The 55,995-nt window shown below is 74.5% G+C and carries 52 protein-coding genes, 1 pseudogene and 2 riboswitches (2 of these 55 cut by a window edge); of the genes and pseudogenes, 29 read left to right on the forward strand and 24 right to left on the reverse strand.

Annotated elements, in window-relative coordinates:
• From BS72_RS29715 to BS72_RS29750, 8 genes are all read left to right on the forward strand, one after another.
• Positions 1–727 carry the 3' portion of a DUF881 domain-containing protein gene (locus BS72_RS29715; RefSeq protein ID WP_078901736.1) on the forward strand. 185 nt of this gene lie to the left of the window's left edge, so only the last 727 of its 912 coding nucleotides appear in the window; the start codon falls outside the window, past its left edge; the stop codon is at positions 725–727.
• The gene (locus BS72_RS29720) at positions 724–1,056 is read left to right on the forward strand and encodes a small basic family protein (RefSeq protein ID WP_037914947.1); all 333 of its coding nucleotides are present in this window, start codon (positions 724–726) and stop codon (positions 1,054–1,056) included. The genes BS72_RS29715 and BS72_RS29720 overlap by 4 nt, the downstream gene beginning before the upstream one ends.
• Positions 1,057–1,063: 7 nt before the next feature.
• Positions 1,064–1,924, forward strand: coding sequence for a DUF881 domain-containing protein (locus BS72_RS29725; protein WP_078901737.1), 861 nt, complete (start codon positions 1,064–1,066; stop codon positions 1,922–1,924).
• 193 nt (positions 1,925–2,117) lie between these two features.
• Positions 2,118–2,819 carry an FHA domain-containing protein gene (locus BS72_RS39670; protein WP_198545981.1) on the forward strand — a complete coding sequence of 234 codons (702 nt, stop codon included), beginning with the start codon at positions 2,118–2,120 and terminating at the stop codon, positions 2,817–2,819.
• Between the two features lie 77 nt (positions 2,820–2,896).
• On the forward strand, positions 2,897–3,640 hold the full coding sequence (gene ftsR, locus BS72_RS29735) for a transcriptional regulator FtsR (RefSeq protein ID WP_037914952.1): 744 nt from the start codon (positions 2,897–2,899) through the stop codon (positions 3,638–3,640).
• 175 nt (positions 3,641–3,815) lie between these two features.
• Positions 3,816–4,289 carry a bifunctional nuclease family protein gene (locus tag BS72_RS29740; protein ID WP_037914953.1) on the forward strand — a complete coding sequence of 158 codons (474 nt, stop codon included), beginning with the start codon at positions 3,816–3,818 and terminating at the stop codon, positions 4,287–4,289.
• A gap of 338 nt (positions 4,290–4,627) precedes the next feature.
• A complete protein-coding gene (locus BS72_RS29745; protein WP_037914954.1) occupies positions 4,628–5,230 on the forward strand; it encodes a MerR family transcriptional regulator in 603 nt (200 codons plus the stop codon).
• A 135-nt stretch (positions 5,231–5,365) separates the two neighbouring features.
• Complete coding sequence (locus BS72_RS29750) at positions 5,366–6,784, forward strand: DNA polymerase IV (RefSeq protein WP_037914955.1); 1,419 nt, start codon at positions 5,366–5,368, stop codon at positions 6,782–6,784.
• A gap of 106 nt (positions 6,785–6,890) precedes the next feature.
• Here the strand turns inward: BS72_RS29750 and BS72_RS29755 are convergent, their stop codons facing one another.
• On the reverse strand, positions 6,891–7,259 hold the full coding sequence (locus tag BS72_RS29755; RefSeq protein WP_037914956.1) for a PRC-barrel domain-containing protein: 369 nt from the start codon (positions 7,257–7,259) through the stop codon (positions 6,891–6,893).
• 238 nt (positions 7,260–7,497) lie between these two features.
• A riboswitch (glycine riboswitch) is annotated at positions 7,498–7,606 on the forward strand.
• A gap of 1 nt (position 7,607) precedes the next feature.
• Positions 7,608–7,724: riboswitch (glycine riboswitch) on the forward strand.
• A gap of 64 nt (positions 7,725–7,788) precedes the next feature.
• On the opposite strand from BS72_RS29755, the gene gcvP reads away from it, so the two are divergent.
• Positions 7,789–10,677, forward strand: a complete 2,889-nt coding sequence (gcvP, locus tag BS72_RS29760) for an aminomethyl-transferring glycine dehydrogenase (protein WP_037914957.1) — start codon at positions 7,789–7,791, stop codon at positions 10,675–10,677.
• Between the two features lie 229 nt (positions 10,678–10,906).
• On the opposite strand, the gene BS72_RS29765 is transcribed toward gcvP, so the two are convergent.
• Positions 10,907–11,113 carry a DUF5999 family protein gene (locus tag BS72_RS29765; protein WP_037918267.1) on the reverse strand — a complete coding sequence of 69 codons (207 nt, stop codon included), beginning with the start codon at positions 11,111–11,113 and terminating at the stop codon, positions 10,907–10,909.
• 328 nt (positions 11,114–11,441) lie between these two features.
• Positions 11,442–12,029: a hypothetical protein gene (locus BS72_RS29770; RefSeq protein ID WP_037914958.1), complete on the reverse strand. Its 588-nt coding sequence runs from the start codon at positions 12,027–12,029 to the stop codon at positions 11,442–11,444.
• 778 nt (positions 12,030–12,807) lie between these two features.
• Here BS72_RS29770 and BS72_RS29775 point away from each other — a divergent pair.
• Together BS72_RS29775 and BS72_RS29780 are read left to right on the forward strand one after the other, a co-directional pair.
• The gene (locus BS72_RS29775; RefSeq protein WP_037914959.1) at positions 12,808–14,298 is read left to right on the forward strand and encodes a glutamate-cysteine ligase family protein; all 1,491 of its coding nucleotides are present in this window, start codon (positions 12,808–12,810) and stop codon (positions 14,296–14,298) included.
• A gap of 399 nt (positions 14,299–14,697) precedes the next feature.
• Positions 14,698–15,438 carry a CPBP family intramembrane glutamic endopeptidase gene (locus tag BS72_RS29780; protein WP_037918269.1) on the forward strand — a complete coding sequence of 247 codons (741 nt, stop codon included), beginning with the start codon at positions 14,698–14,700 and terminating at the stop codon, positions 15,436–15,438.
• A gap of 153 nt (positions 15,439–15,591) precedes the next feature.
• On the opposite strand, the gene BS72_RS29785 is transcribed toward BS72_RS29780, so the two are convergent.
• Both BS72_RS29785 and BS72_RS29790 read right to left on the reverse strand, forming a co-directional pair.
• Positions 15,592–16,422 carry a PhzF family phenazine biosynthesis protein gene (locus BS72_RS29785; RefSeq protein WP_037914960.1) on the reverse strand — a complete coding sequence of 277 codons (831 nt, stop codon included), beginning with the start codon at positions 16,420–16,422 and terminating at the stop codon, positions 15,592–15,594.
• 192 nt (positions 16,423–16,614) lie between these two features.
• Positions 16,615–16,806 carry a DUF1059 domain-containing protein gene (locus BS72_RS29790; RefSeq protein WP_037914961.1) on the reverse strand — a complete coding sequence of 64 codons (192 nt, stop codon included), beginning with the start codon at positions 16,804–16,806 and terminating at the stop codon, positions 16,615–16,617.
• 173 nt (positions 16,807–16,979) lie between these two features.
• Here BS72_RS29790 and BS72_RS29795 point away from each other — a divergent pair, with 173 nt between their 5' ends.
• Complete coding sequence (locus BS72_RS29795; protein ID WP_037914962.1) at positions 16,980–17,891, forward strand: bifunctional helix-turn-helix transcriptional regulator/GNAT family N-acetyltransferase; 912 nt, start codon at positions 16,980–16,982, stop codon at positions 17,889–17,891.
• A gap of 133 nt (positions 17,892–18,024) precedes the next feature.
• Here the strand turns inward: BS72_RS29795 and BS72_RS29800 are convergent, their stop codons facing one another.
• Complete coding sequence (locus BS72_RS29800; protein WP_232792570.1) at positions 18,025–19,272, reverse strand: MFS transporter; 1,248 nt, start codon at positions 19,270–19,272, stop codon at positions 18,025–18,027.
• A gap of 629 nt (positions 19,273–19,901) precedes the next feature.
• Between BS72_RS29800 and BS72_RS29805 the strand changes: the two genes are divergently transcribed.
• The 3 genes from BS72_RS29805 (at position 19,902) to BS72_RS29810 (ending at position 21,371) form a co-directional block, all read left to right on the forward strand.
• Positions 19,902–20,489: an Imm21 family immunity protein gene (locus BS72_RS29805; RefSeq protein WP_232792571.1), complete on the forward strand. Its 588-nt coding sequence runs from the start codon at positions 19,902–19,904 to the stop codon at positions 20,487–20,489.
• Between the two features lie 115 nt (positions 20,490–20,604).
• The gene (locus BS72_RS34895) at positions 20,605–21,012 is read left to right on the forward strand and encodes a nucleotidyltransferase domain-containing protein (protein WP_198545982.1); all 408 of its coding nucleotides are present in this window, start codon (positions 20,605–20,607) and stop codon (positions 21,010–21,012) included.
• Positions 21,013–21,014: 2 nt separating this feature from the next.
• On the forward strand, positions 21,015–21,371 hold the full coding sequence (locus tag BS72_RS29810; protein ID WP_037914963.1) for a hypothetical protein: 357 nt from the start codon (positions 21,015–21,017) through the stop codon (positions 21,369–21,371).
• A 71-nt stretch (positions 21,372–21,442) separates the two neighbouring features.
• Here the strand turns inward: BS72_RS29810 and tnpC are convergent, their stop codons facing one another.
• From tnpC to BS72_RS38965, 4 genes are all read right to left on the reverse strand, one after another.
• Positions 21,443–22,861 carry an IS66 family transposase gene (gene tnpC / locus BS72_RS29815; protein ID WP_078901742.1) on the reverse strand — a complete coding sequence of 473 codons (1,419 nt, stop codon included), beginning with the start codon at positions 22,859–22,861 and terminating at the stop codon, positions 21,443–21,445.
• An 846-nt stretch (positions 22,862–23,707) separates the two neighbouring features.
• Entirely contained in the window at positions 23,708–24,166 is a 459-nt protein-coding gene (locus BS72_RS29820) for a hypothetical protein (RefSeq protein WP_198545983.1), read from the reverse strand.
• A 187-nt stretch (positions 24,167–24,353) separates the two neighbouring features.
• Entirely contained in the window at positions 24,354–25,685 is a 1,332-nt protein-coding gene (locus tag BS72_RS29825) for a GNAT family N-acetyltransferase (protein ID WP_232792572.1), read from the reverse strand.
• Entirely contained in the window at positions 25,651–26,808 is a 1,158-nt protein-coding gene (locus BS72_RS38965; protein WP_232792573.1) for a TnsA-like heteromeric transposase endonuclease subunit, read from the reverse strand. The genes BS72_RS29825 and BS72_RS38965 overlap by 35 nt, the downstream gene beginning before the upstream one ends.
• Positions 26,809–27,089: 281 nt before the next feature.
• Here BS72_RS38965 and BS72_RS29835 point away from each other — a divergent pair, with 281 nt between their 5' ends.
• Positions 27,090–27,737: a PadR family transcriptional regulator gene (locus tag BS72_RS29835; protein ID WP_037914967.1), complete on the forward strand. Its 648-nt coding sequence runs from the start codon at positions 27,090–27,092 to the stop codon at positions 27,735–27,737.
• A gap of 162 nt (positions 27,738–27,899) precedes the next feature.
• On the opposite strand, the gene BS72_RS29840 is transcribed toward BS72_RS29835, so the two are convergent.
• Entirely contained in the window at positions 27,900–28,943 is a 1,044-nt protein-coding gene (locus tag BS72_RS29840) for a LacI family DNA-binding transcriptional regulator (RefSeq protein ID WP_051951824.1), read from the reverse strand.
• 607 nt (positions 28,944–29,550) lie between these two features.
• Here BS72_RS29840 and BS72_RS29845 point away from each other — a divergent pair.
• Together BS72_RS29845 and BS72_RS29850 are read left to right on the forward strand one after the other, a co-directional pair.
• Positions 29,551–30,354, forward strand: a complete 804-nt coding sequence (locus tag BS72_RS29845; protein WP_232792574.1) for a pyridoxine/pyridoxamine 5'-phosphate oxidase — start codon at positions 29,551–29,553, stop codon at positions 30,352–30,354.
• 481 nt (positions 30,355–30,835) lie between these two features.
• Entirely contained in the window at positions 30,836–31,825 is a 990-nt protein-coding gene (locus tag BS72_RS29850; protein ID WP_051952068.1) for a DMT family transporter, read from the forward strand.
• On the opposite strand, the gene BS72_RS29855 is transcribed toward BS72_RS29850, so the two are convergent.
• Both BS72_RS29855 and BS72_RS29860 read right to left on the reverse strand, forming a co-directional pair.
• Positions 31,814–32,458 (reverse strand): FMN-binding negative transcriptional regulator, encoded by a 645-nt coding sequence (locus BS72_RS29855; RefSeq protein ID WP_037914968.1) that lies wholly within the window; start codon positions 32,456–32,458, stop codon positions 31,814–31,816. The two genes, BS72_RS29850 and BS72_RS29855, sit on opposite strands and share 12 nt — an antisense overlap.
• A complete protein-coding gene (locus tag BS72_RS29860) occupies positions 32,452–33,207 on the reverse strand; it encodes a pyridoxamine 5'-phosphate oxidase family protein (protein WP_051951825.1) in 756 nt (251 codons plus the stop codon). The genes BS72_RS29855 and BS72_RS29860 overlap by 7 nt, the downstream gene beginning before the upstream one ends.
• A gap of 35 nt (positions 33,208–33,242) precedes the next feature.
• On the opposite strand from BS72_RS29860, the gene BS72_RS29865 reads away from it, so the two are divergent.
• Positions 33,243–34,574, forward strand: a complete 1,332-nt coding sequence (locus BS72_RS29865) for an aminotransferase class I/II-fold pyridoxal phosphate-dependent enzyme (protein ID WP_078901945.1) — start codon at positions 33,243–33,245, stop codon at positions 34,572–34,574.
• Positions 34,575–34,652: 78 nt separating this feature from the next.
• On the opposite strand, the gene BS72_RS32900 is transcribed toward BS72_RS29865, so the two are convergent.
• Both BS72_RS32900 and BS72_RS29875 read right to left on the reverse strand, forming a co-directional pair.
• On the reverse strand, positions 34,653–35,675 hold the full coding sequence (locus BS72_RS32900; RefSeq protein WP_051951826.1) for a hypothetical protein: 1,023 nt from the start codon (positions 35,673–35,675) through the stop codon (positions 34,653–34,655).
• A 99-nt stretch (positions 35,676–35,774) separates the two neighbouring features.
• Positions 35,775–36,818: a DMT family transporter gene (locus tag BS72_RS29875; protein ID WP_037918293.1), complete on the reverse strand. Its 1,044-nt coding sequence runs from the start codon at positions 36,816–36,818 to the stop codon at positions 35,775–35,777.
• 73 nt (positions 36,819–36,891) lie between these two features.
• On the opposite strand from BS72_RS29875, the gene BS72_RS29880 reads away from it, so the two are divergent.
• Positions 36,892–37,836: a LysR family transcriptional regulator gene (locus BS72_RS29880; RefSeq protein WP_051951828.1), complete on the forward strand. Its 945-nt coding sequence runs from the start codon at positions 36,892–36,894 to the stop codon at positions 37,834–37,836.
• 61 nt (positions 37,837–37,897) lie between these two features.
• Here the strand turns inward: BS72_RS29880 and BS72_RS29885 are convergent, their stop codons facing one another.
• Together BS72_RS29885 and BS72_RS29890 are read right to left on the reverse strand one after the other, a co-directional pair.
• Positions 37,898–38,389 (reverse strand): Rieske (2Fe-2S) protein, encoded by a 492-nt coding sequence (locus tag BS72_RS29885; RefSeq protein WP_037914969.1) that lies wholly within the window; start codon positions 38,387–38,389, stop codon positions 37,898–37,900.
• 71 nt (positions 38,390–38,460) lie between these two features.
• Complete coding sequence (locus BS72_RS29890; protein WP_037914970.1) at positions 38,461–40,617, reverse strand: S9 family peptidase; 2,157 nt, start codon at positions 40,615–40,617, stop codon at positions 38,461–38,463.
• A gap of 53 nt (positions 40,618–40,670) precedes the next feature.
• Between BS72_RS29890 and BS72_RS29895 the strand changes: the two genes are divergently transcribed.
• From BS72_RS29895 to BS72_RS29915, 5 genes are all read left to right on the forward strand, one after another.
• Positions 40,671–41,489: a HipA family kinase gene (locus tag BS72_RS29895; RefSeq protein ID WP_037914971.1), complete on the forward strand. Its 819-nt coding sequence runs from the start codon at positions 40,671–40,673 to the stop codon at positions 41,487–41,489.
• A complete protein-coding gene (locus tag BS72_RS29900; protein WP_037914972.1) occupies positions 41,486–41,890 on the forward strand; it encodes a DUF3037 domain-containing protein in 405 nt (134 codons plus the stop codon). Before BS72_RS29895 ends, BS72_RS29900 begins: the two co-directional genes overlap by 4 nt.
• A 172-nt stretch (positions 41,891–42,062) precedes the next feature.
• Positions 42,063–42,824, forward strand: a complete 762-nt coding sequence (gene fabG / locus BS72_RS29905) for a 3-oxoacyl-ACP reductase FabG (protein ID WP_037914973.1) — start codon at positions 42,063–42,065, stop codon at positions 42,822–42,824.
• Positions 42,825–43,012: 188 nt separating this feature from the next.
• On the forward strand, positions 43,013–43,828 hold the full coding sequence (locus tag BS72_RS29910; protein ID WP_078901745.1) for an SDR family oxidoreductase: 816 nt from the start codon (positions 43,013–43,015) through the stop codon (positions 43,826–43,828).
• A 113-nt stretch (positions 43,829–43,941) separates the two neighbouring features.
• Positions 43,942–44,622 carry a uracil-DNA glycosylase gene (locus tag BS72_RS29915; protein ID WP_107498914.1) on the forward strand — a complete coding sequence of 227 codons (681 nt, stop codon included), beginning with the start codon at positions 43,942–43,944 and terminating at the stop codon, positions 44,620–44,622.
• Positions 44,623–44,665: 43 nt separating this feature from the next.
• Here the strand turns inward: BS72_RS29915 and BS72_RS29920 are convergent, their stop codons facing one another.
• Positions 44,666–45,034 carry a hypothetical protein gene (locus BS72_RS29920; protein ID WP_051951829.1) on the reverse strand — a complete coding sequence of 123 codons (369 nt, stop codon included), beginning with the start codon at positions 45,032–45,034 and terminating at the stop codon, positions 44,666–44,668.
• A gap of 509 nt (positions 45,035–45,543) precedes the next feature.
• Between BS72_RS29920 and BS72_RS29925 the strand changes: the two genes are divergently transcribed.
• On the forward strand, positions 45,544–46,452 hold the full coding sequence (locus BS72_RS29925; RefSeq protein ID WP_198546036.1) for a Gfo/Idh/MocA family protein: 909 nt from the start codon (positions 45,544–45,546) through the stop codon (positions 46,450–46,452).
• 791 nt (positions 46,453–47,243) lie between these two features.
• On the opposite strand, the pseudogene BS72_RS29930 reads toward BS72_RS29925, so the two are convergent.
• A pseudogene (locus BS72_RS29930) lies at positions 47,244–47,803 on the reverse strand (DoxX family membrane protein).
• Between the two features lie 221 nt (positions 47,804–48,024).
• On the reverse strand, positions 48,025–48,621 hold the full coding sequence (locus BS72_RS29935) for a histidine phosphatase family protein (protein WP_037914976.1): 597 nt from the start codon (positions 48,619–48,621) through the stop codon (positions 48,025–48,027).
• Positions 48,622–48,860: 239 nt separating this feature from the next.
• On the opposite strand from BS72_RS29935, the gene BS72_RS29940 reads away from it, so the two are divergent.
• Positions 48,861–50,291 carry a dihydrolipoyl dehydrogenase family protein gene (locus BS72_RS29940; RefSeq protein ID WP_037914977.1) on the forward strand — a complete coding sequence of 477 codons (1,431 nt, stop codon included), beginning with the start codon at positions 48,861–48,863 and terminating at the stop codon, positions 50,289–50,291.
• A gap of 81 nt (positions 50,292–50,372) precedes the next feature.
• Here BS72_RS29940 and BS72_RS29945 read toward each other — a convergent pair whose 3' ends face one another.
• Both BS72_RS29945 and ku read right to left on the reverse strand, forming a co-directional pair.
• Complete coding sequence (locus BS72_RS29945) at positions 50,373–51,086, reverse strand: GNAT family N-acetyltransferase (protein ID WP_037918307.1); 714 nt, start codon at positions 51,084–51,086, stop codon at positions 50,373–50,375.
• A gap of 250 nt (positions 51,087–51,336) precedes the next feature.
• On the reverse strand, positions 51,337–52,281 hold the full coding sequence (gene ku, locus BS72_RS29950; RefSeq protein ID WP_037914980.1) for a non-homologous end joining protein Ku: 945 nt from the start codon (positions 52,279–52,281) through the stop codon (positions 51,337–51,339).
• A gap of 39 nt (positions 52,282–52,320) precedes the next feature.
• Here ku and ligD point away from each other — a divergent pair, with 39 nt between their 5' ends.
• A complete protein-coding gene (ligD, locus tag BS72_RS29955) occupies positions 52,321–53,220 on the forward strand; it encodes a non-homologous end-joining DNA ligase (RefSeq protein ID WP_037914981.1) in 900 nt (299 codons plus the stop codon).
• 284 nt (positions 53,221–53,504) lie between these two features.
• Here ligD and BS72_RS29960 read toward each other — a convergent pair whose 3' ends face one another.
• Together BS72_RS29960 and BS72_RS29965 are read right to left on the reverse strand one after the other, a co-directional pair.
• Positions 53,505–53,999 (reverse strand): DUF1269 domain-containing protein, encoded by a 495-nt coding sequence (locus tag BS72_RS29960; RefSeq protein WP_037914983.1) that lies wholly within the window; start codon positions 53,997–53,999, stop codon positions 53,505–53,507.
• Positions 54,000–54,174: 175 nt separating this feature from the next.
• On the reverse strand, positions 54,175–55,329 hold the full coding sequence (locus BS72_RS29965) for an ROK family transcriptional regulator (RefSeq protein WP_037914985.1): 1,155 nt from the start codon (positions 55,327–55,329) through the stop codon (positions 54,175–54,177).
• Positions 55,330–55,676: 347 nt separating this feature from the next.
• Between BS72_RS29965 and BS72_RS29970 the strand changes: the two genes are divergently transcribed.
• Positions 55,677–55,995 carry the 5' end (the start) of a CBM35 domain-containing protein gene (locus BS72_RS29970; RefSeq protein WP_037914987.1) on the forward strand. 1,820 nt of this gene lie beyond the right edge of the window, so only the first 319 of its 2,139 coding nucleotides appear in the window; its start codon is at positions 55,677–55,679; the stop codon falls past the right edge of the window.

A 55,995-nucleotide genomic window follows, 5' to 3' on the forward strand; every position in this document is an offset into this window, starting at 1 on the left:
CGGGCGGCTGGGGCCGGCCCTGGGGCTGGCCGCTCTCGTCGTCACGCTGGGAGCCGCGCAGGCGCACGTCTCCGCGCCGGCCGTCGCCGAGCAGCGGCAGCGGCTGGTCGACCGCGTCCGGTCCGAGACGGCCTCCGACGACACGCTGCGGAAGCAGGTCGACTCCCTGCGGGCCGCTGTCTCGGCCGAGCAGGCCGCCGCGCTCGAACGGCACGGCGACGACGACCTGCCCGTGGAGCTCGCGGCGGCCGCGGTCCCCGTGCACGGCCCCGGGGTGCGGCTCGTCCTCGACGACGCGGCGGACGCGTCCCAGGGCGGCGCCGGCGGCCCGCGGCAGAGCGACGGGTTCTCCGACACCGGACGGGTCCGGGACCGCGACATGCAGCAGGTGGTCAACGCGCTGTGGGCGTCCGGGGCAGAGGCCGTCGCCCTCAACGGGCAGCGGCTGACGGCCCTTTCGGCGATCAGGGACGCCGGACAGGCCATACTGGTCGACAACAGGCCCCTGGTGCCGCCGTACACCGTGCTGGCGATCGGGGACGGGAAGCGGCTGAGCGCGGCGTTCCAGCGCAGTGCGGGCGGCGCGTACCTGCGCGCCCTGCGGCGCGACTACGGGATCCGCGCGGGCACCGGCGTGCGGCCGGACCTGCGCCTGCCGGCCGCGCCGAGCCTGGTGCTGCGGTACGCGCGGCCGGAGGCCGCCGAGAACGGGAAGGTTGCGCAGTGATCGCCGTACTGGGCCTCTTCGCCGGGGTCGCCGTCGGCCTCGTCGTACGCCCCGTGGTGCCCCCGGGGTTCGAGCCGTACCTGCCGATCGCCGTGGTCGCCGCGCTCGACGCCGTGTTCGGCGGTGTGCGGGCCATGCTGGACGGCATCTTCGACGACAGGGTCTTCGTCGTCTCCTTCCTGTCCAACGTGGTGGTGGCGGCGCTGATCGTGTTCCTCGGCGACAAGCTCGGGGTGGGCTCCCAACTGTCCACCGGTGTGGTCGTCGTGCTGGGTATCCGCATCTTCTCCAACGCCGCGGCCATCCGCCGGCACGTCTTCCGGGCGTGATCCGCCGATGAGCCACCCGTACGAGGAACCCCCGGAGGTGCGGCCCGGGCAGCGGACCGAGGGCCCGCCGCGGGAGCCCTCCGCGACCGCCGGGGAGGGCTCCCGCACCGGCCCGGCGGCGCCGCCCGCGGGAGACGGCGCGGCCCAGCTGACCGGTGGTCAGCGACTGGTGGCCGGGTTGTGGCCGCCGCGCCTGAGCCGGGCCCAAGTGACCGCTGCGGGCCTGCTGTTCGTCCTCGGGCTGGGGCTCGCCGTCCAGGTGCGGACCACCAGTGAGAGCGGCGACGCCCTGCGCGGCGCCCGTCAGGACGACTTGGTGCGCATCCTGACCGAACTGGACAACAGGGACCAGCGGTTGCAGGACGAGAAGCACGGCCTGGAGAGCCAGCGCGCCGATCTGGAGAGCAGTTCCGACCGCGCGGCCGAAGCCCTGAGGCAGACACGGCAGAAGGCGCGGGAACTGGGCGTGCTGGCTGGTACGGTCGCGGCTCAGGGACCCGGGATCACCGTGACGATCACCGATCCGCACGGCGGCGTCGAGGCCGACTCGCTGCTCGACACCGTGCAGGAGCTGCGGGCGGCCGGCGCCGAGGCGATCCAGATCGACGGCGTCCGCGTCGTCGCCGGCACCTGCTTCACCGACGGCTCCGGCGGGGTCCTCGTCGACGGCCGCGAGGCCGTCCGGCCCTACGTGCTGAAGGTGATCGGCAACCCGCCGGACCTGGAGCCGGCTTTGAACATCCCCGGAGGGGTCGTGCAGTCACTGGAGAAGGAGCAGGTCGGCGTGGACGTGGTCCGGTCGCAGAAGATCGTCGTGGACGCCTTGCGGTCGGAGAAGCAGCCTGACTACGCTCGGTCATCGCGGTGAGCCGAGGGGTCGGTTCACCGGTGTGGTGCCAAGTGGTGGAAACTGTGAGTAGCGAGAGTTCGTCCTGCCCCACGGGCGGGTCTGCTTCTTTCAAGGGGAATCGCCCGTGAAGTTGTTTGGGAAGTTGTTCGGCAAGTCTGCGCGCCAGTCGGGTGACCCGGCCACGGCCCGCCACCGTGCGCCGCGAGGCGTGATGGAGGAGCAGGGAGGACAGGCCGCGTCCGGCGAGGGCCGGCCGCTGTTCCGGAACGATCCGCCGGCCGGCGGACACTCCGGCGCGCCCGGCGTGGCGCCTGTTGACCCCGCTTCGGCCCCGCGCATAGGTTTCGGGGAGCCATCGGCCTCTAAGGGTGGAGGGTACGGGGTGCTGGTCTGCGGAAGGTGCGGTCACAGCAACGTGGAAGCGAGCCGCTTCTGCAACAACTGCGGCGCGCCGCTGCGCGGCGGTGTGCCCGAGCGGTCCTCGGAGACCACGTCCACGATCTCCATCTCCGGCATCGAGGCGTACGAGGCGGAGGCCACCGGCCAGACGCCGATCCCGTCGCTCTCCCCGGAGGCCCAGGCCGCGGTGGAGGCGCTGCCGACGGGTTCGGCCCTGCTGGTGGTGCGGCGCGGCCCCAACTCCGGCAGCCGCTTCCTGCTCGACGACGAGGTGACCACGGCGGGCCGGCACCCGCAGAGCGACATCTTCCTCGACGACGTGACGGTCTCCCGGCGGCACGTGGAGTTCCGCCGCGGTGTCGACGGGCGCTTCGAGGTCTCCGACGTCGGCAGCCTCAACGGCACCTACGTCAACCGGGAGCGGATCGACTCGGTGCAGCTGGCCAACGGCGACGAGGTGCAGATCGGCAAGTACCGGCTGGTCTTCTACGCGAGCCAGCAGCAGCTGTTCTGAGCCGCTGTCCGCTCGCGGCCTCCAGCCGCTTCTGATCCCCCGGACGGTGGTCCGGGGGATCTCCAGGGAAGGTGGGTATGCCCAGGACGCGGAGCGGCGGGGGAGCCGGCGCCGGCGTCTCGTCGCGGGCCGGCGGCGAGCTGATGAGCATCGGCGCGGTGCTGGCCCGGTTGCGGGAGGAGTTCCCGGAGGTCAGCGTCTCCAAGATCCGCTTCCTGGAGACCGAGGGCCTGGTCGAGCCGCAGCGCACCCCCTCGGGGTACCGGAAGTTCTCCGCCTCCGACGTGGAGCGGCTGGCGTACGTGCTGCGGGTGCAGCGCGACCACTACCTGCCGCTGCGGGTCATCAGGGAGCAGCTCGACGCTCTCGACCGGGGCGACCCGGTGCCGCTGCCCGCCCAGGCGGAGCCCAGGGACCCCCTGGAGGGCGTTCTGGAGCCCGCGGCGCCCTCGCCGGTACGGGTGGGCCGGGAGGAGCTGCTGGCGGCCACAGGGGCGGACGGGGGCGCTCTGGCGGAGTGGGAGTCCTACGGGCTGGTCGAGGCCGGCCCTGACGGCGGGTACGCGGCGGAGGCGGTCGCCATCGCCCGGCTGATCGTCGACCTGGGCCGGTTCGGCCTGGAGCCGCGCCACCTGCGGGCGGTCAAGGCGGCGGCCGACCGGGAGGCCGGGCTGGTCGAGCAGGTCGTGGCGCCGCTGCGCCTGCACCGCAACCCGCAGACCCGTACCCGGGCCGAGGCCACCGCGCGCGAGCTGGCGGTGCTGTCGGTGCGGCTGCACGCGGCGATGGTGCAGTCGGCGCTCCGGGTTCGGCTGGGCTAGCGGCCGCAGGAGCAGTCCGGCCGGCGGGGTCGCAGGTCAGGGCCGGGTCCCGGCGGGCAGGCCGCTGCCGCGGCCCGGCGCGCGGCGGCGGGACACGGTCCGGGTGGCACCGGGTGGCGGCACCCGTACCGTGCCCGACTACCCAAACCCGGCGGGCACGGCCTAGGGTTGCTGTGTGAACGAGCTCGACGTTGTGGGTGTCCGGGTCGAAATGCCCTCCAACCAGCCGATCGTGCTCCTGCGGGAAGTAGGAGGCGACCGGTACCTGCCCATCTGGATCGGGCCGGGCGAGGCGACGGCCATCGCATTCGCGCAGCAGGGCATGACGCCTGCGCGACCGCTGACTCATGACCTCTTCAAGGACGTGCTCGAAGCGGTGGGACAGACGCTGACGGAGGTGCGTATCACGGACCTGAGGGAAGGCGTGTTCTACGCGGAGCTGGTGTTCGCCAGCGGGGTCGAGGTCAGTGCCCGGCCCTCCGACGCGATAGCCCTCGCCCTGCGGACCGGGACGCCGATCTACGGCAGCGACGGCGTGCTCGACGGCGCGGGCATCGCGATCCCGGACGAGCAGGAGGACGAGGTCGAGAAGTTCCGCGAGTTCCTCGACCAGATCTCGCCCGAGGACTTCGGCACCAGCAACCAGTAGACGGTGCGGACCGCCACCGGGTCCCGGCCCGTGCCGATCGGGTGGCCGGTGCGCCCTGCGCGGGCGCGCTCCGGTGCGCGGCCCGCGACGGGCCCCGGGCTGGGCGCGGCGGACGCCCGGGGGCCGGAGAAACCCGAATGGGGCAAAGTTGCAGGCCGAAAGCCATTCGGGGTGCACTTCCCGTTTCCGGGTTACTCGAAACCACCCCTGGGGTGTATTTCACTCGGCGTGCCGAGCGTGGCGATCGTTGACGCACGTGTGACGACTCCCTACCGTCGGAGGGGAAAGTCCGCTGGCACGTGCACGCGGCCGGCGGATGGGAAGGGACGGAGGGCGGCGTGAGAAGCACTGGCGACGGTCTGACGACCGGAGGCCCGTATTCCGCCCGGGGGGCACTGGCCCGAGCCGCGGTCGAGGGGAGCGGCGGTGCCGTTCCCGAGCAGCCGCCGGAGCGGGTCGGCTACCGGGGGCCGGCGGCCTGCGCCGCCACCGGCATCACCTACCGGCAACTGGACTACTGGGCGCGGACCGGACTGGTCGAACCGAGCGTCCGGCCCGCCTACGGCTCGGGGACGCAGCGGCTGTACAGCTTCGCCGACGTGGTGGTGCTCAAGATCGTCAAGCGGCTGCTCGACACCGGGGTGTCGCTGCAGAACATCCGCACCGCCGTCCAGCACCTGCGCTCGGTCGGGCCGGCCGAGCTGCCGCGGATGACGCTGATGAGCGACGGCGCCACCGTCTACGAGTGCACCTCGCCCGACGAGGTCGTGGAACTCCTCCAGGGCGGCCAGGGCATCTTCGGGATCGCCGTCGGCGTGGTGTGGCGGGACGTGCAGAGCGCCCTGTCCCAGATGCACGGCGAGCGGGTCGACACCGGAGAGACGCTGATCGGCCACAACCCCGCCGACGAGCTCGCCCGGCGGCGCAACCGGGCCGTGTGAGCCCCGTTCCAGGACGCTGATCCGCCCCGGTGGACCGCTCCGGCGGACCTCTCCGGGGCGGTCCGCGGCGCCGCACGACCCGCCGCACCGTACAGGTGTACGGCCGATGTCGGTGGGGTGCGGGACGATCGGGGTGTGAGAAGTGCGCCGACGATCCTGCATCTGGACATGGACGCGTTCTTCGCCTCGGTGGAGCAGGCGTCCAAGCCCAGCCTGCGCGGCAAGCCGGTCGTCGTCGGCGGCCTCGGCCCCCGGGGCGTGGTGTCGACCGCGTCCTACGAGGCACGCGTGCACGGCGTCCATTCCGCCATGGCCACCGCCCACGCCCGTCGGCTGGCGCCGAACGCCGCCTACCTCTACCCGCGCTTCGGCATCTACCGGCGCGTCAGCGGCATCGTCATGGCCCTGCTCGGCGCGGCGTCGCCGCTGGTGGAGCCGCTGAGCGTCGACGAGGCGTTCGTCGACCTGGAGGCGGCGCCAGGAGCCGCGGAGGACCCCAGGAGCGTCGCCCGGCGGCTGCGGGCCGAGATCCGGGCCGCCACCGGCCTGACCGCCTCCGTGGGGCTGGCCGGCTCCAAGCTGCTGGCCAAGATCGCCTCGGAGAAGGCCAAGCCGGACGGCCTGGTCGTCGTGGAGCCCGGCAGCGAGCAGGCGCTGCTCGACCCGATGCCGGTGCGCACCCTGCCCGGGGTCGGCCCGGCCACCGCCGAGCACCTGCGCCGGGCGGGCATCCTCACCGTCGGCGAGATCACCCAGGCGGGGGAGCCCGAGCTGGTGCGGCTGCTGGGCAAGGCGCACGGCGGCGGGCTGTTCGCGATGGCGGCCGGGGTGGACAACCGGCCGGTGGTCGCCGAGCGCGACGCGAAGTCCGTCTCCGTCGAGGACACCTACGACAGCGACCTCACCGACCGCGCCCACGTCCGCTACGAGATCGACCGGCTCGCCGAGCGCTGCGTCCAGCGGCTGCGCGGCGCCGGCCGGTCCGGCCGCACGGTGGTGGTGAAGGTGCGCCGGTACGACTTCTCCACCCTCACCCGCTCCGAGACGCTGCGCGCCCCCACGGACGACGCGTCGGTGGTGCGGGAGACCGCGCGGCGGCTGGCGGAGTCGGTGGACACCACCGGCGGGGTGCGGCTGCTGGGTGTCGGTGTGGCAGGGCTGGCCGACTTCACCCAGGAGGACCTCTTCGCGCAGAGCGACGCCCGGGCGGCGGGCGGCGCCGGCGCGGGTGGGTCCGTCGTCGACCTGCCCGCGAGCCCCCCGCCGCAGCCCGAGCGGTCGGCCCGCTGGCTCCCCGGCCAGGACGTCACCCACACGGAGTACGGGCCGGGGTGGGTGCAGGGCAGCGGTGTCGGACGGGTCACCGTCCGCTTCGAGGTACCGAGCGACACCCGGCCCGGACGGGTCCGCACCTTCCCCGCCGACGATCCCGGGCTGGAGCACAGCGAGCCGCTGCCCCTGGCCGCCGAGCCGGCGGCGACCGCGGACCCGGCCGCGGCGGCGGGGCCGGCGGCGGAGCCGGGTCCGGGCACGGGTCCGGGTCCGGCGCGGTAGCGCCCGTCCGGGCGGGTCCGCGCGGTGTCCCGGTCGCTGCGGGGCGGCCGGCGGATTCGGGTGGGGAGACGGGGTGGGGAGACAGGGGCCAGGGGGAGAGGGCGGGTCAGTCGCCGCCCGCCAGCTCGCCGAAGTCCCTGGCCGCCGGATCGGGGCCCGAGCGCGGCACGTCCATCCCGTAGTGGTGGTAGAGCTGGAGCTCCTGCTCCGGCGAGAGGTGGCGGCCGACACCGAAGTCGGGCGCGTCCTTGATGAGTGCCTTGCGGAACGGCACCCGCAGCTGCCCGTCGACCAGCTCGCTGGGCCCCAGCGGCACGAAGGCGTCGCGGGTGAACAGGCCGGTGCGCACCGCAGCCCACTCCGGCGAGCCGGTGGCGTCGTCGAGGTACACCTCGTCCACCGTGCCGATCCTCGCCCCGTCGCTGTCGAGGGCCCGGCGTCCTATCAGGCTGCGCGGATCGATGTCGGTCTGCACGACTCCTCCAACCCACGGGTGACAGCTGCTGACTCCACCCAAAGCCACATCCCGGGCCCTGTCGAGTCGGGGCCGAGCCGGCACCGATCAGGGACCGCCCCGCCGTCCCGCCGCCCGTTCGCCGCGCGGGCGTCCCCGGCCGGCGTCCGACCAGCGCCTCCACCAGGCCTGACGTCGTCCGCGGCGCCCGGCCGCCACAGCCTCGCCGGCCGGGCGCTGATAGGCTGGACGCGGCCGCATAGCCCGTGCGGGAGAGTCCTCACCAGCCCCGACGGTCGGGCGGGGTGGGGCGCCGAAGGAGCAACTCCTCCCCGGAATCTCTCAGGCATCCGTACCGCGCGGGTGAGGTCACTCTGGAAAGCAGGACAGCCCGGAAGCGAAGCGGCCGCCGGGTGTGTCCTCACCGACGGGGAAAGCCGCCCGGCAGCGGGGGGTGAAGCTCTCAGGTTCTCTGACAGAGGGGGAGGCCGCACGGGTGCCGGCCGGCACGGCACCCCCGATGGCCGTCGCAGACCAGGAGGCCCCCGCAATGAGCGAACGCCCCATCCCCCTCGCCGAGCTGGAAGCAGGCGTGCCCTTCGCTTCCCGGCACATCGGCCCCGACACCGGGGCGCTGGACAAGATGCTCGCCCAGGTCGGCTACGGCTCGCTGGACGAGCTGACCGCCGCCGCCGTCCCGGACACCATCAAGAGCGCCGAGGCGCTCGCCCTGCCGCCGGCCGTCACCGAGGCCGAGGTGCTGGCCGAACTGCGCGCCCTGGCCGGCCGCAACCAGGTCCTGGCGCCCATGATCGGCCTCGGCTACTACGGCACCTTCACCCCGCCGGTGATCCTGCGCAACGTCATGGAGAACCCGTCCTGGTACACGGCGTACACGCCGTACCAGCCGGAGATCTCCCAGGGCCGGCTGGAGGCGCTGCTGAACTTCCAGACCGTCGTCGCCGACCTCACCGGCCTGCCCACCTCCGGCGCCTCGCTGCTGGACGAGGGCACCGCCGCGGCCGAGGCGATGGCGCTGTCCCGCCGGGTCGGCAAGGTCAAGAACGGCGTCTTCCTGGTCGACGCCGACACCTTCCCGCAGACCCTGGCCGTGGTGCGCACCCGCGCGGAACCGACGGGCGTCGAGGTCGTCACCGCCGACCTCTCACAGGGCATCCCGGCCGAGGTCGCCGAGCGCGGCGTCTTCGGCGTGCTGCTGCAGTACCCGGGCGCCGGGGGCGCCGTACGGGACCTGCGGCCGGTCGTCGAGCAGGCCCACGAGCTGGGCGCCGTCGTCACCGTGGCCGCCGACCTGCTGGCGCTGACCCTCCTGACCTCGCCCGGCGCCCTGGGCGCGGACATCGCGGTGGGCACCACGCAGCGCTTCGGCGTCCCCATGGGCTTCGGCGGCCCGCACGCCGGCTACATGGCCGTCCGCGAGGCGTACGCGCGCAACCTGCCCGGCCGGCTGGTCGGCGTCTCCGTGGACGCCGACGGCAACCCCGCCTACCGGCTGGCGCTCCAGACCCGCGAGCAGCACATCCGCCGGGAGAAGGCCACCAGCAACATCTGCACCGCGCAGGTGCTGCTGGCCGTCATGGCCGGCATGTACGCCGTCTACCACGGCCCGGACGGGCTGGCCGCCATCGCCCGCCGTACCCACCGGTACGCGGCCGTGCTCGCCGCGGGGCTGCGCGCCGCCGGGGTGGAGCTGGCCGAGGAGGCGTTCTTCGACACCCTCACCGCCACCGTGCCCGGCCGGGCCGCGGACATCGTGGCCGCCGCCCGCGAGCGGGGCGTCAACCTGCGGCCCATCGACGCCGACCACGTCGGCCTCTCCTGCGACGAGACCACCACCCGCGCCCAGCTCACCGCCGTGCTGGCCGCCTTCGGCGCGCCCGAGGCCGACCTCGACGCGCTGGACGCGGCCACCCCGGACGCGCTGCCGTCCGCGCTGGAGCGCACCGAGCCGTACCTCACCCACCCGGTCTTCCACGAGCACCGCAGCGAGACCGCGATGCTGCGCTACCTGCGCCGCCTCGCCGACCGCGACTACGCCCTGGACCGGGGAATGATCCCGCTCGGGTCGTGCACGATGAAGCTCAACGCGACCACCGAGATGGAGCCGGTCACCTGGCCGGAGTTCGGTGCCCTGCACCCCTTCGCGCCCGCCGAGCAGGCGGCCGGGTACCTGGAGCTCATCCACGGCCTGGAGGACCAGCTCGCCGCCGTCACCGGCTACGACAAGGTCAGCCTGCAGCCCAACGCGGGCTCCCAGGGCGAACTGGCCGGGCTGCTGGCGGTGCGCGCCTACCACCGTGCCAACGGCGACACCCAGCGCACGGTCTGCCTCATCCCGTCCTCCGCGCACGGCACCAACGCGGCCAGCGCCGTGATGGCCGGCATGCGCGTGGTGGTCGTCAAGACCAGCGAGGACGGCGACGTCGACGTCGCGGACCTGCGCGCGAAGATCGAGCAGCACCGCGACGAACTCGCCGTGCTGATGGTGACCTACCCCTCCACGCACGGCGTGTTCGAGGAGCACATCACCGAGGTGTGCGCCGCCGTCCACGACGCGGGCGGCCAGGTGTACGTCGACGGCGCCAACCTCAACGCGCTGGTCGGCCTGGCCCAGCCGGGCCGGTTCGGGGCCGACGTGTCCCACCTGAACCTGCACAAGACGTTCTGCATCCCGCACGGCGGCGGCGGCCCCGGCGTCGGCCCGGTGGCCGTGCGCGCCCACCTGGCACCGCACCTGCCCAACCACCCGCTCCAGCCCGAGGCCGGCCCGGCCACCGGTGTCGGCCCGATCGCGGCGGCGCCCTGGGGCTCGGCCGGCATCCTGCCGATCTCCTGGACCTACGTCCGGCTGATGGGCGCCGAGGGGCTCAAGAAGGCCACGCAGGTCGCCGTCCTCAGCGCCAACTACGTCGCCAAGCGGCTGGAGCCGCACTACCCGGTGCTCTACACCGGCCCCGGCGGGCTGGTCGCCCACGAGTGCATCATCGACCTGCGGCAGCTCACCAAGGAGACCGGGGTGACCGTCGACGACGTCGCCAAGCGGCTCATCGACTACGGCTTCCACGCCCCGACGATGTCCTTCCCGGTGGCCGGCACGCTGATGATCGAGCCCACCGAGAGCGAGGACCTGGCCGAACTCGACCGGTTCTGCGACGCGATGGCCGCCATCCGGCGCGAGATCGACAAGGTCGCCGAGGGCCGGTGGCCGGCCGAGGACAACCCGCTGCGCGGCGCCCCGCACACCTCCGCCGTCCTGGCGGGGAAGTGGGAGCACGCCTACACCCGGCAGGAGGCGGCCTTCCCGGAGGGTGTGAAGGCCGCGGACAAGTACTGGCCGCCGGTGCGCCGCATCGACGGCGCCTTCGGCGACCGCAACCTGGTCTGCTCCTGCCCGCCGCCGGAGGCGTTCGAGGGCTGACAGGGCAGGCGCCTTCCCGGCGCCGCCGTCCGGGCCCGGGTCCGCGCCGCCCTCCGGGGCGTCCGGGGCCGGGCCCGCAGCGTGTCCGCCATGCCCGGCCCCGGGCAGGGCTCCAGCCGGTCCCCCCACGAGCGGGGGACCGGCTGGAGTCCCGCGACCCGGGTGGACGTCCCGGCCCGCGGCCGGGTGCCCAACGGAACGCCCGGCGCGCACCGGCGGGGGTCGGGCCTCAGGCCGCCGTGGTGACGCGCCCGGCGGAGACCGGGCGGTGCGGCGCGATGATCTTGCCGTCCGGCAGCAGCTCGCCGGTGTCCTCGAAGACCAGCACGCCGTTGCACAGCAGGCTCCAGCCCTGCTCCGGGTGGTGGGCGACGATCGCGGCCGCCTCCCGGTCGGAGCACTCGGCTGTGGGGCACTGCGGCTGGTGGTTGCACATGGTGTGTGTGGTCTTTCGCTGCGAGAGGCCGACGGCGCTTGCGCCCGCCTCGCCTGAGTGGTTCATCTGCTCCCCCGTCTCGTGGTGCGGCGCTCCCAGTGTTGCCCCGCGGCGCTCGCTCCGCAGGTATTTCACCGATGCGATCCCCTTTAGGGCACGACGCGTCACCCGCGCGGGCGGTTGCGTACACTCAGCGGCTCCCTCCCCTCCGAACGGGAGGGGAGGGAGCCGCTGTGCGCGCGGTCCGGCGCCTTCGCACCAAGCCCTCGGCCGACGCCGCTCGCGACCGATCTCGACCGCTCGCGGCCGTTCGTGACCGCCCGCGTGCTCAGGCGGGCGAGCCGGCCAGCGGAGGCGGCGCCAGCCACACGCTGAGCACCGGGGCGAGCTCCACCATCCGGTAGACGCGGTGCGCGGCGATCCCCGGCGGGGCCGGGGCGAGCGGCACCAGAAGGTCGGCGGGGTCCGGCTGGGCCGTCGCCGCGTCGGTGCGCGGCACCGTGTGCAGCCACAGCGCCATCATGTACATCGACGGCACCGACAGCAGATGCGGCTGGTAGGTGTCCGGCAGCGCGTCCGCCTGCCCCAACGCCCGTTCCGTGGACGCCAGGTAGGGGCCCTCGGCGAACCGCGAGAACACCCAGCCGTCCGCCGTCAGGACGGTCTCGCCCGCCGCCACCACGACCGCGCCCGACCGGATATGGAAACGCCAGCCGGCCAACCGCGCCTGGGGCAGCCCGCCGGGGACCGACGCCGGCTCGAACACGTGCACCGGCAGCGGATGGTCGGCGTCGAGCGGACCCTCCGCGGTACGCAGTGCGGGCGTCCTCGCCTCCCGGACGGCGGAGGGGGAACTGAGCGCGGCCAGGACGCTCAGCAGTGCGGGTGCGGGTGCTGGGGGCACAATCAGCGGCATGATGTCGCCTCTCACTGGAGACACGTGGTGCGGGGCGCAGGCGGGGCGGGTGGCGCGGTGATGCGGAGGGGTGCCGCAGAAAAGCGGCGTCGCGCGGCGTCGCGCGCAGAGGTGCGGCGTGGTGCGGCGTCGCGCGGGGTGGTGCGGCGTGGTGCGCGGTTCTGGCCAGGGTGAGCCGGGGTGAGCGGGTCGAGCCGGGGCTGGGTCCGGTTCGCCCTGGGGCGACCGGGGGGATGGTGGCGGCGCTTGCGGACGGCTTGCGGACGGTTGCGGTCAGTACCGTGCGAGGGTTACTGCTCAATCCCGTTCCGCGGCGGCGGACTTCATCCGCCTGGTGTGCGAAGTTTATACGAACTTTGTTCGGTCCGTGTTTCGCCTAGCAGTCGCCGGCATTACCGGCAAGACGATGACGCGCCGTTCTCACCGGACTTCCGGACGGTATTCCAGCAGCGTGCGGAGTGCGTGCTGCGAATGTGCACGGGCTGTGGACGGCCGAAAATGATCGGTGGTCGCGGCGGTGAATTGCCACCGGCCAGTCAGGTGGAATGTGCTACTGGAACATGCCCGTCGCGTTCCGCCGCCCCCAGCGTATCGGGTACGGCCCCCGGCCGATGCGTTATGGATCAGCCGGGCGGGGCATCCTCCGGTGAGGACGGCTCGCCGAGGCCGTTCGCACCAGCCCTTCCAGCGGTTCGCGGGCACGGTCCGCCGGACCGGTTCCACCGCGCGGGCGGTGTCCGCGGCGCTGGTGCACGCCGTTTCAGGGAAGGATGCCTCGATGGGGCAGATGGTCACGGCCGGGGCATTCGACCTGGCTGACCGCAGGATGTACCGGCACAAGCTCCGGCAGTGTCTGGAGGGACTGGAGCGACTGCTGGACGAGAAGCGGTTCGATCGCGCCCGCAATCTCATGGGCCTTGAGATCGAATTGAATCTCGCGGATTCCGACGGGCTTCCCCGGATGATGAACGAAGAGGTCCTGGAGCGCATCGCGAGCCGTGATTTCCAGACCGAGCTGGCGCAGTTCAACATCGAGGTGAACATCGCCCCGCACCCGCTTTCCGGCCGTGTCATGGACCGGCTCGCCGAGGAACTGCGCACCGGGCTCGGGTACGCGGACCGGATGGCCGGCGAGGTGGGCGCCCGCATCGTCATGGTCGGCATCCTGCCGACCCTCCAGGCCCAGGACCTGGTCAGCGCGAACCTCTCCCGCGCCGACCGCTACACCCTGCTCAACGAGCGCATCCTGGCGATGCGCGGCGAGGACATCACGCTGGACATCAAGGGCGTGGAGCACCTGGTGTACACCTCCGCGTCCATCGCCCCCGAGGCCGCGTGCACGTCGACGCAGATGCACCTCCAGGTCACACCGGGCAGGTTCGCGGACGTGTGGAACGCCGCCCAGGCCATCGCCGGCGCGCAGATCGCGGTCGGCGCCAACTCGCCGTTCCTGTTCGGGCGCGAGCTGTGGCGCGAGACCCGCCCGCTGCTGTTCCAGCAGGCCACCGACACCCGGCCGGAGGAGCTGCGCGCCCAGGGAGTCCGGCCGCTGACCTGGTTCGGCGAGCGGTGGGTCGACTCGGCCACCGACCTGTTCGCCGAGAACGTCCGCTACTTCCCGGCGCTGCTGCCCATCTGCGACGAGGAGGACCCGCTGCGGGTGCTCGACGAGGGCGGGGTGCCGAAACTCCACGAGCTGAACCTGCACAACGGCACCATCTACCGCTGGAACCGGCCGGTGTACGGGGTCGTCGACGGCGTGCCGCACCTGCGGGTGGAGAACCGGGTCATGCCCGCCGGCCCCACCGTCGCCGACGTGCTGGCCAACGCCGCGTTCTACTACGGGCTGGTGCGGGCGCTGTCCGACACCGCGCGGCCGGTGTGGCAGCGGCTGCCGTTCGGCGTCGCCGCCGAGAACTTCGACGCCGCGTGCCGTGACGGCATCGGCGCCGTCCTCCGGTGGCCGCGCGGCCGCGGCACCCCGGTGGAGGTGCCGGCGGTGGAGCTGGTCCTGGACGAGCTGCTGCCGCTGGCCGCGGCGGGACTGGACGCCTGGGGCATCGACCGCGGCGACCGCGACCTCTACCTCGGCATCATCGAGCAGCGCTGCCGGCGTCGGACCAACGGCGCCGAGTGGCAGGCCCGCACCTTCCACCACTACATGGACCGCGGCCTGGACCGGCGGGCCGCGCTGGCCGCCATGACGCAGCACTACCGGGAGTACTCCGCGGGCGGCGACCCCGTGCACACCTGGCCGACACCGTCCTGATCGGCGGGCGGGCCGCTCCGGTCCCGCGAGCGGCCCGCTCAGCCCTCCGGAACGCCCCTGCTGACCCCGGGTCCCCACCGCCGCGCCGGGCGGCGCGCGACCACCACGACCGCGCGCCCCGGCGCGTCCGGCGGGCGCCCGCGCACGGTGTTCCCAGGTACGTCGCATAAGCTCGCCCGGCGCACCCGGCAGGCCCCGCCGCGAGCGGGGCGGGTGCGCCGGCCGGGCCGCGGGCGGACATGATCGTCGCACCGTGCCCCGGACGTATCGTGTCCCTCAGCAGGGGGAGACACGGGCGCAGGGGCGGGCGCGGGCCGCCGCGGGACGAGAGCACGGGAGGACCGCGTGCAGGCGCAGGTACAGCAGGACGTCGAGGCGCCGTCGCCCCTCCCGGAGCGGATGCTGCGCAGTGAGACGCTGATCGTCCTGGCGCTGTCGCTGGGCGCCAGCGGGATCTCCGCCGTGATCAGCTTCATCGGCTCGGTGACCCGTCCCGGAGCGCTGAAGAACCAGGCGGCGACCCTCGTCGGCTCCCAGGCCCCCGGCCGCCCGTGGCTCGACCTCGCGTGGCAGGTCTTCGCCATCGCCACCGCGCTGGCCCCGGTCGCGCTCGTCGCCCACCTGCTGGCCCGGGAGCGGGTCGGCATGCCGGCGATCGGCTTCGACCGCCGCCAGCCGGGTCGCGACCTGGCCCGGGGCGCGGTGATCGCGGCGGTGATCGGCGGCACCGGCCTGGCGTTCTACCTGGGCGTGCGGGCCGCGGGCTTCAACCTCACCGTCGTACCCGAGTCGCTGCCCGCCGTGTGGTGGCGCATCCCGGTACTGATCGCCTCCGCCGTGCAGAACGCGGTCCTCGAAGAGGTCATCGTCGTCGGCTACCTGCTGCGGCGACTGGACCAGCTGGGCTGGAGCCCGCGCGCCTCGCTGGCCGGCAGCGCGGTACTGCGCGGCTCGTACCACCTCTACCAGGGGCTCGGCGGCATGGTCGGGAACATGGTGATGGGCACGGTGTTCGTGCTGCTCTACCGGCGCTGGGGCCGGATCGGCCCGCTGGTCGCCGCCCACTCGCTGATCGACTCCGTGGCCTTCGTCGGCTACGCGCTGCTGGCCGGCAAGGTCGGCTGGCTGCCCACCGGCTGAGCGGCCGCGCCGCCCGCCTCCCCTTCCCGCCCCGACGTCCGCTCGCGTCCACCGACGCTCAGCCCCCCGGCGTCCGCTCACACCGACCGATGCCCCCCGATGTCCCCCCGACGTCCGCTCACGTCCACCGATGCCCCGCAGACGTCCGCGCCGCTACGGCACCGCGTGCAGCTCGCCGTCGATCACGGTCACCGCGCTGCCGGACAGCTCCACCCGGTCGCCGCGCAGCCTGGTGCGGACGAAGCCGCCGCGGGCCGACGCCTGGTAGCCGGTCAGCTCGGTACGGCCCAACCGCTCGGCCCAGAACGGCGCCAGCGCGGTGTGGGCGCTTCCCGTCACCGGGTCCTCGTCGATACCGACGGAGGGGAAGAAGCCGCGCGAGACGAAGTCGTACCCGGCTCCCGGGTCGGCCGCCGCGGCTGTGGCGATCACGCCGCGCCGCGAGACGCGGGCCAGCCCGGCGAAGTCGGGGGCCAGCGCGCGCACTGCCGCCTCGTCCGCCACCTCGACCAGCAGGTCGCCGCAGTCCGGCCCGGTGTCCAGGACCGTCAGCGGCTCGGCGCCGAGCATCGCGGCCAGGCCCTCGGGCGGCTCGGCCGGGCTCAGCGGCGCGGCGGGGAAGTCCAGGGTGACCGTGCCGTCCCCGGCGGTCGTGGCCGTCAGCACACCCGCGCGGGAGTAAAAGCGCACCGGGCCGGAGGCCGCCCCGGTCGTCCGCAGCACGTGGGCCGTCGCCAGGGTGGCGTGCCCGCACAGCCCCACCTCGGCGGTCGGGGTGAACCAGCGGAGCGCGTACTCGCCCGCGCCCTCGACGCCGCCGCCCGGCACGGGGTGCGCGAACGCCGTCTCCGAGAGGTTGAGCTCCGCCGCCACCTGCTGGAGCCACCCGTCCGCGGGGAAGCCGCCCGCGTCCAGCAGCAGCACGCCGGCCGGATTGCCGGCGAAGGGGCGGTCGGTGAAGGCGTCGACCATGCGAATGCGCATGCGGCGAGGGTACGCGAGCCCGGCCCCGCGGGTGGGCGGTTGTCCGCTCCGCACAGCCCGTCCGCCGCGGACAGCCGCGCCGGCGCCCGCCGCGCGTCCGTGGCACGCGGTCTCCCGTTGCCGGCGGGGGACCGGGCCGGACGGACGCGGCGGGCGCCGACGTCAGCGATCGGGCGCAACCCACCTCCGCCGTCAGGCGTGTTGGGGCGCCTCGTCCTTCAGCGTCGTCCTGATCTGCTCGCGCAGCTCCGGTGTGTTCTCGTGGCCGTGCACGGACGCGGCGTGTTCACCGGCCGCGCGCACCACCTCGTCCTCTTCCCCGGAGATCGCAAGCGTGCAGTTCGATTCGCTCGGCATTTCCCGGCAGTCGACGACCTTCCGCATGACGCACCTCCTCGTGCACCACCCAGCCTATGTCCGTTCGACGGATCGCGATCGGCCGGAGGCGCCCTGCCCGCGCCCGCCCCCGGGGATCTGCTCGGGGACCCGTGCGGGCCGGGGGAGTTGGCCGGAGCCGCGAATTGACCGGGCCGCCAAAAGCTGACTAGCGTCAGAGAATGCAGGCTTCGCAGATCTCCCAGGTGCGCCGGTTCAACCGCGCCGTCACCGAGCGCATGGGTGTGCTCCAGGACCGCTACCTCGGCCGCGACCGGCCCTACGGGGAGGCCCGGCTGCTGTGGGAGGTGGGCGAGGAGGGCCGCGACGTGCGGTCGCTGCGCGAGCGGCTGGGGCTCGACTCCGGCTACACCAGCCGGCTGCTGCGGGCACTGGAGGACGACGGGCTGGTGACCGTCGAGCCGCGCGCCGAGGACCGGCGCACCCGTACCGTCCGCCTCACCGAGGCGGGCCGCGCGGAGTGGGCGGCGCTGGAGGAGAGCAGCGACGCGCTGGCCGCCGAACTGCTCACCCCGCTCAGCCCGGAGCAGCGGACCCGGCTGGCCGGCGCCATGGCCGACGTCGAACGCCTGCTGACCGCCTCGCTCGTCACCCTGGAGCCGGTGGCCCCCGACCACCCCGACGCCGAGTGGTGCCTGCGCCGCTACTTCGCCGAGCTCCAGGGGCTCTTCGACACCGGCTTCGACCCGGCCCGCAGCCTGCTGCCCGACGCGGGCGAGCTCAAGCCGCCGAACGGGGTGTTCCTGCTCGCGCGGCTGCACGGCGAGCCCGTCGGCTGTGCCGGCCTCAAGCTGCCCGCGCACGCGCCGGCCGAGATCAAGCGGATGTGGGTCGCCCCGGACGCCCGGCGGCTCGGCCTGGCCCGCCGCTTCCTGCGCGAGCTGGAGGCCCGCGCGGTCGACCACGGCCGGCTGCTGCTGCGACTGGACACCAACCGGGTGCTCGACGCCGCCGTCGCCCTCTACCGCGCCACCGGGTTCGAGGAGGTGGCGGCCTTCAACGACGAGCCCTACGCCCACCACTGGTTCGAGAAGCGCATCGGACCGTCCGCCCGTCCGGCGGCCGAGGCGTAGGGGAGTCATCCAGGGGGCGGCCCCGGCGGGGTTCATCCGGCGGGCGGCTCCGGCAGCGGCCGTTCCGGGGCGGCCCGCCGCCGTACCACCGCCCCGGCCGCGGCCAGGGCGACGGTGGCCGCACCCGAGGCGGTCAGCACCCCTCGGGGACCCAGCGCGGCGGTGAGCGGGCCGCCGAGGGCCGTTCCGAGGGCGCGGCGGTGAGCAGGGCCGCGGCCCGGGCCGCCAGCACCGCGGTGAGCTGGCGGGGCGGCGTGCGGTCCTGGAAGAGGGTCAGGGTCAGCGCGGTGAACGGCCCGTAGACGAGACCGCCGAGAGCGAAGCAGACGACGGTGACCGCCACCGGGGCGCCCGCACCGAAGGGCAGCAGCGCCAGGCCCCACCCGGCGACGATACCGAGGGCGGCCGGCCACAGCGGCAGCCGCCGCAGGGCACCGCCGGCCAGGCCGCCGAGCACGGCTCCCGCGCCGAACAGCGTCCAGTACAGGCCCAGCAGGGAAGCGCCCGCGTGCAGGTCCTGGGTGACGTGCAGGGGCAGTGCCACCTCGACAGGGCCGTAGAGGGCGTTGAAGCACCAGGTCAGGGCCAGAATCCCGAGCAGTTCGGGGCGGCGCCTGAGCAGCGCCCCGCCGCCCGACGGCCGCCCCTCCGCCGGGTCGGCGCCGGACTCCCGGACGGCTGCGGCGCACCGCTTCGCGGCGTCCCGTCCGCCATCGTGCTCGTGGCCGCCGCAACCGTCCCGCCGGCCCAGCCGCCCCACCTGGAGGGCCAGAACGGCGAAGCTCAGCGCGTCCGCGCCGATCAGCCAGACCGGCCCGACCGCCGCCACCAGCAGCCCGGCCAGTGCCGGCCCGGCCACGACGGAGGCCGAGGCGCTGGCGCCCACCAGCGAGTTCGCCGCGAGCCGGTGCTCGGGCGGCAGCATACGGGCCAGCAGCGCGTACTTGCCGGCGCCGCCCCAGGCGTGCAGCACCGACGAGGCCGCCAGCAGCGCCACGTACACCGCCGGGTGCAGCACTCCGGCGGCGCGGGCCAGCGGCACGCACCCCAGGAGCAGGGCCCGCAGCCAGGCGTCGGCGGCCAGCAGCCGCGGCGCGGGGAAACGGCGCAGCAGCGGGCCGAGGACGAGCGCGCCCAACGCCCCGGGCAGCGCGTACGCGGCCACGGCGGCGCCCACGAACAGCCCCGACCGCCCCTGCGGCGCCAGCTGGAGCGCCAGCCAGGGGACGGCGACGACGCTCATACCGTCGCCGAGGTCGGAGGCGGCCAGCGCCGGCACCAGCCGCCGGAAACCGGCCGAGGCGAGCAGCGGCCGGTACGCCTCGGGGAGCCGGAACCGGGGCCGCGGTGGCCGGCGGGCCCGCGGTGGGGAGAGGGTCACCGTCGAAGGCTGGCAGTTCAACCGCCCTTGAAGTCAAGGGGGATGGCGTCTCCCGGTGCGGTGCGCCGGCCTCCTGGCCAGGGCGCTGCCTCATCGGGACGCGCCGCCGCCGGTTCCCGGCAGGCCGGAGCCGCTCCCTGAGGGACCTGCCGGGCCGGCGTCCCCGGCGGGCGCGGCTGCCGGCCTCCAGCCGGGTCCAGCCGTCGACCTCCACCGCGCGCGGCTCCTCCGGCCACAGGTACGCGCGCCCGTCGGCGACCAGTCGGCGGGGCCCCCTCGGATGGCGGGGCGCGGAGCCGAGGGTGCGCGGCCCGGCGGGCGAACTCCGGCGAGACGGGCAAGGCGGTCGTCGAACCCCGGTGGGACCGGCCGGTGCCCGACGGGAGGACCGGGAGGGCCAGGTCGACGAAGGCAGGACACATCCTGACCCGTCGCAAGTGATCTGGTTCTTGACCATGCCCGTGACCTGCGGCGACCAGATGGATTGAGATGAGGAGGAGTCGAAAATCTCAGCTGATGTGGTCCAGGTTCAGCGAATCGACCGATGTTGTCCTGTGCCCCGGCTGACTGTCCTCGACGGGCCCGCCCAGCCGCTGTCCGGTGTCAGTGGCAAGCGGCAGACTGCGCGCATGAATGATGCCCTTGAATCTGATCGCAGTGACCGCGCTGAGCTGGCTTGGGTCAGCTCGATGGGCGGTCCGTTGATCGTGGTCCCCGAGTCCTGCGTTGGCGCATGGGGCGGGTGCACGGAGGAGGGAGCCGTCCTGGGCGAGGACGGTGGCCGTGATGATTATGACCGGGCTTGCGAGGTCGACGACTGGGCTGGCGTGATCGCCGTGCGCGCGGAGGCTGCGACGGCGCTTGTCTTGGCCGATGAACCCGCGATGACGTGCTTCCTGTCGGAGGAGTTGGTCTTCGTGCGATGGCTGGCTGCGGATTCGCAGGAAGAATTGCTCGCCGGAGCGGAAGCAGTCGTTGCCGACCCGGATACTCCATGGGAGGACGGCGGCTTGTGGGTCACTGATGGCCCGGCGGTGCTGATGGACTCGGCCGTGGCCGGCGCGGATCTCGGAGTGGAGTATCCCGGTGGTGGCCGGCCGGAACAGGCTCCCGTGCAGCTTTCGGCAGGTCGGTGGAGGGTCCGCGCTGTCCATACGAAGAACGAGTTCGCGTGGGTCGGCGTGGTGCAGCTTGTTGCCGAGGATGGCTCGGTCTGAAGGCTGGTATCCCGCGCCATTCATACTTCGATGGCACATGCTGAGAGTTTGGTGTCGCAGGACAGACGTTCGCGGTAGGCCCTCTGGTGACAGCGGTGAGAGCAGGTTCGCCGCTGTGCGTAGCTATTCAGATGGTCCACCGCAGGGTCTGACCGACGATCAATTCGCAGATGCCGCGAAGACGGTGCGCGCGGGTGCCGGGCATCTTGGGGACGACATCGTCGTGCAGGGAAGCCGAGCCGCTGGCACTGCGCGACCTGATTCGGACATCGACTTGGCCATCAGGGTATCGCCTGAGCGATTTGACGAGCTGATTCAAGAACGCTTCGGGTCGCCGAACCCGGGCAGTGCGAAGGAGCGCACGATGATGTGGGCGATGGACACCGGCAAGATCCAGGCCGGTGAGGCTGGGGTCAGCGGGATTCGGAGATCTTTGGAAGCGCAGCTTGGTATGGATGTAGACCTGTCGGTGATCCGACAGAGCGGCCCGTTCGACAACCCACCCTTCATCGAGGTTCCCTGATCATGGCTGACGACACACACCAGTTCTGCAAGATCTTTCTTCGTTCGGCGGAGCTGCTGGAGATCATGGCGATGCTGGCTGAACTCCTGGGAGGCGAGTTCCAGCGCCGAAGCATGCAGCTCACCGAATTGATGGTGGACGTGTTGAAGAACCCTGACGCGGGGATGAACGAAGATTTCGTCTGCTGGCCGACGTTCGTGGAGATCGAGGCCGACACCGACGCCACCAACGAGTGGGTCGCAGGGACCGCCGCAAGGGTTATTACGGCGATGTGGGGTGCGGGTATCCCCGCGGTGGCCGCATGCTCCTTCGAGGACGAGCTGCCATGGCGCGGCGGGATCGCCCGGCTCGATCCGTGAAGAGGCCACAACCGCGAGACCGGCTCGCGACCAGAGCTGACTTCTCCACGGACGGGGAACAGTTCACCAAGTCAAGTGGCGGTCGGCTGCGGTGGCAGCCAAGGCCCGTCGGTGAAGAGGCGGACGAGGGCGTCGAGGTGCTCGATGCCGTGTTTCGCGGCGGTGGACAGGTATGACCAGATGACGGCGAAGTCGGCGAGTCCGGCAAGGGTTCGCCAGCACCCCGAGACCCGCTGGCGGATCTTCGCCCCTCTTACTTCCAACTCGGCTGCGTTGTTGGTGAAGGGGATCGTCAGGTCGTGGATGAAGGCCAGGATCATGTCGCGGTGCTTGTCGAAGCGAGCTGCCAGGGTCAGGGTCCGCTGCTGGAGTGGGGTCCTGCCGGGGGTGTTGTCCGAGCGCATCGCCGCGATCGCGCCCGCGTAGCGGCAGCGGATCTCGGTGAGTTCCTGTTCTGAGAGCGCCTCGCGGCCGGCCCGGCGGGCTTCGTGGGTTGCCTTCAGGGCGAGGACCAGAGTGTTGGCCATCGCCTCGGTGCCCTGCTGGTGGCCGGGGTCGGCGTCGTGGACGGCCTTGAGGTCTCGAAGCGTGTGGGCGCCGCACCAGACGTGGACGGCGTCGACGAGGTGGGTGTAGCCGCCGTAGCCGTCGCGGACCAGGATCCCGGCGAAGCCGTCGAGGATCTTCCCGGCGTCGATGTCGGCGATGCCGCGTCCTCCGACGTGCATGGCGGTGAACGTGTCGTCGCAGGCCACGTGCAGGTATGCGAGTTTCCCGGCGGACCGCGCGGTGGTCTCGTCCACGTGCAGGAGCCGGGCCCGGTGCAGGATCTGCTGGATGTGGGCCATGAACGGCTCCAGAGCGGCGGCGGCCTGGCGGCGGACGTTGACGAGCCAGCCGGTCGAGCAGTCGATGCCGGCCAGGTCCCGCAGCAGCCGCTTCGCGCGGCCGGAGGGCAGGTGATGGGCCATCACGGTGAGCACGGCCCGGGTCTTCACTCCCGGACCCCACTGCACCCGGCCGCTTGCGCCAGGGGGCGTCGGCCCGACGGTGACCGTGCCGCAGCACGGGCAGGTCTTGGAGATCACCCGGTACTCGGTGACCAGGGGCGGCGGGGGCGCGGCCACCTCGAACACCTGCCGCTTGGATACACCGAACACTGTGGCATCGGCCAGGTCGGTCCCACAGTTTCCGCACTCCGGTGGCGGGCGCTCGATCACCTCGTCCGGATCGGCGACCTGGCGGCGGGTGGCCCCGGGATCGCCGTGTTGCTTGCCCGGCTTGCGCCCGGACTTTCTCCGCATTGCCGACGCCTTCGGTGGCGGCTTGCGATACGGGCCGTCCGAGGACGGAGGCTGCGAGGAGTTCGAGGAGTCCCGGTTCAACCGGTCCTGGAGCTCGGCGACGCGAGCAGTCAGCTCCTCGATCCGACCAAGGGCCGTGACCAGCGCAGCGACCAACTCGCCGCGATCCAGCGCCTCCAGCCCCATATCCACAACATGCTCAACGATCCGGAACCTCGACCGTTACCGAGCCATGAGCCGGAGCCCGGGCGAGACGAACCCGCTCGCCACCCCATGTGAATAGCTACCGCTGTGCCTGGTTAGGGCCGAGGGGCAGTGCAGCTGAGCAGACCTCGCAGAGCCTTAGCGATGGCGGCGACGACAGTTCTGCTCCTTCAGCCAGGGATGCAACTGGGTGAGGCGGTGGTGCATTTCGCCAGCGGTATGCCCGCTGACGACACGGTTGGGAACACGTTCGGCGTTTCGAAGAGGGCCTTCCGGGCGGCAGGGGACGCTCGCAGATGGGACACAGGGGTGGTTCGGTTTCCTCGGCCTGGTCGGATCGTTCTGGGCGGCGTCGCTGTCGTTCGAGGTAGGCGTCCCGGCGGCAGCGCGATGAGCACAGGTGGCGGCGCCGTCCGGGTCGGATTCGCATGATCTCGCCGCACTGACTGCAGGGCACTCGCATCCACTCGCTGAGTGGGTGGCGTCTGCGGTATGCCTTCTGGCGGCAAGCCTGCGAACAGCGCAGTGCTTGACGTCCGAGGATGCCGAGCGGCGGCATGGCGGCGCCGCACTCTAGGCAGTGCCGGGTCTCCAGCGTGATCCGCAGGAAGTCCGGATCGCGGCCCGTGACGGCCGCCAGCCGCGACCAGCTCGGGATGCCTCGATGATCCGGCGGTTCGCAGAGAAACATCCGTAGATAGCCGGGGGTCAGGTGGTTGGCATGGGCGAGGCGGACGATGAACGACCGGACTCCTTCGCCGCCTCGCGGGCGGACCTGGACGGGCAACGGGCGGATATTTCCGCTGATCACGCTGCTTTCGATGATGCTCATGAGGCCGGTTTGGACTTCCGGGTCTCGGCTGCGCGGTCGAGTTTCACGTTCTGCAGGGACTTGCGGGTGATCTTCTCGGTGCCGTCCAGGATGGCGTCGAGGGCGGCCCCGCGGATGAGGTGGGACAGCGAGCCGATCATGCCGCCGGTGCGGTCGTGGAGGTAGTGGGCCAGCCCTTCCAGGGTTCCCGGCCGGTGGTGGTGCAGCCGCAGAGCTTCTTCGAGGGTGGTGACCAGGCCGGTCCACTCCTCGGTGCGGGGGAACGCGACGGTTTCGATGACTCCGAACCGGCTCGCGATCTGACGTCCCCGGGTGCCGTTGAACAGGCCATTTGCCTCCAGGTCGACTCCGGCATAGACGAAAGTGGCCGGGATGCGCTCGGAGAAGTACTTCAGGGTGTCGGAGACCTCGGCTCCGCTGCGGGTCGCGAGGGAGAGATTGTGCAGTTCGTCCACTTTACCGACCGCAGGAGCTCGTGAACCGGCTCTGAACTGCGACGATTCATAGACTACATGTCCGTGACGCTGGGTTGGGGCTCTTCGGTGTCGCCTGTTGGGGTGATTCTTTTAGTGGCTGTTTGCCGTGACACGGCCATGAGGAGGCGGGGGCGGCCCGTCGGGTTGCCCCCGCCTGCGGGGGCGTTCAGTATGCGGGGAATGCCCAGCCACCGGGGTAGAAGGGCTCGCGATCGGCGCGGAAGGCACGTGTGGCGCGGGCCAGTGTGCCGGGCCGCAGTTCCTGGACCAGGCCTGCGGCTGCGAGGGAGGCGAGCGTCGTGCCGCCCAGAAAGACAGCACCCAGCTCGGCCGAGGTCAGGTGCAGGTCTGCGGGGGCTTTCGTGCGCCCGCAGGTGACTGTGTCCCCCTCGGCCTGCAGCCGGTAGCGTCCGGTGTTCCAGGGGCAGACGTGGTCCTCGACGTCCAGGACCACGTCCAGCGGTGTCGAATAGCGGCGTCCAGCGAGGGCCCGGTCGACATCGACGAGCCGAACCCACAGCCGGTCGACCACGGTCGAGCGCACCGCCCGCGGTTCGGTCAGCAGGTGCGGCAACGCCTCATCCACGGCGGCCTCGTACTCGATCCACGGCACCAGGTCGATCCCGGCGAGGAAGTGCCACAGCGCGGCGTATGCCGACCGAGTGGCCGTCGCCAGCTCCACGAGCTGCACCGCGCTTGCGTTGTTGCCCAGGGCGTCCCGCGCGCTGTTGAGCCGGTAGAGCGCGTACCCGGTGGCGTCGCCGCCTGGGCTGTGGTGCACGGCGAATCGCAGCGATGTCGCTCCCCCGCGCGAGTGCGGCGCGTCGTTCAGCCGGCTGTTCCAGAACCGGTTGGTTCGGTCGGGCCAGCCGATTGAGCCGGTCCGGACCTGGTCGTAGACCTTCTCCATCAACGGCCGGGCTTCGTCGCGGCTCAGGAGCCGGATGGTCCCGTCGCCGAAGTCGATTCCGGGGCGGAAGTGCATGGCCCGCTTCTCGCACCGGAGCTGGTTGCCGCGCGTGGCGGGACCGTAGCCGAAGCGGCCGTAGATCGCGGCCTCAGAGGGACGCAGTGCGGCGATCGGCTCACCACCGGACTCGTGCAGGCCGGTGAGCTGCTTGCGCATCATCGAGGTGAGGATGCCGCGGCGCCGGTGGGTAGGGGCCACGCCGACCCAGGTGACGCCTGCGACCGGGAGCACGGCGCCGGGAACCGTGAGGGACCGGGGGTGGACGGCGGCGCCTCCCACAGGGGTGTCCCCGTCGAACGCGCCTATTGTGCGGTCCAGCTCGATGGTGGCGCGTTCGTTTGCGAGTTCCTCATCGGAGAGGTCACCGCCGTAGGTGTCAGTGACCATGCGGGCCCAGATGTTGAACTCGCTGTCGCTGACGGGGCGGAGGATATAGGGATCAGTCACCGAGCCTGTGTAGTGGACATCGGGCCGAAGCGCGATCGAATTATCCTCAAGGAAGCCGGTCTTGTCGGTCTGCGTGGTCATTGCTGGGCTCTTCGGTGAGTCGAGCCTCCAGATCCGCGACCCGGCGGTCCTGGAATCTGAGGTTGGATCGGGCGGCCTTGAGGCGTTCGTCGAAGGATCGGTTGTCGGTGGTGAGCTGGCGAACGCGCTGTTTGAGGGTGGTGTTCTCGGCGGTGATCCGCTGGATGGCTTCCTGGGTCCATTCGGCTTCCAAGTCGCGTACCTGGCCGAGTAGTTCGCCGATTCGGGTGCGCTGGGTGAGGATCTCGGCGTGGGCGGCTTTGAGGGCGTCCTCGGCGTTCAGGGCCCGCTGACGCCAGGTCGCCTCGCGTGCCTCGTCCTGGTCGGTGACCATCTGGCTCCGTCGTTCGCCGGCTTCGGCCATCGCGGTGGCGACTGCGGCTCTGGCGTCGGGGTGGTCGTAGAGGAAGGTGCGGGACACGTTGGCGCGGCGGGCGACGGCGGCGACGCTGATCTGGGTCTTCTCGCGGCGGAGCCGGGTGATGGCGTCGCGGACTCGTCCGAGGGCGGCGTCGGTGCTGCGGTGGCGGGCGGCCAGGGCGGGGGCCGTGCGCGCGTCGGGGACGGTGGTCGTCACGCGCATTGCTCCTGTTCGTCGGTGGTGTCGTCGGCCTGGTCCTGCTCGTCGCCGGCGGCTGCCTCGGCGAGGTCGGCGGCTCGGAGTTGCACAGACCTCCGCGGTGAACGCGAAGACCTCAGCGGCCTCCTCATCGACGAGACCCTCCGGCCGGACATCGACCACCACACCGGTGCCATCGGCCAGCCGAGCGAAGTAGTCCGGAGTGTGCTGACGATCCCGATCGCCATCCCACCAGGACAGGCAGAACGGCTGCGAGGCCAAGGCCACCACCGCAGGGTCGAAGTCCAGGGCCATCGCGGCATCCCGCTCGACCCACGACTCGTAACCCACCAGGTCACGCGAGGACGCCGCCCAGTACTCACCCGTGAAGTTCTTCTGCCCCTCGAACGCGATGAACCTCCTAACCGGGGCAGCACGCTCGAAGGGCTCGTCCCAGCAGCGGGCCAGTGACCCCAGCCGTCCGACCCCGTCGACGCCGACGAAACCCACCTGCACGTCCGACACGTACTCCCATGCGGACCCCGACCTCACCGGCTCGCTCACGGCCACCTCCCCCGACGCTCTCGCTGTCAGCGTCGGCCACCCGAAACGCGGCCATGCCCCGGAGCCACAAGCCATCACCCCATCGAGCGACCACCCGTTCCGTACACCGTGAGAACCAGATCACTTGAGACCACAAACGAACCGGACCAGATCACCTGAGACAGGGGCCAGGTCGACGAAGGCAGGACAACATCCGCGCAGGTCGGAGGCTGTTGTCAGCCGATCGGTTCCGATATATCGTTGAGGTATCGCGAAAGATCTACGAAAGAAGGAGCGACATCATGCACTCCCACGGAAACGGACATGGACACGGCCCGGCGGACGCACACCCGCACGGGCACCACGGACCCTGCGGCGGCGGCCCGCACGGGTGGGGCGAGCGGGACGGGCGCCGCGCGGCGTTCGGGCCGTTCGGGCCGCCCTTCGGCGGCGGCGGGCCGTTCGGCCCCGGCGGCGGACGGGGGCGCGGCGGGCCGCGCGGACGGGCCAGGCGCGGAGACGTGCGGGCCTCGATCCTGGCGCTGCTCAAGGACCGCCCGATGCACGGCTACGAGATGATCCAGGAGATCGCCGAACGCAGCGGCGGCGCGTGGAAGCCCAGCCCCGGCTCGGTCTACCCGACGCTGCAGCTGCTGGAGGACGAGAGCCTGATCGCCAGCGAGAGCGAGGGCGGCAAGAAGCTCTTCGCCCTCACCGACACCGGCCGCGCCGAGGCCGACGCCGGGCCCGAGGCGCCCTGGGAGGACGCCGGGCGCGGCGTCGACTGGGACGCGCTCAACGAGGTCAGGAAGGCCGGCGGGGGGCTGATCGAGGCGTTCCGCCAGGTGTGGGCCACCGGTACGCCCGAGCAGCGCGAGCGTGCCCTCAAGGTGGTCAACGAGGCCCGCAAGCGGCTCTACCTGATCCTCGCCGACGAGGACGAGGGCTGAAGCAGCCCGCCGGGGCTGCCGGGACCGCCCGGCTGTCCCCGACCCGCCACGGCCCCGCTGTACGCCGCACCGAGCGCGTACGGCGGGGCCGCGTCACGCCCGCGTCATGCCCGCGCGGACATCGGCCCGCGCACCCGGGACCCGGTCCCGGTGCCGCCCGCCCTACCTGCGCGGCCCGCTGGAGCCGCGCACCAGCAGCCGCGTCGGCACGATCCGCGGCGGCTCCGGCGCGGGCTCCGGCTCCCGCCGCCCCGCCGAGGGCCCCGCGTCGAGCAGATCCCGCAGCGCCGCCACCGCGGCCTCGCCGAGCGCGCGCTGGTCCTGCGCCACCGTGGACAGCGCCGGCCGGACCAGCGAGGCCGCGTCGATGTCGTCGAAGCCCACCACCGACAGGTCGCCGGGGACGGTGAGCCCCGCGTCCGCGGCGGCGTGCATCGCCCCGATCGCCATCTGGTCGCCCGCGGCGAAGATGGCCGTCGGCGGTTCGGGCAGCGCCAGCAGCCGCCGACCGGCGGCCTCCCCGCTGGCCAGGAAGAAGTCCCCCTCCACCACGTACTCCTCCGGCACGCCGAGCCCCAGGGCCGCGCACGCCCGCCGGTAGCCGGCCAGCCGCTCCGCGGCCGGCGGCAGGTGCAGCGGCCCGGTCACCGTGGCGATCCGGCGGTGCCCCAGGTCGTACAGGTGCCGTACGGCCGCCTCCGCGCCGGCGGCGTTGTCGGAGCTGACGCGGACGGTGAGCGGACCGGTGTAGGAGGTGTCGATGCCGGCGCACGGCACCGTCGAGGCGGCCAGCGTGCGCAGGCAGTGGTCGTCCGGGGGAGTGGTCAGCATGATCACGCCCTCCAGGTTGTGCCGCCGCACCGCCTGCACGTAGGCGGTGTCGGGCTCGTGCGGGGCCGCCGTGGTGAGCAGCATCAGGTGGTAGTCGGCCTCGGACAGGGCCGCGCGCACCGCGGTCAGCAGCCCCAGCAGGAACGGGTTGTGCAGCCCGCGCGCCTCCTGCCCGCTGTCCCAGATCAGTCCGATGGTGTCCGAGCGCCTGCGGACCAGCGTGCGGGCCGGCTCGTTGGGGGCGTAGCCGAGTTCGCTCGCCAGCCGGCGTATCCGCGCGCGGGTGGCCTCGCTGACCTCGGCCCGGTCGTTGAGCGCCCGGGAGACCGTCGCGGTCGACACCCCGCTGCGGCGGGCGAGTTCGCGGATGTTCACACAAGACCCGTTCTGCGTGATCGGACACGGACGGCGGCACCCGGCGCGTGACGCTCTGGGGCAAGCGTGCGCCAAAACGGCGCACGCGTACAGCCTTGACGGTCGCAGAGATCCCGAGCGGGGATTCCGGCCGGTCGGGACGTTCACGGCATCCGCCGGTCGCCCGCACGGGGAACCGCCCCGTGAGGGAACGGAGTTCCTCGCGGTTCTCGGCAGTCTCGGCCGCCGAGCGCACCCGTGAGCACGGCGCAGCCCGGCGCGGGACGTCGCCGACTCCGGTGCCGGAGCCGGTGGCCTGGTGTGCCGGTGTACGTCGTCGAAGCGGTCCGGCGACGTACTCGCGCACGGTCACGCGGGGCGTGCCGCCGATCGCCCCTGCACCCCACCACAGGGCCCGGCATCACCGGCGGCACCGGCGGCAACCGCGGTTCCGGGCCGGGTCCGGGCGGGCTCCGGGCGGGTCGTACCGCCCGGGACCGGCCGTTGTGCGGTGGGATGGGAGCGCGAGGCCCGCCCCGCCGCCCCGCCGCCCGGAACAGGGACGGTGGGCTGGATCGGGGGGACCGGGCCGGAAGTGATCGGGCGAGCGGAACGGAAGGCGGGACACGTGGCCGGCAGGCACGACGGCGGAGCACCGGACGACGCGCGGCGGCGGAGGGCGGCCGGGCCGGCGGCAGGCGTAACGGCCCGGGCCGCCGCCTCCGGGGGCGGAGCCGGCGTACGGCCGGCCGGCGACCGGGCGCCGGACGAGGCACTGCTCGCCAAGGCGCGGGCCGCGCCCGTCCTGGCCGGCCCGCTGCCGTCCTTCGACCCGCGCACCGCGCCCGCCTCCCCCGGTGACCTGTTCGCCGCCTGGCTGGAGCAGGCCCTGGACGACGGGGTGCCCGAGCCGCACGTCATGACGCTCAGCACCGCCTCGGCCGACGCCGTCCCGGATGCCCGGGTGCTGGTGCTGCGCGGCATCGACACCGCGGCCTGCGCCTACGCCTTCGCCACCGACACGCGCAGCCCGAAGGCGGCCGACCTCGCCGCCAACCCGAGAGCGGCGCTCAGCTGGTACTGGCCCGCGCACGGACGCCAGATCCGGATGGCCGGGCGGGTCGAGGTCCGCGGCCCCGAGGCGACCCGGCGCGACTTCCTCGGGCGCGGCCCGCACGCTCGCGCCGCCGCCTTCGCCGGACCGATGAGCGCGCCGCTGGCCGGGCCCGAGGAGTACGAACGCGCCATGGCGGAGGCGCGCGGCACCGTAGCCGCCGAGCCGGAGCGGGTGCCGGCCACCCACGTGCTGTACCAACTGCGCGCCGAACGGGCGGAGTTCTGGCAGGCCGACCCGCCCCGGTTCCACCTGCGCCTGCGCTATACCAGGGACGCCGCCACGGACGCGTGGGACCGCGACCTGCTCTGGCCCTGAACCGCCGCCGCGCGGCGGGCCGGCGTCGGCGGTGCGGCGGCTCCGAGCACCGTCCGCCGACCCGTGAGCCCGGCTGCCGGCCCCGCGAGCCCCGCCCGCAGCCGCCCGCCCCGCCTGCCCGCCTGCCTGCCCGCCCGCCCCGCCTCGGCGGAGGCGCCAAGGGAGCTGACCGCACGCGGGGTTGACGGGAGCCGCTACGGTGGGGGCGTGCACGCGACGGTCCTTTCGCCTCCCGCCGCCTGACAGGCGGGCGGCGCGCAGCTGATCGGTGCCGGAGGTGAGGCCGAGGCCCGGCCACCCCCGGCGGTGCGGCGCTGCCCGCAGACGGTGACGTCCGACTCCGACTCACCCTTCGCGGGAGACCCCCTTGTCGCACCAGCACGTTCAGCCTGCCCAGGCACCCCGTCCCGTCGCACCGGCCGCGCCCGACCCTGGTGCCGCCGAGCGGACACCGCCGAACCGGGCCACGACGGTCCGGGCACTGCTCTACGTCCTCGCCGCCGCCACGTCCTGGGGCACCGCCGGCGCCGCGGCGTCGCTCCTGTACCGGAGCAGCGGCCTCAGCCCGCTCGCCCTGACCTTCTGGCGTGCCGCCGGCGGATTCGTCCTGCTGCTGGCCGTTCGCGCGCTGCGGCCCGCCGCCCGCCGTAGCGGCCCTGCCGGCCCAACCTGCCCAACCTGCCCATCCGGTCCTTCCGGCTGCTCCGGCCCGGACGCGCCGGGGCGGCGGCGCCGAGCCGTCCTGCACACCGCGGCGACCGGCGCGGGGCTGACGCTCTTCCAGGCCGCCTACTTCTGCGCCGTCCAGGCCACCGGCCTCGCGGTGGCCACCGTGGTGACGCTGGGCTCTGCGCCGATGATGATCGCCCTGGCCGCGCGGCCGGCCATGGGCGAGCGGCTGGGCCGCGGCGGCGCGGCCGCGGTGGCCGGTGCGGCGGCCGGACTGGCCGTCCTGGTCCTCGGTGGCGGGGGCGCCGGAGTACGGCCGGCGGGTGTGGGGCTGGCCCTGCTGTCGGCCGCCGGCTACGCGGGCGTCACCCTGCTCACCCGCTGGCACGGGCGGGCGGGCACCGCCGGCGACCCGCTGGAGACCTCGCTGCGCGCCTTCGGCGTGTGCGCGCTGGTGCTGCTGCCGGTCGCCTGCGCCCAGGGGCCGCTGCCGCACGCGGCGCACCTGGGCCGCACCCTGCTGCTCCTCGGCTACCTGGCGTCGGTGCCGACCGCGGTGGGGTACGCCCTGTACTTCGCCGGAGCCGCCGTGCTGCGGGCCGCGACGGTCTCCGTGGTGGCGCTGGCCGAGCCGGTCTCGGCGGCCGGGATCGCCGTCGCGCTGCTCGGGGAGCGGCTCACCCCGGCCACCGTCGCCGGGACGTCGATGCTGCTGGCCGCCGTGGCCTGCCTGGCCTGGCAGGAACTGCGCCAGGGCGGGCAGGACCAGGCAGGACCGGGGGCGGCCGCGTCAGTCGCGTGACAGTTGCCGCAACTGGTTGCGCAGGGCGCCCTGGTCGCCGGGGGCGCCCCGCTCGGCGAGCAGGCCGGAGACCCGGTGGCGTACCGGCTCCGGCTTGTTCGCGCCGAACTTGAACTTAGCCCGCACCTCGGTGACCTCGATCCGCACCCCTCGCAGGCCCGGCAGCATCCGGCCGAACGGCTCGGTGCCGGGCGCCACGGGGGCGGTGCCGCCCTCCGGCTGGAAGTGCGCGGTCTGCCGGCGCAGCAGCTCCGCCTTCTCCTCCGGGTCGTCCACCACCGCGGCCGTGCCGAGGAGTTGGACGGCGGCGTAGAAGCTCGTCGGCGTGCCGTGCTCTGGCGGGGCGTCCACCGGGGCGTGCCAGGGACCGGGGACGAACGCGTAGTCGTCGACGACGCTCAGCGTCACCCGGGGCGCGGCCGCCAACGCGGCCCACAGCGGGTTGGGCCGCGCCAGGTGGAGCAGCACCTCGCCGAGCCGTCCGGGTTCCGGATCGTAGAGGAAGTGCGCCGGCTGGACGAACGGGGGCTCGCCGTCGAGGCCGTTGACGGCGAGCTGCCCGAAGTCGTGGGCGGCCAGCCAGGCGCGCCACTCGGCGTCGTCGGCCGCCGCGTCCCAGGGGTGGATCAGCACGCCGCACCCGCCGTCCGCCGGGCCCGGGAATGCGCACCGGACGGCAGGTAGGCGGGGGCCTCGACGCGCGGGCCGCGGTCGGAGGGTACGACGGCACCGTAGAACGGTGTGACGGGCACGACGCCCGCCCAGTGCGGGAGTCCGACGTCCTCGGGGTCGTCGTTGGGGCCGCCGGTACGGACCTTCGCCGAGACCTCCCGCAGGTCCAGCCGGACCACCGCGGTGGCCGCCAGCTCCCTGCGGTTGCCCGGACGGGAGTCGGCGGCGCGGCCCGGCACCACCTGGTCCACGATCGCGTCCAGCGCCGTCGCCCGCTCGGCGGGGTCGGTGACCTCGTGGGCGAGGCCGTGCACCATCACGCAGCGGTAGTTGACCGAGTGGTGGAAGGCGCTCTTGGCGAGCACCAGCCCGTCGACGTGGGTCACGGTCAGGCACACCGGCCGGCCCTCGCCGCCGGCGCCGCCCGCGTCCCGTACGGCCCGGGAGCCGGTCGAGCCGTGCACGTAGAGCCGCTCGCCGACGCGGGCGTACAGCGTGGGCACCACGACCGGCGCGCCGTCGCGGACGAACCCGAGGTGGCACAGGTAGCCGTCGTCCAGGACGGCGTGCACCAGAGCCCGGTCGTAGGAGACGCGCTGCCGGGCGCGGGTGGGGTCGGTCCGGCCGCTGGGCGGGTAGCCAGGGGGGTCGTCACCCGCGCTCCCGGGGGCAGGTGCGGGAGCGGTCGGCGTGGTGGGGGACGAGTCCATTGCGCCATCCTTTGCACTAGTGCATAATGCTGTTTGTGCTAGGAGAATATCGGATCGCTGGGCGCGGCGCATCGGCTATTGCCGCCGACATCGAGGCGGCGGTCGCGGCGGGCGCCCTGGAGCCCGGCCATGTGCTGCCCCCGCTGCGGGAGTTGGCCCAGGAGCTGGGCGTCAACCCGAACACCGTGGCCGCCGCCTACCGGCTGCTGCGCGACCGGGGCGTGATCGAGACCAACGGCCGGCGCGGCAGCCGGGTGCGGCCCCGGCCGGCCACCACCGGCCGGGAGGCCATCCCCATCGCGCTCCCGCCCGGGGTGCGCGACCTGTCCGACGGCAACCCCGATCCGGCCCTGCTGCCCCCGCTGGCCGACGCCCTCGCCGCCGCCGCGGCCCGCAACGCGGCCGCCCCCGCCCTCTACGGCGGCTCGCCGGTCGACGCCGACCTCGCCCGCCTGGCCCGCGCGGACCTGGACGCCGACGGTGTCCCCGCCGGCCCGGTGAGCCTGACCTCCGGCTCGCTCGACGCGATCGAACGGGCGCTGCTGGCCCATCTGCGGCCCGGCGACGCCGTCGCCGTGGAGGACCCCGGCTGGCGCAGCATGCTCGACCTGGTGCCGGCGCTCGGCCTGCGCCCGGTGCCGGTCGGCCTGGACGACGAGGGGCCGCTGCCGGCCGACGTGGAGCGGGCACTGGCCGCCGGCGTCCGCGCCGTCGTCGTCACCGACCGCGGCCAGAACCCGACCGGCGCCGCCCTCTCCGCGGCCCGGGCCGGACAGCTGCGCGCCCTGCTCGCCGGCCACCCCGACGTCCTCGTCATCGACGACGACCACCTGCACGGCCTGGCCGGCCTCCCGCTGCACAGCCTGGCGGGCGCCACCCGCCACTGGTGGCTGGTCCGCTCGACGGCGAAGACCTACGGCCCCGACCTGCGGCTGGCTGTCTGCACGGGCGACGCGGTCACCAGCGAGCGGGTGCGGGGCCGGCACCGGCTCGGCGCCGGCTGGGTCAGCCATCTGCTCCAGCGGGCCGTCGTCCACCTGTGGGAGACCGGGGCCGTGGACACCACCGCCACGGCGGCCGCCTACTCCGCCCGCCGCCAGGCGCTGCTGGACGCCCTCGACCGGCGCGGGGTCCCCGCGCGCGGGCGCTGCGGGCTCAACGTGTGGGTGCCCGTACCCGACGAGACCGGCGCGGTGGCCGGGCTGCTCCAGCGCGGTTGGGCCGTCGCCCCCGGCTCCCGTTTCCGGCTCGCCTCGCCTCCCGGTCTGCGGCTGACGGTCTCGCCGCTGACCGCGCGGGACGTCGAGCCGCTGGCCGACGCGGTGGCGCGGGTCCTGGCCGGGGCGGGCGCGGACCGGCTGGGGTGAGAGCAGCGCGGCTCCCGGCGGGGCTCGGACCGTCCGGACCCTTCGGACTGCTCGGGCCGTCCGGGCCGTCCGGGCCGTTCAGACCGTGACGCGGGCCCGGAAGGCGGTGAACGGGACCGCCGGCGAGCGCTCGTCGAGCAGCAGCCACGGCATCTCGGTCACCCGGTCGCCCAGCATCCGGAACAGCCGGCGGGCGCAGACGTGGTCCCCCGCCAGCGCGCAGGCCAGCGCGAAGGTGTTGGCGGTCAGCGCCCAGTCCCGGCGCCGGACGAAGTCCGGGTGGAGCACCGAGCGTTCGGCGGCGTGCCGCAGCTCCGCCACCGCCTCGGGCCGGCGCAGGGACGGCCCTTCGGGGTCGCGGCCGAGCCCGGCCCACTCCGCCAGCCGGGCCAGGGCGACGAGTTCGCCCAGCGGGCCGCCCGCGGGTTCGGCGCCCGCCGCCCGCCGGGCGAAGGCGAGCACCCGCTCCGCCGAACCCTCCGGCGCTCCGGCCAGCTGCCGCAGGTACGTGCGGTGTGCCGCGAGGTGGCCGGGCGCGCTGCCGACGACCGCCTCGAAACGCTCCCGCGCCGTCCCAGCGTCCACCCCCAGGCCCTGCCCGCACACCTGGACGAGGTGGTGGGCCGTCGTGAGCACCGCCCCCGACGGCCGCAGCCGCGCCACCTCGCGCAGCTCCGCCTCGGCCGCCTCCAGCTCCGCCACCGCCGGCCCGGACAGGCCGTCCGGGGCCGCGACCCCCGTCCCCCAGCGGCCGCGACCGGCCCGCTCGACCCGGCGGGCCGCGCAGAGCAGCCGCGGCAGCGGGTCCGCGCCGTCCGCCTCGGCCACGCCGCCGATCCACCGCTCCAGGCCCGGGACGCCCGCCAGCCCCTCGACGAGGAAGCCCAGGTCGTCGGCGTCCTGCGCGGCGGCCAGCGGCCCGCGCACCTCCGGCCAGCCGTCCGCGCCGCGTTCGGCCGCCGCCCGCGCCGCCACCAGCCGCGGGTCGCCGTGGGACCGGTCGATCCCGAGACGGCGCCCGCGCCGCAGCAGGAGCTCCTCGCCCTCCGGACGGCGCGCGGTCAGCAGGGACTTCCAGAACATGCGGCCGGGCTCCGGCATGCGGCCGGCCTCCTTCGGGGATCGGGACGTGAACACGGACGTGGGGCGCGTGCGTGGGGGTGGGCGGGCCCACCGCACTGGATACCACGTCCCGCCGTGTCACCTCCGCCCGGAGCCCCCGCCGCCGGCCCGCCGCGCGCCGCGGCCAAGGGGCAGGGAGCCCGGCCGCAGCTGGGTGAGGGCGGCGCCGGCCAGGATCACCACCGCGCCCACCGGCTCGTTCCAGCTCAGCGACTCCCCGAGCAGCAGCACGCCGGCCGTGGTGGCCACGATCGGGACCAGGTACGTCACCATGACGCCGATGGTCGGGCCCTTCTCGGCCACCAGGCCGTACTGGACCAGGAAGGCCAGGCCGGTGCCCAGCGCGCCCAGCGCCACCACCGACAGCACGGACCGGAGGGGGAAGGACGAGGGCATCGAGGTGAAGAACGGCGTGACCAGGAGCATTTCCACCGTGCCGACCAGCAGTTGGCCGGTGGACGACGCCAGGTGGGAGTCCCCGCCGCCGGCGACGGTGCGCCGCACGTACGCCCAGCCCACGGCGTAGCTGCACGCGGCCGCGAGCGCCATGAGCGTGCCCTTGGGGTCCTCCCCGGAGAATCCCTGCCACGCGCCGAGCACCACCAGCACCCCGACGAAGCCGATGCCGACGCCTGCCAGCCGCTGGCGGCTCGGACGGTCCTCCGAGAGCGCCACCAGGGAGACCAGGATCGAGAAGAGCGGGGACGCCGCGTTGCACATCCCCGCCAGCACGGAGGAGATGGTCTGCTCGGAGACGGCGAAGAGGCTGAACGGCAGCGCGTTGAGGAAGAACGCGCTCACCGCCAGGTGCGCCCAGGTGCGCGGCGAGCGCGGCAGCCGCTCCCGCCGCACCACGACCGCGGCGGCCAGCACGGCGGTGCCGAACACCAGGCGCCCCAAGGTGACCTGGAGCGGCGCGAACGCCTCGTTGCCGACCTTCATGAACAGGAAGCTGAAGCCCCACACGACACCGAGCGAGACGAAGCGCAGCCGCCAGTCCAGCAGCCGTCGCGCCCGCCCTCCCGAGGCGGCGGGAAAGGCGGGGGAGGAGGACGGCGCGGCGGGCGCGGGGGCCGCTGGGGGTGCGGCGACAGGCGGGCGGCTCTCGGCGGATGCGCTCATGCCGTCCACCATGACGGCGGCGACTCCTTAGTACAAGAGAGTTCTCCTTTGCCGACGACGTAGAATTCCTAACATGTTGAGCCTGGATCGCCTCCGCGTCCTGCACGCCATCGACGTCTACGGATCGGTGAGCGCCGCCGCCGACGTCCTGGGCGTGACCACGTCCGCGGTGTCGCAGCAGATGGCCAAGCTGGAACGGGAGACCGGACAGGCGCTGCTGGGCCGCAGCGGGCGCGGGGTCCGGCTCACCGACGCCGGGCGGCTGCTGTCCGGGCACGCCGGGCGCATCCTGTCGCAGGTCGAACTGGCCCACGCCGACCTGGAGGCGCACCGCGGCGCGGCCGTCGGCGAGCTGCTGGCCGGCGCCTTCCCGACCGCCGTGCGCGGCCTGTTCCCGCACGCCCTGGCCGCCCTGCGCGCCGACCACCCCCAACTGCGGACCTCCGTCCACGAGCTGGAGCCGCACGAGTCGCTGGCCCGGCTGGCCCGCGGCGACATCGACCTGGCGGTGGTGCTCGACTGGTACAACAAGCCGCTCTCGCTGCCCGGCGGGCTGGCCAAGGCGCCGCTCTACGACGACATCGCCGACGCCGCCGTGCCCGCCGGCCACCCGCTCGCCGGCCGTTCCGCGCTCGACCTGGAGGAGCTGGCCGGGGACGACTGGATCGCCTGGCCGGACGGCGGCTTCTGCAACGAGTGGCTGCTGTTCACACTGCGCGGCAAGGGCATCGAACCGCGCGTCGCGCACCACGCCGAGGAGCACGCCACCGTCCTGGCCCTGGTCGCGGCCCGGCTGGGCGTCGCGGTGATGCCGCGCCTCGGCCGCGGCCCGGTCCCGGAGGGGGTGGCGATCGTCCCCGTGCGCCACACGATGCGGCGCCACGTCTACGCGGTGTGGCGCGCGGACGCCGACCGCCGCCCGGCGATCCGCGCCGCCGTCGACGCGCTCGGCGCGGCGGCGCGGACCCTCCCGTCCACCGCGCGCCCCGGGACGCCGCAGGCGCCTGAGGCCGCCTGAGGCCGCCTGGAACGGGCACGGGCGCCGGCGGTGGCGGGCTGCCCCAGGCGGCCTCCGCCGCTCAGGCCAGGGAGATCTCGCCGCCGGAGACGGTGATCTGCTTCGCCGGCAGCGGCGCCACGGCGGGACCGGTGGCGACGCTGCCGTCGGCGATGTGGAAGGCGCTGCCGTGGCACGGGCACTGGATCAGCCCGTCGGAGACCTTCGCCACCGTGCAGCCCTGGTGGGTGCAGACCGCCGAGAAGCACGTGAACCGGCCGGCGGTCGGCTGCGTCACCACGACCTTCTGGTCGGCGTAGACGGTGCCGCCGCCCACCGGCACGTCCGACGACTTCCCCAGCACGGTGCCGCCCCCGGAGCCCGATCCCGCCGTCCCGGCCGCCGAACCCGACGGTGAGGCGGCCGACGACCGGTCGTCCTGCGGGGCGGCCTTGCCGGAGGAGTCCGAGCCGCCGCAGGCGGTGAGCGCGGCGGCGAGACCGGCGCCGCCGGCCGCCGCGACGACGCCGCGGCGGGTGGGGGAGTGCGGGAACCGGGGAGTGGTGTCGGCCATGGGGTGCGTCCTGTCCGCTGGCGGGGCCGGCCGGGGTGCCCCGGCCGGCGGCGTGCTGTCACGCGCTACGGTCATACGGCAGCGGGCGGCGTGATGTTCAACGCCTGGCGCAGGAATTCCACCTGATGGCGCAGCAGGCCCTCCACCACCGCGGGGTCGCTCGGCGCGTGCGTGGCGTTCGACAGCGGCAGCACCTGGTGGAAGCGGCCCGCCGCCAGCAGGGCCGCCGACAGCCGCAGCGTGTGCGCGGCCACCACGTTGTCGTCCGCCATCCCGTGCACCAGCAGCAGGGGACGCGACAGCGCGGCGGCCTCGCTGATCGGCGAGGAGCGGTCGTAGGCGGCCGGGTCCTCGTCCGGGTGGCCGAGGAAGCGCTCGCGCCAGTGCGTGTCGTACAGCCGCTGGTCGCTCGGGCCGGCGCCGGAGACGGCGGCGTGGAAGACGTCCGGGCGGCGCAGCACCGCCGCCACCGCCAGCGTGCCGCCGTAGCTCCAGCCGCGGACGGCGACCCGTCCCAGGTCCAGGTCGGGGCAGTGCGCGGCGGCCGCCCACAGGGCGGTCACCTGGTCCTCCACCGGCGCGCTGAGGCTGTCCTTGTGGACGGTCCGCTCCCACCGCGGGCCGCGCCCCGGGGTGCCCCGGCCGTCCGCCACCACCACGGCGAAGCCCTCCTCGGCGAACCACTGCGCCTCCGCCAGCCGATCGGTCAGGGCCCGCACCACCAGCTGCCCGGCGGGGCCGCCGTACGGGGCCATCAGCACCGGCAGGGCGCCGGAGCCGGGCCGGTGCCAGGAGGGGAGCAGCAGCAGGGTGCGGATGCCGAGGCCGCCGGCCTCCAGCAGTACCGGGGCGGGCACCAGCAGCGGCCGTGCCTGCCGGCTCTCCACGGCCAGCTCGGTGCCGCCCGCCAGCAGCCGGAAGGTGTGCCCGGCCGGGGTGTGGGAGTGCAGCAGCAGGCCGTCGCCGGCGCGCCGGCCGGTGTGCAGGCCGGGCCCGTCGCTGAGCCGCACCAGCCGGCCTGGCCCCTCGGGCGCACCGGGCTCGTAGGACCACAGGTGCTCCTCGGTCGGCTCCTCGCTGGCCACGAAGAGTACCGACTCGCCGTCCACGGAGACCACCTCGCGCACCTGGAGCCCGTCCGGGGTCACCGCGGCGCCGTCCACGGCGAGGTGGCGGGTGTCGCCGGCGTCGGCGGTGTGCACCAGCCGCCCGGAAGCCGTACGCGCGGGCGTGCCGTACACCAGCTGGACCCAGGCGGGGTCGCGCCGCTCGTCCAGCACCCGGGTGGCGCCGGTGCCGGGGTCGACGGCCAGCACCCGCAGGGTCTTCTGGTCGCGGCTCTGCACCGAGGCGAAGGGGCCGTGCGCGTCCCAGCCGGCGGCGGCCACGTACTCGAAGGCCGCCCGGTCCCAGCCGACGTCGGTCCGGCCGCCGTCCACGTCCAGCACGTGCAGGGTGACGACGGCGTTGGCGGTGCCGGCCGCCGGGTAGGCGACCCGGCGCGGCGGGCGCCCGGGGTCGGCCGGGTCGGCGATCCACCAGCGCTGGACCGGTGACTCGTCCACCCGGCACACCAGCAGCCGCCGCCCGTCCGGCGCCCACCAGTAGCCCCGGTAGCGGTGCATGGACTCCGACGCCACGTGCTCGGGCAGGCCGTAGCCGACCTCCGGGCCCTCCGGCTCGGCCAGCGCCCGGTCGGCGGGGCCGTCCTCGTCGAGCCCGACGACGTGCAGGGCGCCGCCCGTCACGTACGCGGCGAGGTGCCCGCCCGGCTCCAGCCGCGGATCGACCACGGGCCCGGCGGCGGGCACCCGGCGGGGCGCGCCGCCGGGCAGGTCCAGCACCCACAGCGCGCCGTCGAGGGCGAACACCGCGCGGCGCAGGGCGGCGTCGGCGGCGTACCCGGTGATGCCGGTGCCGCGCACCCGGGCCCGCTCCCGCCGTGTCCGCTCGGCCTCCGGGACCTCCCCGCCGGGGCCGGCGAGCAGGGCCGGGTCGGCCAGCAGATGCTCGCCGCGCGCGTCGCGCAGCCACAGGCAGCCGGCGCGGTCCTCCGGGCCCCGGCTGCGCAGGAAGAGCACCGAACGCCCGTCGGGGGCCAGGGTGAACGAGTGCGGCAGGCCGAGGGTGAGGCGCTGGGTGCGGGCGTACTGGCCGGGGAAGGCGTCGCGGCGCGGGTCCCGCCCGGGGCGGGCGGCGGCGGGCGAGTCGGGCGCGGTGGTGTCCATGCGGGCAGTCTCCAGCGGGCCGGGCACGGAACTCCACCGCATAACCTGGGGGGATGTTGAGAGAAGTGACCGGCATCCGCTACGTGACGCCGCTGCGCGAGGGCGGCTCGGTGCCCGGCCTGGTCGAGGCCGACGACCTCGGCACCTATGTGGTGAAGTTCAGCGGCGCCGCCCAGGGCCGCAAGGCGCTGGTGGCCGAGGTGATAACGGGGGAGCTGGGGCGGCGGCTCGGCCTGCGCGTACCGGAGCTGGTCCGGTTCGGCTTCGACCCGGTGATCGCGCTCGGCGAGCCCGACCAGGAGGTCCAGGACCTGCTGAAGGCCAGCGGCGGCCTCAACCTGGGGATGGACTTCCTGCCCGGGTCCCTCGGCTTCGACCCGCTGGTGTTCACCGTGGACCCGGAGGAGGCGAGCCGGATCGTCTGGTTCGACGCCCTCACCGCCAACGTGGACCGGTCCTGGCGCAACCCCAACATGCTGGTGTGGCACCGCGACACCTGGCTGATCGACCACGGCGCCTCCCTCATCTGGCACCACAACTGGGCCTCCGCGCCCGCCGCCGCGGCCCGCCCGTACGACGCCACCGACCACGCCCTGGCCCGCTTCTCGCCCGACCCGGCCGCGGTCGCGCCGGCCATGGCCGCGCTGGTGACCCCGGGGCTGCTGGCCGAGGTCACCGCGCTGGTGCCCGACGAGTGGCTCGTGGACGAGCCCGGGTTCGACGGGCCGGACGCCGTGCGCGCCGCCTACGTCGACGTGCTCGGCGCCCGAGCCGCCGACATCCACACCCGGATCACCACCGGGAAGGGCCACGAGAAGCAACCGCCGCCGGCCTGGCTGCGCACCTGGGTGGAAGGGAAGAACGCGAAGTGAGCGGGGGAAGCGGCGGGGCGGTGCGGCGCGACGTGTTCGAGTACGCGCTGCTGCGGGTGGTGCCGAGGGTCGAACGCGGCGAGATGATCAACGCGGGGGTGCTCGTCTACTGCCGGGCGCAGGGGTTCGTCGGCGGCCGGGTGCACCTGGACGAGGCGCGGCTGCGCTGCCTGGACGCCGGCGTCGACGTGGCGGGGGTGCGGGCGGCCCTGGGGGGCTACCTGGGCGTCTGCGAGGGTGGCGCGGCGGCCGGCCAGGCCGGCGGCGACGAGCCGGGGCGCCGGTTCCGGTGGCTGACCGCCCCGCGCAGCACCGTCGTCCAGCCCGGGCCCATCCACACCGGGCTCACCGCCGACGCGCGGGCGGAGGTCGAACGGCTGCTGGACCTGCTGGTGCGGTGAGCCGTGCCCGGTGGCGGGGCGGGCGCGGGTCGGCGGATGCCGGGCCGCGGGGGCGCGGTGGCGTTGACAGTGGGTCACGGCGATCCTACGGTTCGAGGTACCTACTAAGCGGTCGCTCACGCGGTCCCACGGGCGGCAGGGCGGCCACCGCACCCGGGCTGAGGAGTCACACATGTCCACCACCGAGCAGCGCGTCGCGATCGTCACCGGGGCCGCCCGCGGTATCGGCGCCGCCACCGCGGTGCGGCTGGCCGCCGAGGGCCGGGCCGTAGCCGTGCTCGACCTCGACGAGAGCGCCTGCAAGGACACCGTCTCGGCGATCACGGCGGCCGGCGGCCGGGCCGTCGCGGTCGGCGCGGACGTCTCCGACGAGGAGCAGGTGACCGCCGCCGTGGACCGGGTGGCTCGCGAGCTGGGGGCCCCGACCGTCCTGGTCAACAACGCCGGGGTGCTCCGCGACAACCTGCTCTTCAAGATGTCGGTGGCGGACTGGGACACCGTGCTCGGGGTCCACCTGCGCGGCGCGTTCCTGATGACCCGCGCGGCGCAGGGGCACATGGTCGACGCGAGGTTCGGGCGGGTGGTCAACCTCTCCTCGTCCTCCGCGCTGGGCAACCGGGGCCAGGCCAACTACTCCGCGGCCAAGGCCGGTATGCAGGGCTTCACCAAGACCCTCGCGATCGAGCTGGGCAAGTTCGGCATCACCGCCAACGCGGTCGCCCCCGGCTTCATCGCCACCGACATGACCGCCGCCACCGCCGCGCGCGTCGGCATGGGCTTCGAGGAGTTCCAGGCGGCCGCCGCCAGCCAGATCCCGGTCCAGCGCGTCGGCCGCCCCGAGGACGTGGCCAACGCCGTCGCCTTCTTCACCGGCGAGGACGCCGGGTTCGTCTCCGGCCAGGTGCTGTACATCGCCGGCGGCCCGCTCGACTGACGCCGGCTCCGTCCTCCCCACCCGGCGGGCCGGGGCCGGGCCACCACCCCCGGCCCCCGGCTCCGGCCGCCCGGCACCCGCGCCCCCGAGACCGCCGTCCGGACGACACCAGCCCCCGAGCGGCTCCCGGGGACCGGCCCCTGAACGGCCCCCGACCAGCCCACGAACAGCGAAGGCACCGCACCGCCATGACCGAGAACCCCCAGGACCCCCAGGCCGGCCACCTCCCCGAGGACACCGGGGACCCCAGGCCCGCCGCGGACACCGGACGGGTGGCCCTGATCACCGGAGCCAGCCGCGGTATCGGCTTCGGTATCGCCCAGGCCCTGGTGGCCCGCGGCGACCGCGTCTGCGTCACCGGCCGCAACGAGGACGCGCTCAGGGAGGCCGTCGAACGGCTCGGCCCCGGACGCGCCATAGGCGTCGCCGGCAAGGCGCACGACGAGGCGCACCAGGCCGCCGCCGTGGAACGGACGATGGAGGCGTTCGGCCGCGTCGACCACCTGGTCAACAACGCGGGCACCAACCCCGTCTACAGCCTGCTCGCCGAGGTCGACCTGGCCGTGGTCCGCAAGGTCTACGAGACCAACGTCGTCTCCGCGCTCGGCTTCGCGCAGCAGACCTGGAAGGCCTGGCAGAAGGAGAACGGCGGCGCCATCGTCAACATCACCTCCGTCGCCGGCCTGACGCCCTCCCCCTTCATAGCCGCCTACGGGATGAGCAAGGCCGCCATGGTCAACCTCACCGTCCAGCTCGCCGCGGAGATGGCGCCGGCGGTGCGGGTGAACGCGATCTCCCCGGCCGTGGTCAAGACCCGGTTCGCCGCCGCGCTGTACGAGGGGCGGGAGGCGGAGGCGGCCGAGGGCTACCCGATGAAGCGGTTGGGCGTCCCGGAGGACGTCGCCGGGGCCGCGGCGTTCCTGCTGTCCGACCAGGCCGGGTGGATCACCGGCCAGAACCTCGTGGTGGACGGCGGCCTCTTCCTGCGCGCCGGCAACGTCTGAACGGGACGCCGGCCGAGGGGAGGGCGGGGGAGTGTCGGTGGTCGGCGGTACGTTCTCCTGGAGAGAGGTCCGCGACCCGCGCCACCCGATCATCCGCACCGGAGGTTCCCGACGTGCCCAGCATGCTGCCCGACTCCTGGCAGGCCGTTGTCGGCGGGGAGTTGGACAAGCCCTACTTCCAGCAGCTCACCGAGTTCGTCGAGGCCGAGCGGGGGACGCACCAGGTCTTCCCGCCCCGCGACGAGGTGTTCGCGGCGCTGGAGGCCACCCCGTTCGAGGAGGTGAAGGTCCTCGTCCTGGGCCAGGACCCGTACCACGGGGAGGGCCAGGGGCACGGGCTGTGCTTCTCCGTGCGGCCGGGCGTGCGCACGCCGCCCTCGCTGCGGAACATCTTCAAGGAGCTCAAGGACGAGTTCGGCTACCCGGTCCCCGACAACGGCTACCTCATGCCGTGGGCCCGCCAGGGGGTGCTGCTGCTCAACGCGGTGCTCACCGTCCGCCAGGCGGAGGCCAACTCACACAAGGGCAAGGGCTGGGAGAAGTTCACCGACGCCGTGATCCGGGCGGTCTCGGAGCGCGAGCAGCCCGCCGTCTTCGTCCTGTGGGGCAACTACGCCCGCAAGAAGCTCCCGCTGATCGACACCTCCCGGCACACGGTCATCGAGGGCGCGCACCCCTCGCCGCTGTCGGCCAAGCTCTTCCTCGGCAGCAAGCCGTTCGGGCGGATCGACGAGGCGCTGAAGGCCCAGGGGCACGAGCCGATCGACTGGCGCGTCCCGGACCTCTCCCGGTGACCTCCTGACCCCCGGCGGCGCACCCCGCGCGCGCCGCCCGGGGTCAACGACCGTACGCCCGCCGGCAGATGGTGGCAGCCTGGCTGCCGGGCGCCCAGCCGCCGTAGGACTGGCCGAGCCGGCAGATGTCGGGGGTGGAGCGGCTCCTGCCCCGCAGCGCGGGGCCGTGCCCGACGGACTCCAGAGCCTCCGCCCCCTGCCGTGCGGCCGCACCGCCGCCGGAAGGTGCCGCTCCGGCCGCGGTGCCCGGTGCCTTCCGGCTCCCGGAGGACGGTGCGGGCGGTTCGGCGGTGGCCAGTACCCGGTGTTCGGGGGCGGGCGCCGTCCACTCCTCGTCCGGCCGGGCCGCCGCCGCGCCGTGCGAAGCCGCAGGACGGGCCGCGGCGCCCGGCGCCAGGGGCCGCCCCGACACCTCCGTGCACCCCGCGAGCCCGGCGCACACCGCGATCGACGCCGCCGCCAGAGGCAGAGCGGACCGCCGCCATCGGGAGACCGGGTGAGCGGGGGCGGTCCTGGGTGGACGCGCCCATGGCGGACGGCCTCCCCCGGATCGACCTTCGGCCGCTCCCGCTCCCGAGCCGGACGCCGTCAGAGGAACGGCGGGTGGAGCAGGGCGTGAGGGCGCAACAGGCGTACAGAGCTGGGCAAGCAGCGTGAAAAGGCTGGTACGGCAACGCACCTGGACAACTCAACCGCAACCGGAAGCCCGGCGCCATTCCCCGCACGGGTGAACCCTGAGGCATCCCGTAGGCTGCGTGATCAAGGAACCCGTCGGCGGCGGGCGACCGGGCCGGCAACGGACGGGCTCCGGACCGGCTCCGGACCGGCGGCGGAGCGGCACCGGGCCGGCGGCGGCCCCTGGCAGTCCCGGCACAACCCGCAGCAGACAGGAGCACCCCCATGGCACGCGGCAGGGCACCGTTGAGGATCGGCGTCATCGGGCTCGGCGACATCGCGCGGAAGGCCTACCTGCCCGTGCTGGCCGCCCAACCCGGCCTGGAGCTCCACCTGCACACCCGCACGCCGGCCACCCTGCACGCGGTGGGCGACGCCCACCGGCTGCCGCACCGGCACACCACCCTGGACGACCTCCTCGCCGCGGACCTGGACGCCGCCTTCGTCCACGCCCCGACCGGCGACCACGTCGCCATCGGCACCCGGCTGGTCGAGGCCGGCGTGCCGCTCTACGTCGACAAGCCGCTGGCCTACGACGCCGACGGCGCCCGCGCGCTGGTGGACCTCGCCGAGCGGCGCCGGGTGCCCCTCATGGTGGGCTTCAACCGCCGCTACGCGCCCGGCTACACGCAGTGCCTGGACCACCCCCGCGACCTGGTCCTGATGCAGAAGAACCGGGTGGGCCTGCCCGAGGACGTCCGCACGGTGGTCTTCGACGACTTCGTGCACGTGGTCGACACCCTCCGCTTCCTGGCCCCCGGCCCGGTCGAGCAGGTGCTGGTATCCGCCCGGGTGCGGGACGGCCTGCTGCACCACGTGGTGCTCCACCTGTCCGGCGACGGCTTCACCGCGATCGGCTCGATGAACCGGATGAGCGGCTCCACCGAGGAGAGCCTGGACGTCAGCGGCGCCGACGCCCGCCGCCAGGTGCTCAACCTCGCCGAGGTGGTGGACCACCGCGGCCAGCCGACCCTCCGGCGGCGCGGCGACTGGGTGCCCGTGGCCCGCCAGCGCGGCATCGAGCAGATCACCCTCGCCTTCCTCGACGCCGTCCGCGAGGGCACCGTGCTGGACGGCCGCGACGCGCTGCGCACCCACGAGCTGTGCGAGCGGATCGTCGCCGAGATCACCGGAGAGCCGGTCACCCGCGCCTGATCCACCGCCGGCGCCGTGACCGCGAGGGCTCACCGGGTTCCGGTGCCCCGAGGGACCACCGCGGCCGCCAAGCCGCCGGGCTCGCGCACGGGTCCGCGGAGCCGACACCGAAGTGGCGCCGGGCCCCTCCCGGAAACCCCGCTCGTGGACGTCCAGGCTGCCCTCGTCGCGGGCGGCGGCTCCACCCCGCCGAAGATCCGGGGGGCGACGCCCGCCCGGCTCGCGCCGGGTCCTGGACGGTCGGTCAGCCGCAGCTTCGGCGTGCCCACCATCCGTCGTCGGCTGGAGCGAAGGGGTCGGGCCGGCTTCGCGGGAGGGAGAGGTCGTCAAGGGGTTCGACCGCGCGCCGTAGTTCACGGGCGGGTCGCGGCGGGAGCGCGTGCAGAGCGGTTTCGAGGACCGAGTGTTCCTCGCTGGAGTGGACGGGGTGGCACAGCGGGCACCCGCAGCCGCCCGAGAGGGCGAGCGCCGGCCGGCGGGCTGTCCGGGACCACTCCCGCAGGGCCTGCGCGACCGCGCCGGGCCACAGCCGCTGGTGTTCCAGGAGGACGACCGCCGCGGCGAGAGTGCCGGCGGCGCGGGCAGCCCCGGCGCGCGGCGGGCTGGTGGTCGGTTGCTCCGCCGGGTGCCGGCGGCGCGGAGCTCGGACGGCCGTCTACGCGGCATCGTCCTTTCCGTGTCGGCTGTTGACCGGCCCAGTGTGCCAACCGCTTCCCGCCGGTCGTCCTCGGGCTGGTCGTTCGAGGCCGCTGGTGAGCGCGCGGCAGCCGAGTGCTGACGGCGGGAGGGCCCTACACGTCCTCCTCGCCGAACCCGCCGCCCAGCGCCGCCGCCCGGGCGTCCTGCGCCACGGCCCGCTGGCGGACCGTCACCACCGCGGCCGTGGCGGCCGCGGCCGCGGCGAACGCGGAGACGATCACCCACGGGCGGTCCATGCAGTGCCCCGTCACCGAGTCCAGGGAGTACTGCCCCGGGCCGGCCAGGCCGAGGGCGGCGGCCGTCCAGCCCAGGAACGCCGGGTACTCGAAGCCGCCCGACATCGCGAAGAAGCCGGCCGGGACGTGCACGGTGACCGCGCCCGCCATCGCGCCGGCCGCCGCCGCACCGGCCGCGGGGGTGGCCAGCCCGAGGGCGAGCAGCGCGCCGCCCCCGCCTCGCCCAGGCCCGCGGCCAGCGCGGCGGGCTTGCCCGGCCGGAAGCCCATGTGCTCCATCGCCCCGGAGGTCGCCTCCAGACCGCCCCCGCCGAACCAGCCGAACAGCTTCTGCGCCCCGTGGGCGAACAGCACCGACCCCGCGCCCAGCCGCAGCGCGAGCAGTCCCAGGTCCTTGCGGCAGTCGGACGACGCCATGACCGCACCTCTCCGTCCCGGGCCCGGCCCGGCGCGCGGACCCCGTCCTGCCCAGTGTGTGCGGGTGCGGCCGGTCCGTCCGGCCGGGTGGGTCCGTTCGGGGGACCCGCGGCCCGCCGTGACCGGCCGGCGGGGCGGCCCGCGGCGATCGGCGCGCGGCTCGGTGAGGCGGGCGGGGGGCGATCGGCGCGCGGCTCGGAGAGGGGGCCGGGCCGGTACGGTCAGGCCTGCCGGTTCCAGGCGGTCAGCACGTGCCGGCCGTGCTCGACGCCCAGCCGGCTGACGGTGCCGGTGGCGAGCTGGAAGAGGGCGCCGTCGGCCGGCGGCAGCCCCAGGCGGCGCGCCGTGAGCACCCGCAGGAAGTGCGCGTGCGACACCAGGACGACGTCGCCGCCGTCGCCGTTGATGAACGCCGCCTCCACCCGGGCCAGCACCCGGTCGGCCCGCTCGCCGACCTGCTCCGGGGTCTCCCCCGGGTGGCCCTCCGGCCCCGGCGCGACCCCGTCGGCCCAGATGTCCCAGCCCGGACGGCCGCGGTGGATGTCGTGCGTGGTGACGCCCTCGTAGCCGCCGTAGTCCCACTCGTGCAGGTCGGGGTCGACCCGCACCCGGTCCAGACCGGCCAGCTTCGCGGTCTGCTGGGCGCGCTGGAGGGGGCTGGCGATGACGCAGGAGACGTGACGGGAGGCCAGCAGCGGGGCGAGGGAACGGGCCTGCTCCTCGCCGTCCGGTGTCAGCGGCAGGTCCGTGTAGCTCGTGTGCTGTCCCGACAGCGTCCACTCGGTCTCGCCGTGCCGGATCAGGACCAGCTCACCCATAGGACACCTCCTGTTGCGCCGTGCGCGTTCCCCCCGGCGATCATAAACGGCACGTCCGCCGGGGTTCGGTGCGTGCCGCCGTTCGGTGAACAGCCAGCGGTGCGAAAGGCTTCCCCTCACGCACCGTCAGTACGATGAGGTGCGGGCGCCCCCGCCGGCCGGCACGCCCGCGGCCCGGCGCCGCTCCCGTGGCGGCCGGTCCGCGCCGGACCGGCCAAGCGACCAGTACAGGAGCCGGAATGAACGACGCACCCCGCCCTTACGACGTAGTCGTCATCGGAGCGGGACCGGTCGGGGAGAACCTGGCGGACCGCACCCGCGCGGCCGGGCTGAGCACCGTGATCGTGGAGAGCGAACTGGCCGGCGGCGAGTGCTCCTACTGGGCGTGCATGCCCAGCAAGGCGCTGCTGCGGCCGGTGATCGCCCGGGCCGACGCGCGGCGGCTGCCGGGCCTGGCCGGGGCGGTGGCCGGGCCGCTGGACTCCGAGCAGGTCCTCGCCCGGCGCGACGAGTTCACCTCGCACTGGAAGGACGACGGCCAGGTCGCCTGGCTGGAGTCGGCCGGCATCGACCTGGTGCGCGGCCGGGGCCGGCTGGACGGCCCGCGCCAGGTCGTGGTGGACACGCCGGACGGCGGCACGGTGCGGCTGACCGCCCGGCACGCGGTCGCCGTGTGCACCGGCACCACCGCGGCGCTGCCGGACCTCCCCGGGCTGGCCGACGTCGAGCCCTGGACCAGCAGGGAGGCCACCAGCGCCAAGAAGGTGCCGGAGAGCCTGGTGGTGGTCGGCGGGGGCGTGGTGGCCGTGGAGATGGCCACCGCATGGCAGGCGCTGGGCGCGCGCGTCACCGTACTGGTGCGCGGCGGCGGCCTGCTGGCCCGGATGGAGCCGTTCGCCGGGGAGCTGGCGGCCGACGCGCTGCGGGAGGCCGGGGCCGAGGTGCGGTTCGGTGTGTCGGTCACCTCCGCCGTGCGGGAGGGCCGCCAGGTGCGGGTGGGCCTGGACGACGGCGGTGAACTGAGCGCGGACGAGATCCTCTTCGCCGTCGGGCGGGATCCGCACACCGGCGGGATCGGCCTGGACACGGTGGGGCTCACCCCGGGCGGCTGGCTGGAGGTCGACGACACCTGCCGGGTGACGGCCGTCGCGGACGGCTGGCTCTACGCGGCCGGCGACGTCAACCACCGGGCGCTGCTGACCCACCAGGGCAAGTACCAGGGGCGGATGGCGGGTGCGGCCATCGCCGCCCGGGCCAAGGGCGAGCCGGTGGACGACGCGCCCTGGGGCTCCTGCGTGGCCACCGCCGACCACGCGGCGGTGCCGCAGGTCGTCTTCACCGACCCGGAGATCGCCTCGGTGGGGCTCACCGCGGCGGAGGCGGAGCGGTCCGGGGCGCGGGTGCGGGTGGTCGACTACGACCTCGCCCAGGTGTCCGGCGCGAGCCTCTACGGCGACTCCTACCGGGGGCGGGCGCGGATGGTGGTGGACCTCGACCGGCAGGTGCTGCTCGGCGTCACCTTCGTCGGACCGGGCGTCGGGGAGCTGCTGCACTCCGCGACGGTCGCGGTGGCCGGCGAGGTCCCGGTGGCGCGGCTGTGGCACGCGGTCCCGGCCTACCCGACGATCAGCGAGGTGTGGCTGCGGCTGCTGGAGACGCTGCGCGGCTGAGCCGGCGGTACGGCGCGCCCCGCGGCTTCCACCGCTGAGCGCGCCCTGCGCGCGGCTCCGGGTACCCCGTGCGCCGCGGGCTCAGCCCGCGGCGCCGGGGGCCGTCACCAGGTGGAAGACGGTGGCGCGGCGCCGGGTGAAGCCCAGCGCCTCGTACAGCCGGATCGCGCCGGGGTTCTCGGCGGCCGAGTGCAGGAACGGCGTGTCGCCCCGGGCCCCGATCCCGGCCGCCACGTGCCGCACCAGCCGGCCGGCCAGGCCCTGCCCGCGGTGGCCGGCGTCGGTGCACACCGCGCTGATCTCGGTCCAGCCCGGCAGGCTCAGCCGCTCGCCGGCCATCGCCACCAGCTCGCCGCCGCGGCGGATCCCGACGTAGGAGCCGGTCTCCACGGTCCGCGGCCGGAAGGGGCCGGGCCGGGTGCGGGCCACCAGGTCCAGCATCTCCGGGACGTCGGCCGCGCCGAGCGCCACGGCCTCGGCGTCGCGCTCGCCCCGCACGGTGGTGGCGACCAGCTGCACGCCCTGGATGGGCTCGCCGCTCCAGCCCTCCGGCAGCTGCTCCACCCCGACGAGCGTGACCGTGCCGCCGGGGCCGACCAGCTCGGCCAGATCGGTCCAGGCGCGCGGATCGGCGGCGTCGGAGAGCGCCGCGAACGGCGCGACCTCGTCCCTGTAGCGCCGGGCCAGGCCCAGCTCCACGCCCAGGTGGCGGTGGGCGCCGCCGAGGGCCGTCCAGACCGGGCTGTCCAGGACGTGGCCGCCGCGCGCCGCGGCCTCCCGAACGGCGGGTGCCATCGCCTGGGGGAAGGCCGGTACGGGCGGCAGCGGGTCGTACGGGGGCTGGAGGCTGGTCGACATCGGCGGCGTTTCACTCCGTTTCGTTCGCGCGGCCCTCGCGCGGCTCATGGGGACAACGTCCGACCCGGCCCCGGAAAATCCCGCTGCCCGGCATCGGCCGCCACGGATCGCCCGGGCGGCCCATCCCGCCGGCCCGTCGCGAGGTGCCCGCCCCGCCCCACGCAGCCCTGCCCGGCCCTCTCGGGTCTCAGCCCGCCTTGCGCCGCGGCGCCGCCTTCCTGGCCGGCTCCTTCGCCGGCTTCTTCCTGGCCGCAGCCTTCTTCGCGGTCGTCTTCCGCGGCTTCCCGGGCGCGGCCCTGCCGGCCGTCCTCCCGGCGCCACCGCGCCCCCCGGCGGCCGGGCCGCCGCGACGGGACCCGTCCTCGGCCGGCCGGGCCTTCTCCACCGAGGCCCGCAGCGCCGACATCAGGTCCACCACCTGGCCGCCGGGCTCCTCCGCGGCGGCGGGCGGCTCCGCGCCCTCCAGCTTCGCGGCGACCAGCGCCTCCACCGCCTGCGCGTACTCGTCGTGGTAGGAGGCCAGGTCGGCCTCGCCGAGGGTGTCGATGAGCGTGTCGGCGAGCTTCAGCTCCGAGTCGCTGATCGCCACCCGGCCCTTGGGCGCGGAGTCGGCGGGCGCGTTCAGCTCGTCCGGCCAGCGCAGCGTGTGCAGCAGCAGCACGTCGCCGCGGGCCCGGACCAGGGCCAGGTGCTCGGCGTTGCGCATGGCGAACTTGCCGACCGCCGCCTTGCCCGACTCCGCCAGCGCCTGGCGCATCAGCACGTACGGCTTGTGCGCCGTTGGGGAGGCGGGGGCGAGGAAGTACGGCGTGGCCAGCTGCATCGCGTCCACCGAGCCCACGTCCACGAAGCCGGTCACCTCGATCGTCTTCGCGGTCGGCAGCGGCAGCGCCTTGAGGTCGGCGTCGCTCACCTCCACCAGGCGTTCGTCCGGCGTCTCGTAGGCGCGTCCGATCTCGGCGGTCTCCAGTACCTCGCCGTCCAGCTCGCAGGTCTTCTGGTAGCGGACGCGCCCCTGGTCCTCCCGGTGGATCTGGCGGAAGCCGATCCGGTGGCTGCTGACGGCCGAGCCGAGCTTGACCGGTATCGAGACGAGCCCGAAGGCCAGGTTCCCGGTCCAGACACTGCGCATAGGAATGTCCTTTTTGTCAGCCTATGGGATCTTAATCGTATGCCGATCACCGAGGTCGAGGGGCGCCGGATCACCCTCAGCCACCTCGACCGGGTGCTGTGGCCGGCCACCGGCACCACCAAGGGGGAGCTGCTGCACTACTACGTGACGGCCGCCGACGTCCTCCTGCCGCACGTGCGCGGACGGCTGGCGAGCTTCGTCCGCACCCCGGACGGCGTGGACGGCCAGCGGTTCTTCCAGAAACGCCCGCCCGCCGGCACACCCGACTGGGTGCGGACCACCGAGCGGGTGCGCAGCGGCGGCGAGCTGATGTCCCAGGTCGACGTGGCGGACCTGGCCACGCTGGTGTGGGCGGGGAACCTGTCGTGCGTCGAGATCCACACCCCGCAGTGGAAGACGGCCGATCCGGACAGCGCCGACCGGCTGGTCCTCGACCTCGACCCCGGTCCCGGCGCCGGCATCGCCGACTGCGCCCGCGTCGCCCTGGAACTGCGCGAGCGGCTGGCCGCCGACGGCATCACCGCCTGGGCCAAGACCACCGGCTCGAAGGGCCTCCACCTGCTGGCCGGGCTGCGCGGCGCCACCTCGCGCGCCGCCAGCGGGTACGCGCGGCGGATCGCCACGGAGCTGGAGCGGGCCGAGCCCTCGCGGGTGGTGGCGCGGATGGCCAAGGCGGACCGGCGCGGCCGGGTCTTCATCGACTGGTCCCAGAACTCCGCCAGCAAGACCACCGCCGCCCCCTACACCGTACGGGCCCGGCCCCGTCCCACCGTCTCGGCGCCGCTGGCGTGGGAGGAGGTCGAGGAGCTGCGGAAACCGGGCGGCGCGGAGTTCGCGGCCGGGCTCACCCTCGACCGGATGCCGGACCGGCTGGAGCGCGCCGGCGACCTGCTCGCCGGGCTGCTCGACCCCGCGGCCGAGGCGGCGCTGCCGGGCTGAGACGGGCCGCGGAGCGGGGGTGGGCCGGATACGCGGGGTGCGCCGGATACGCGGGATGCGCGGGGTGCTCCGGGCGGGCCGGGGTGCCGATGCGCCCGGATGTGCCCGGGTGCGCTGAGCGTGCCGGGTGTGCCGGATGTGGGGAGTGCGCCCGGGGGCGTCGCCGGGGGAGCGAGGTGTTCCGCCGGTGCTGTCCGCGCCCGGACGCGGCGCCGGGCGGGCCGTCCGCCTCGGCGGGGCGAGGACCGGGCCGCCCGCCCCGGCGCGCCGGGGCGTCCCCCCTCCTACTGCTGTCCGCGGGCGCCCAGGTGTGCCGCCAGCTCCTTCTCGTCCTCGTCGTTGAGCGAGGTCTTGAGGATGGTGCCGCCGTAGGGCTGCATGGCGTCGGCGAACTTGTCCTCGGTGATCTTCGAGGCCATGATCACCACGGCCGCGCCGCCCGGGTGCAGCATCTCCTGCACCTGGTCGCGGAAGGAGTCGTCGATGCCGGACTTGCCCAGCTTGCCGAAGAGGCCGCCCATGGCGGCGCCGGCCAGCAGGCCGAGCCCGGGGACGAGGAAGAGGAAGCCGAAGATCATGCCCCACAGGGCGCCGGACGCCGCCGAGACGCCGACGATCCGGCTCGGGGTGTCCACGTGGGTCTTGCCCTCGGCGTCCACGGTGACCACGGCGAGCCCGTTGAGGTTCACCACGTAGTCCTTCTGGAGGTTCTGCACCGCGGTGTAGGCGTCGTCGGCGGTCTTGTGGTCGTCGTAGCCGATCACGATGAGCTCGGACATCAGGTCCTCCTGGAAGCCGGTGGGCGACAGGTTGCACCCTATGTCTGAATTGTCCCTCCGGCACGCGGTGCGGTGCCCCGCCGCACGGCGCCCTCCCGCCGCCGCGTGCCCGGCTCTCGGCCACCCGGACCCAACCGCCGTGCCAGGCCTGGCGGGTGGGTTCCGCCGCCGGTGCCTACCGGGCCGGGGCGAAGAGCCGCCGAGCGGCCAGCGCCGCGCCGCCGCGCGCCCACTCCTCGAACGGCAGCGGCCGGACGACCAGGTCGCACGCGGCGGCGGCGCCGAAGGCGCGGGCGGCGAAGGCGGCGCGGATCTCGTCCTCGTACAGGTCGTACGAGGCCACGCCCTCACCCGAGATGATGATCCGCTCGGGGCCGATCAGGTTGGCCACCGAGGCCAGGGCCAGCCCGAGCGCCCGGCCGGCGCGGGCGAAGACCTCGCGTACCGCCGGGTGCCCGGCGTGGGCCAGGCGCACCGCCTGGGCCATGGTCAGCGCCGGGTCGCCGGCCGCCTGCCGGGCCTGCTCGGTGACGGCGTGCGTGGAGGCGACCGCCTCCACGCAGCCGGCGTTGCCGCAGGTGCACACCCGGTCGGTGCCGCCGACCGGGAGGTGGCCGAGCTCGCCGGCCACCCCGTGGGCGCCGGAGACCACCTGTCCGCCCACGAAGATCCCGCAGCCGATGCCCGCGCCGACGGTGACCAGCGCGAAGGAGGAGAGGCCGACCCCCGCGCCGAACCACTGCTCGGCGACGGCCAGCGCGCGCACGTCGTTGTCCACGACCGCGGGCACCCCGGTGGCCTCCTCCACGAGCCGGGCCAGCGGCACCCGCCGCCAGTCCAGGAACGGCGAGTACCGCACGGTGCCGGCCCGGCCGTCCACGTCGCCGGAGACGGTCACCCCGACACCGTGCGGCGGCTCGGCCGCCGAGCCGCCGGCCTGCTCGTGCAGCCGTTCCACCAACCGGGCCACGGCCTGGACGACGGTGCCGACGTCGCGCGAGCGCAAGGGCGCGCGGGCGGTGGCCAGCGAGCGGGCGGTGAGGTCGGCCAGCACGCCGATCAGCTCGTCGCCGGTGATCTTGACGCCCGCCACGCGGGCCCGCTCGGGCCGGACCGCGACGAGGGTGGCCGGACGCCCGCTGGCCTGCCCGGCGGCCGGCCGGCCCAGGTCGGTGATCCAGCCGTCGGCCAGCAGCGGGGTCGCCGCCTTGGTGACCGCGCCAGGCGACAGGCCGGTGCGCCGCCCCACCTCGGCCCGGGTGAGCGGGCCGTGGACGAGGAGGGTCTGGAAGACCAGCGCGGCGGCCGGCGGCTGGTCGGCGAGGCTCATGGACCGACACTACATTTCCTCCGGAAAGGAAGGAAGCCGCCCGCCCGACCCGGAGCTTCTGGCCTCAACTCCGTGCGGGCCGTGCTGATTCCGCCGTCCGAGCAGCTCGGACGATGTCGGCGCCGTCGTGTCACACCGCTTGAAAGGCAGCCGGACGACGGTCGGTTGGCCGTCGACCTGCGAAGAATATATTGACGACGGAAGGAAACTCTGGCTACATTCGCCGCGCTCCGCGACGTGGTGGCCGGCGCCGACCGCCACGCACGCATCCCACACGCATCCCACTCAAGGCGGCCGACCCCGCCGGGCCCGAACGGCCGTGCCGCCGCGCCGAGATGGAGTGACCGATGATCCGTCCCGCAGGACCCCTACGACCTCCGCTCCAGCCGCTCGGCCGCGCCGGCGGCACGCTGCGCACCCTCGCGCTCCCCGTCGCCGCGGCCGCCGCCCTCGCGGCGGCCCTCCTCGTGCCCACCTCCGCCACCGCGGCGCCGCCGCAGAGCCACCCCGCGACGGCCGCCGGCACCGCTGCCGGCGCCTCCGCCTCCGCCTCCGCCTCCGCGGCCAAGCCGTACATGGGCTGGAGCAGCTGGAGCCTGGAGTCCACCAACTTCCCCGGCTTCGGCGGCGAGAACTGGCTCACCGAGGACCACGTCCTCCAGCAGG

It is taken from the genome of Actinacidiphila yeochonensis CN732 (genome assembly GCF_000745345.1).
Lineage (GTDB): Bacteria > Actinomycetota > Actinomycetes > Streptomycetales > Streptomycetaceae > Actinacidiphila > Actinacidiphila yeochonensis.

Excerpts from the sequence above, each read along its gene's own strand:
- BS72_RS29825 (WP_232792572.1), bottom strand. The coding sequence starts at position 25,685 with ATGACCACGCAGACCGACAAGACCGGCTTCCTTGAGGATAATTCGATC.
- BS72_RS29770 (WP_037914958.1), bottom strand. The coding sequence starts at position 12,029 with ATGCCGCTGATTGTGCCCCCAGCACCCGCACCCGCACTGCTGAGCGTC.
- BS72_RS29960 (WP_037914983.1), bottom strand. The coding sequence starts at position 53,999 with ATGTCCGAGCTCATCGTGATCGGCTACGACGACCACAAGACCGCCGAC.
- BS72_RS29725 (WP_078901737.1), top strand. The coding sequence starts at position 1,064 with ATGAGCCACCCGTACGAGGAACCCCCGGAGGTGCGGCCCGGGCAGCGG.
- BS72_RS29805 (WP_232792571.1), top strand. The coding sequence starts at position 19,902 with ATGAATGATGCCCTTGAATCTGATCGCAGTGACCGCGCTGAGCTGGCT.
- BS72_RS29860 (WP_051951825.1), bottom strand. The coding sequence starts at position 33,207 with ATGGACTCGTCCCCCACCACGCCGACCGCTCCCGCACCTGCCCCCGGG.
- BS72_RS29765 (WP_037918267.1), bottom strand. The coding sequence starts at position 11,113 with ATGTGCAACCACCAGCCGCAGTGCCCCACAGCCGAGTGCTCCGACCGG.
- BS72_RS32900 (WP_051951826.1), bottom strand. The coding sequence starts at position 35,675 with ATGCCGGAGCCCGGCCGCATGTTCTGGAAGTCCCTGCTGACCGCGCGC.
- ligD (WP_037914981.1), top strand. The coding sequence starts at position 52,321 with ATGCCGATCACCGAGGTCGAGGGGCGCCGGATCACCCTCAGCCACCTC.
- BS72_RS29810 (WP_037914963.1), top strand. The coding sequence starts at position 21,015 with ATGGCTGACGACACACACCAGTTCTGCAAGATCTTTCTTCGTTCGGCG.
- tnpC (WP_078901742.1), bottom strand. The coding sequence starts at position 22,861 with ATGGGGCTGGAGGCGCTGGATCGCGGCGAGTTGGTCGCTGCGCTGGTC.
- BS72_RS29885 (WP_037914969.1), bottom strand. The coding sequence starts at position 38,389 with ATGGCCGACACCACTCCCCGGTTCCCGCACTCCCCCACCCGCCGCGGC.
- fabG (WP_037914973.1), top strand. The coding sequence starts at position 42,063 with ATGTCCACCACCGAGCAGCGCGTCGCGATCGTCACCGGGGCCGCCCGC.
- BS72_RS29835 (WP_037914967.1), top strand. The coding sequence starts at position 27,090 with ATGCACTCCCACGGAAACGGACATGGACACGGCCCGGCGGACGCACAC.
- BS72_RS29935 (WP_037914976.1), bottom strand. The coding sequence starts at position 48,621 with ATGGGTGAGCTGGTCCTGATCCGGCACGGCGAGACCGAGTGGACGCTG.
- BS72_RS29910 (WP_078901745.1), top strand. The coding sequence starts at position 43,013 with ATGACCGAGAACCCCCAGGACCCCCAGGCCGGCCACCTCCCCGAGGAC.
- gcvP (WP_037914957.1), top strand. The coding sequence starts at position 7,789 with ATGAGCGAACGCCCCATCCCCCTCGCCGAGCTGGAAGCAGGCGTGCCC.
- ftsR (WP_037914952.1), top strand. The coding sequence starts at position 2,897 with ATGCCCAGGACGCGGAGCGGCGGGGGAGCCGGCGCCGGCGTCTCGTCG.
- ku (WP_037914980.1), bottom strand. The coding sequence starts at position 52,281 with ATGCGCAGTGTCTGGACCGGGAACCTGGCCTTCGGGCTCGTCTCGATA.
- BS72_RS29965 (WP_037914985.1), bottom strand. The coding sequence starts at position 55,329 with ATGAGCCTCGCCGACCAGCCGCCGGCCGCCGCGCTGGTCTTCCAGACC.
- BS72_RS39670 (WP_198545981.1), top strand. The coding sequence starts at position 2,118 with ATGGAGGAGCAGGGAGGACAGGCCGCGTCCGGCGAGGGCCGGCCGCTG.
- BS72_RS29945 (WP_037918307.1), bottom strand. The coding sequence starts at position 51,086 with ATGGCACCCGCCGTTCGGGAGGCCGCGGCGCGCGGCGGCCACGTCCTG.
- BS72_RS29875 (WP_037918293.1), bottom strand. The coding sequence starts at position 36,818 with ATGAGCGCATCCGCCGAGAGCCGCCCGCCTGTCGCCGCACCCCCAGCG.
- BS72_RS29895 (WP_037914971.1), top strand. The coding sequence starts at position 40,671 with ATGTTGAGAGAAGTGACCGGCATCCGCTACGTGACGCCGCTGCGCGAG.
- BS72_RS29880 (WP_051951828.1), top strand. The coding sequence starts at position 36,892 with ATGTTGAGCCTGGATCGCCTCCGCGTCCTGCACGCCATCGACGTCTAC.
- BS72_RS29785 (WP_037914960.1), bottom strand. The coding sequence starts at position 16,422 with ATGCGCATTCGCATGGTCGACGCCTTCACCGACCGCCCCTTCGCCGGC.
- BS72_RS29775 (WP_037914959.1), top strand. The coding sequence starts at position 12,808 with ATGGGGCAGATGGTCACGGCCGGGGCATTCGACCTGGCTGACCGCAGG.
- BS72_RS29790 (WP_037914961.1), bottom strand. The coding sequence starts at position 16,806 with ATGCGGAAGGTCGTCGACTGCCGGGAAATGCCGAGCGAATCGAACTGC.
- BS72_RS29795 (WP_037914962.1), top strand. The coding sequence starts at position 16,980 with ATGCAGGCTTCGCAGATCTCCCAGGTGCGCCGGTTCAACCGCGCCGTC.
- BS72_RS29940 (WP_037914977.1), top strand. The coding sequence starts at position 48,861 with ATGAACGACGCACCCCGCCCTTACGACGTAGTCGTCATCGGAGCGGGA.
- BS72_RS29780 (WP_037918269.1), top strand. The coding sequence starts at position 14,698 with ATGCTGCGCAGTGAGACGCTGATCGTCCTGGCGCTGTCGCTGGGCGCC.
- BS72_RS29890 (WP_037914970.1), bottom strand. The coding sequence starts at position 40,617 with ATGGACACCACCGCGCCCGACTCGCCCGCCGCCGCCCGCCCCGGGCGG.